Annotated in this window: 56 protein-coding genes and 4 tRNA genes (1 of these 60 running past the window's edge); 33 read left to right on the plus strand and 27 right to left on the minus strand. The window is 52.8% G+C overall.

Going from position 1 to position 51,210, the window contains the following annotated elements; all coding sequences use genetic code 11:
* Both ACKC9G_RS14545 and ACKC9G_RS14550 read right to left on the minus strand, forming a co-directional pair.
* Positions 1-1,327 carry the start of an efflux RND transporter permease subunit gene (locus ACKC9G_RS14545; RefSeq protein WP_411406640.1) on the minus strand. Its footprint begins 1,892 nt before the window's first position, so only the first 1,327 of its 3,219 coding nucleotides appear in the window; its start codon is at positions 1,325-1,327; its stop codon lies off the left edge, out of view.
* Between the two features lie 3 nt (positions 1,328-1,330).
* On the minus strand, positions 1,331-2,569 hold the full coding sequence (locus tag ACKC9G_RS14550) for an efflux RND transporter periplasmic adaptor subunit (RefSeq protein ID WP_411406642.1): 1,239 nt from the start codon (positions 2,567-2,569) through the stop codon (positions 1,331-1,333).
* A 108-nt stretch (positions 2,570-2,677) separates the two neighbouring features.
* Here ACKC9G_RS14550 and ACKC9G_RS14555 point away from each other — a divergent pair, with 108 nt between their 5' ends.
* Positions 2,678-3,304 carry a TetR/AcrR family transcriptional regulator gene (locus tag ACKC9G_RS14555; RefSeq protein ID WP_411406644.1) on the plus strand — a complete coding sequence of 209 codons (627 nt, stop codon included), beginning with the start codon at positions 2,678-2,680 and terminating at the stop codon, positions 3,302-3,304.
* Here the strand turns inward: ACKC9G_RS14555 and ACKC9G_RS14560 are convergent, their stop codons facing one another.
* The 3 genes from ACKC9G_RS14560 to ACKC9G_RS14570 form a co-directional block, all read right to left on the minus strand.
* The gene (locus ACKC9G_RS14560; RefSeq protein WP_411406646.1) at positions 3,305-4,567 is read right to left on the minus strand and encodes an ABC transporter substrate-binding protein; all 1,263 of its coding nucleotides are present in this window, start codon (positions 4,565-4,567) and stop codon (positions 3,305-3,307) included.
* On the minus strand, positions 4,564-5,997 hold the full coding sequence (locus tag ACKC9G_RS14565; protein WP_411406648.1) for a sensor histidine kinase: 1,434 nt from the start codon (positions 5,995-5,997) through the stop codon (positions 4,564-4,566). Before ACKC9G_RS14565 ends, ACKC9G_RS14560 begins: the two co-directional genes overlap by 4 nt.
* 99 nt (positions 5,998-6,096) lie before the next feature.
* A complete protein-coding gene (locus ACKC9G_RS14570; protein ID WP_411406650.1) occupies positions 6,097-6,765 on the minus strand; it encodes a response regulator transcription factor in 669 nt (222 codons plus the stop codon).
* 373 nt (positions 6,766-7,138) lie between these two features.
* On the opposite strand from ACKC9G_RS14570, the gene ACKC9G_RS14575 reads away from it, so the two are divergent.
* The 3 genes from ACKC9G_RS14575 (at position 7,139) to ACKC9G_RS14585 (ending at position 10,252) form a co-directional block, all read left to right on the plus strand.
* Complete coding sequence (locus ACKC9G_RS14575) at positions 7,139-8,122, plus strand: Bug family tripartite tricarboxylate transporter substrate binding protein (RefSeq protein WP_411406652.1); 984 nt, start codon at positions 7,139-7,141, stop codon at positions 8,120-8,122.
* Between the two features lie 164 nt (positions 8,123-8,286).
* A complete protein-coding gene (locus ACKC9G_RS14580; protein ID WP_411406654.1) occupies positions 8,287-8,727 on the plus strand; it encodes a tripartite tricarboxylate transporter TctB family protein in 441 nt (146 codons plus the stop codon).
* A gap of 4 nt (positions 8,728-8,731) precedes the next feature.
* Entirely contained in the window at positions 8,732-10,252 is a 1,521-nt protein-coding gene (locus ACKC9G_RS14585) for a tripartite tricarboxylate transporter permease (protein ID WP_411406656.1), read from the plus strand.
* 306 nt (positions 10,253-10,558) lie between these two features.
* On the opposite strand, the gene tpx is transcribed toward ACKC9G_RS14585, so the two are convergent.
* The 4 genes from tpx to fldB form a co-directional block, all read right to left on the minus strand.
* Positions 10,559-11,053 carry a thiol peroxidase gene (gene tpx / locus ACKC9G_RS14590; protein ID WP_411406658.1) on the minus strand — a complete coding sequence of 165 codons (495 nt, stop codon included), beginning with the start codon at positions 11,051-11,053 and terminating at the stop codon, positions 10,559-10,561.
* Between the two features lie 219 nt (positions 11,054-11,272).
* Positions 11,273-12,706 (minus strand): sulfate adenylyltransferase subunit CysN, encoded by a 1,434-nt coding sequence (gene cysN, locus ACKC9G_RS14595; protein ID WP_411406660.1) that lies wholly within the window; start codon positions 12,704-12,706, stop codon positions 11,273-11,275.
* 115 nt (positions 12,707-12,821) lie between these two features.
* Positions 12,822-13,754: a sulfate adenylyltransferase subunit CysD gene (gene cysD / locus ACKC9G_RS14600; RefSeq protein ID WP_411406662.1), complete on the minus strand. Its 933-nt coding sequence runs from the start codon at positions 13,752-13,754 to the stop codon at positions 12,822-12,824.
* A 27-nt stretch (positions 13,755-13,781) separates the two neighbouring features.
* The gene (gene fldB / locus ACKC9G_RS14605; RefSeq protein WP_411406664.1) at positions 13,782-14,297 is read right to left on the minus strand and encodes a flavodoxin FldB; all 516 of its coding nucleotides are present in this window, start codon (positions 14,295-14,297) and stop codon (positions 13,782-13,784) included.
* Between the two features lie 925 nt (positions 14,298-15,222).
* Between fldB and ACKC9G_RS14610 the strand changes: the two genes are divergently transcribed.
* The 8 genes from ACKC9G_RS14610 to ACKC9G_RS14645 all read left to right on the plus strand — a co-directional run bounded on the left by ACKC9G_RS14610 (position 15,223) and on the right by ACKC9G_RS14645 (position 21,366).
* Entirely contained in the window at positions 15,223-16,884 is a 1,662-nt protein-coding gene (locus ACKC9G_RS14610; protein WP_411406666.1) for a nitrite/sulfite reductase, read from the plus strand.
* Complete coding sequence (locus ACKC9G_RS14615; RefSeq protein WP_411406668.1) at positions 16,868-17,350, plus strand: DUF934 domain-containing protein; 483 nt, start codon at positions 16,868-16,870, stop codon at positions 17,348-17,350. Before ACKC9G_RS14610 ends, ACKC9G_RS14615 begins: the two co-directional genes overlap by 17 nt.
* Before the next feature lie 116 nt (positions 17,351-17,466).
* The gene (locus ACKC9G_RS14620) at positions 17,467-18,207 is read left to right on the plus strand and encodes a phosphoadenylyl-sulfate reductase (protein ID WP_411406670.1); all 741 of its coding nucleotides are present in this window, start codon (positions 17,467-17,469) and stop codon (positions 18,205-18,207) included.
* Positions 18,208-18,321: 114 nt separating this feature from the next.
* Positions 18,322-18,948 carry a nuclease-related domain-containing protein gene (locus ACKC9G_RS14625; RefSeq protein ID WP_411406672.1) on the plus strand — a complete coding sequence of 209 codons (627 nt, stop codon included), beginning with the start codon at positions 18,322-18,324 and terminating at the stop codon, positions 18,946-18,948.
* Positions 18,949-18,982: 34 nt separating this feature from the next.
* Positions 18,983-19,573: a DUF1294 domain-containing protein gene (locus ACKC9G_RS14630; protein WP_411406674.1), complete on the plus strand. Its 591-nt coding sequence runs from the start codon at positions 18,983-18,985 to the stop codon at positions 19,571-19,573.
* 22 nt (positions 19,574-19,595) lie between these two features.
* A complete protein-coding gene (locus ACKC9G_RS14635; RefSeq protein WP_411406676.1) occupies positions 19,596-19,937 on the plus strand; it encodes a hypothetical protein in 342 nt (113 codons plus the stop codon).
* A gap of 13 nt (positions 19,938-19,950) precedes the next feature.
* Complete coding sequence (locus ACKC9G_RS14640) at positions 19,951-20,652, plus strand: DUF2726 domain-containing protein (RefSeq protein ID WP_411406678.1); 702 nt, start codon at positions 19,951-19,953, stop codon at positions 20,650-20,652.
* Positions 20,653-20,739: 87 nt separating this feature from the next.
* Positions 20,740-21,366 carry a LysE family translocator gene (locus ACKC9G_RS14645; protein ID WP_411406680.1) on the plus strand — a complete coding sequence of 209 codons (627 nt, stop codon included), beginning with the start codon at positions 20,740-20,742 and terminating at the stop codon, positions 21,364-21,366.
* A gap of 25 nt (positions 21,367-21,391) precedes the next feature.
* Here ACKC9G_RS14645 and ACKC9G_RS14650 read toward each other — a convergent pair whose 3' ends face one another.
* The gene (locus tag ACKC9G_RS14650) at positions 21,392-22,354 is read right to left on the minus strand and encodes a LysR family transcriptional regulator (protein WP_411406682.1); all 963 of its coding nucleotides are present in this window, start codon (positions 22,352-22,354) and stop codon (positions 21,392-21,394) included.
* Between the two features lie 94 nt (positions 22,355-22,448).
* Here ACKC9G_RS14650 and ACKC9G_RS14655 point away from each other — a divergent pair, with 94 nt between their 5' ends.
* Together ACKC9G_RS14655 and ACKC9G_RS14660 are read left to right on the plus strand one after the other, a co-directional pair.
* Positions 22,449-22,883: a DMT family transporter gene (locus ACKC9G_RS14655; protein ID WP_411406684.1), complete on the plus strand. Its 435-nt coding sequence runs from the start codon at positions 22,449-22,451 to the stop codon at positions 22,881-22,883.
* Positions 22,884-22,895: 12 nt separating this feature from the next.
* Positions 22,896-23,348 carry a DMT family transporter gene (locus ACKC9G_RS14660; protein ID WP_411406686.1) on the plus strand — a complete coding sequence of 151 codons (453 nt, stop codon included), beginning with the start codon at positions 22,896-22,898 and terminating at the stop codon, positions 23,346-23,348.
* Positions 23,349-23,419: 71 nt separating this feature from the next.
* On the opposite strand, the gene ACKC9G_RS14665 is transcribed toward ACKC9G_RS14660, so the two are convergent.
* The gene (locus tag ACKC9G_RS14665) at positions 23,420-24,520 is read right to left on the minus strand and encodes an aldo/keto reductase (protein WP_411406688.1); all 1,101 of its coding nucleotides are present in this window, start codon (positions 24,518-24,520) and stop codon (positions 23,420-23,422) included.
* 120 nt (positions 24,521-24,640) lie between these two features.
* Here ACKC9G_RS14665 and ACKC9G_RS14670 point away from each other — a divergent pair, with 120 nt between their 5' ends.
* Positions 24,641-25,534: a LysR family transcriptional regulator gene (locus ACKC9G_RS14670; RefSeq protein ID WP_411406690.1), complete on the plus strand. Its 894-nt coding sequence runs from the start codon at positions 24,641-24,643 to the stop codon at positions 25,532-25,534.
* 74 nt (positions 25,535-25,608) lie between these two features.
* On the opposite strand, the gene ACKC9G_RS14675 is transcribed toward ACKC9G_RS14670, so the two are convergent.
* On the minus strand, positions 25,609-27,693 hold the full coding sequence (locus tag ACKC9G_RS14675) for a carboxy terminal-processing peptidase (RefSeq protein ID WP_411406692.1): 2,085 nt from the start codon (positions 27,691-27,693) through the stop codon (positions 25,609-25,611).
* Between the two features lie 213 nt (positions 27,694-27,906).
* Here ACKC9G_RS14675 and ACKC9G_RS14680 point away from each other — a divergent pair, with 213 nt between their 5' ends.
* Positions 27,907-29,214 carry a M18 family aminopeptidase gene (locus tag ACKC9G_RS14680; RefSeq protein WP_411406694.1) on the plus strand — a complete coding sequence of 436 codons (1,308 nt, stop codon included), beginning with the start codon at positions 27,907-27,909 and terminating at the stop codon, positions 29,212-29,214.
* 107 nt (positions 29,215-29,321) lie between these two features.
* Here the strand turns inward: ACKC9G_RS14680 and ACKC9G_RS14685 are convergent, their stop codons facing one another.
* The 7 genes from ACKC9G_RS14685 to ACKC9G_RS14715 all read right to left on the minus strand — a co-directional run bounded on the left by ACKC9G_RS14685 (position 29,322) and on the right by ACKC9G_RS14715 (position 33,857).
* A complete protein-coding gene (locus tag ACKC9G_RS14685; RefSeq protein WP_411406750.1) occupies positions 29,322-29,795 on the minus strand; it encodes a Dps family protein in 474 nt (157 codons plus the stop codon).
* A gap of 304 nt (positions 29,796-30,099) precedes the next feature.
* Complete coding sequence (locus ACKC9G_RS14690) at positions 30,100-31,536, minus strand: MFS transporter (protein WP_411406696.1); 1,437 nt, start codon at positions 31,534-31,536, stop codon at positions 30,100-30,102.
* 194 nt (positions 31,537-31,730) lie between these two features.
* On the minus strand, positions 31,731-32,048 hold the full coding sequence (locus ACKC9G_RS14695; RefSeq protein WP_411406698.1) for a TusE/DsrC/DsvC family sulfur relay protein: 318 nt from the start codon (positions 32,046-32,048) through the stop codon (positions 31,731-31,733).
* A 48-nt stretch (positions 32,049-32,096) separates the two neighbouring features.
* The gene (gene tusB / locus ACKC9G_RS14700; protein WP_411406700.1) at positions 32,097-32,363 is read right to left on the minus strand and encodes a sulfurtransferase complex subunit TusB; all 267 of its coding nucleotides are present in this window, start codon (positions 32,361-32,363) and stop codon (positions 32,097-32,099) included.
* 8 nt (positions 32,364-32,371) lie between these two features.
* The gene (gene tusC, locus ACKC9G_RS14705) at positions 32,372-32,779 is read right to left on the minus strand and encodes a sulfurtransferase complex subunit TusC (protein WP_411406702.1); all 408 of its coding nucleotides are present in this window, start codon (positions 32,777-32,779) and stop codon (positions 32,372-32,374) included.
* Positions 32,772-33,164 carry a sulfurtransferase complex subunit TusD gene (gene tusD / locus ACKC9G_RS14710; RefSeq protein ID WP_411406704.1) on the minus strand — a complete coding sequence of 131 codons (393 nt, stop codon included), beginning with the start codon at positions 33,162-33,164 and terminating at the stop codon, positions 32,772-32,774. Before tusD ends, tusC begins: the two co-directional genes overlap by 8 nt.
* 24 nt (positions 33,165-33,188) lie before the next feature.
* On the minus strand, positions 33,189-33,857 hold the full coding sequence (locus tag ACKC9G_RS14715; RefSeq protein ID WP_411406706.1) for a Bax inhibitor-1/YccA family protein: 669 nt from the start codon (positions 33,855-33,857) through the stop codon (positions 33,189-33,191).
* Positions 33,858-34,143: 286 nt separating this feature from the next.
* Between ACKC9G_RS14715 and truC the strand changes: the two genes are divergently transcribed.
* A complete protein-coding gene (truC, locus tag ACKC9G_RS14720; RefSeq protein ID WP_411406708.1) occupies positions 34,144-34,914 on the plus strand; it encodes a tRNA pseudouridine(65) synthase TruC in 771 nt (256 codons plus the stop codon).
* Positions 34,915-35,117: 203 nt separating this feature from the next.
* Complete coding sequence (hspQ, locus tag ACKC9G_RS14725) at positions 35,118-35,453, plus strand: heat shock protein HspQ (RefSeq protein WP_411406710.1); 336 nt, start codon at positions 35,118-35,120, stop codon at positions 35,451-35,453.
* Between the two features lie 160 nt (positions 35,454-35,613).
* Here the strand turns inward: hspQ and luxS are convergent, their stop codons facing one another.
* Entirely contained in the window at positions 35,614-36,126 is a 513-nt protein-coding gene (gene luxS / locus ACKC9G_RS14730; protein WP_411406712.1) for an S-ribosylhomocysteine lyase, read from the minus strand.
* Between the two features lie 220 nt (positions 36,127-36,346).
* On the opposite strand from luxS, the gene mtnN reads away from it, so the two are divergent.
* On the plus strand, positions 36,347-37,099 hold the full coding sequence (mtnN, locus tag ACKC9G_RS14735; protein ID WP_411406714.1) for a 5'-methylthioadenosine/S-adenosylhomocysteine nucleosidase: 753 nt from the start codon (positions 36,347-36,349) through the stop codon (positions 37,097-37,099).
* Positions 37,100-37,174: 75 nt separating this feature from the next.
* On the opposite strand, the gene ACKC9G_RS14740 is transcribed toward mtnN, so the two are convergent.
* Positions 37,175-37,681, minus strand: coding sequence for a TlpA family protein disulfide reductase (locus tag ACKC9G_RS14740; RefSeq protein WP_411406716.1), 507 nt, complete (start codon positions 37,679-37,681; stop codon positions 37,175-37,177).
* 147 nt (positions 37,682-37,828) lie between these two features.
* Here ACKC9G_RS14740 and ACKC9G_RS14745 point away from each other — a divergent pair, with 147 nt between their 5' ends.
* Entirely contained in the window at positions 37,829-38,704 is an 876-nt protein-coding gene (locus ACKC9G_RS14745; protein ID WP_411406718.1) for an NAD(P)-dependent oxidoreductase, read from the plus strand.
* A gap of 77 nt (positions 38,705-38,781) precedes the next feature.
* Here ACKC9G_RS14745 and ACKC9G_RS14750 read toward each other — a convergent pair whose 3' ends face one another.
* Positions 38,782-39,645, minus strand: a complete 864-nt coding sequence (locus ACKC9G_RS14750; protein WP_411406720.1) for a DUF1853 family protein — start codon at positions 39,643-39,645, stop codon at positions 38,782-38,784.
* 18 nt (positions 39,646-39,663) lie between these two features.
* Positions 39,664-40,467: a response regulator gene (locus tag ACKC9G_RS14755; protein ID WP_411406722.1), complete on the minus strand. Its 804-nt coding sequence runs from the start codon at positions 40,465-40,467 to the stop codon at positions 39,664-39,666.
* Between the two features lie 105 nt (positions 40,468-40,572).
* Between ACKC9G_RS14755 and ACKC9G_RS14760 the strand changes: the two genes are divergently transcribed.
* The 12 genes from ACKC9G_RS14760 (at position 40,573) to ACKC9G_RS14815 (ending at position 47,605) form a co-directional block, all read left to right on the plus strand.
* On the plus strand, positions 40,573-40,836 hold the full coding sequence (locus tag ACKC9G_RS14760) for an excinuclease ABC subunit C (RefSeq protein ID WP_411406724.1): 264 nt from the start codon (positions 40,573-40,575) through the stop codon (positions 40,834-40,836).
* A 170-nt stretch (positions 40,837-41,006) separates the two neighbouring features.
* Positions 41,007-42,818: an excinuclease ABC subunit UvrC gene (gene uvrC, locus ACKC9G_RS14765; protein WP_411406752.1), complete on the plus strand. Its 1,812-nt coding sequence runs from the start codon at positions 41,007-41,009 to the stop codon at positions 42,816-42,818.
* On the plus strand, positions 42,808-43,371 hold the full coding sequence (gene pgsA / locus ACKC9G_RS14770; protein ID WP_411406726.1) for a CDP-diacylglycerol--glycerol-3-phosphate 3-phosphatidyltransferase: 564 nt from the start codon (positions 42,808-42,810) through the stop codon (positions 43,369-43,371). The genes uvrC and pgsA overlap by 11 nt, the downstream gene beginning before the upstream one ends.
* Before the next feature lie 121 nt (positions 43,372-43,492).
* A tRNA-Gly gene (locus ACKC9G_RS14775) sits at positions 43,493-43,568 on the plus strand.
* Positions 43,569-43,607: 39 nt separating this feature from the next.
* Positions 43,608-43,681: transfer RNA gene (locus ACKC9G_RS14780), tRNA-Cys, on the plus strand.
* Positions 43,682-43,687: 6 nt separating this feature from the next.
* Positions 43,688-43,774 (plus strand) — tRNA-Leu (locus tag ACKC9G_RS14785).
* Positions 43,775-44,575: 801 nt separating this feature from the next.
* Entirely contained in the window at positions 44,576-45,019 is a 444-nt protein-coding gene (locus tag ACKC9G_RS14790; protein WP_411406728.1) for a hypothetical protein, read from the plus strand.
* A gap of 218 nt (positions 45,020-45,237) precedes the next feature.
* Complete coding sequence (locus tag ACKC9G_RS14795; RefSeq protein WP_411406730.1) at positions 45,238-45,594, plus strand: hypothetical protein; 357 nt, start codon at positions 45,238-45,240, stop codon at positions 45,592-45,594.
* 132 nt (positions 45,595-45,726) lie between these two features.
* The gene (locus tag ACKC9G_RS14800; protein WP_411406732.1) at positions 45,727-46,104 is read left to right on the plus strand and encodes a hypothetical protein; all 378 of its coding nucleotides are present in this window, start codon (positions 45,727-45,729) and stop codon (positions 46,102-46,104) included.
* Between the two features lie 115 nt (positions 46,105-46,219).
* A complete protein-coding gene (locus ACKC9G_RS14805; RefSeq protein ID WP_411406734.1) occupies positions 46,220-46,579 on the plus strand; it encodes a hypothetical protein in 360 nt (119 codons plus the stop codon).
* A 140-nt stretch (positions 46,580-46,719) separates the two neighbouring features.
* Positions 46,720-47,088, plus strand: coding sequence for a hypothetical protein (locus ACKC9G_RS14810; RefSeq protein WP_411406736.1), 369 nt, complete (start codon positions 46,720-46,722; stop codon positions 47,086-47,088).
* Between the two features lie 127 nt (positions 47,089-47,215).
* The gene (locus ACKC9G_RS14815; protein ID WP_411406738.1) at positions 47,216-47,605 is read left to right on the plus strand and encodes a VOC family protein; all 390 of its coding nucleotides are present in this window, start codon (positions 47,216-47,218) and stop codon (positions 47,603-47,605) included.
* 112 nt (positions 47,606-47,717) lie between these two features.
* Here ACKC9G_RS14815 and ACKC9G_RS14820 read toward each other — a convergent pair whose 3' ends face one another.
* The 4 genes from ACKC9G_RS14820 to ACKC9G_RS14835 form a co-directional block, all read right to left on the minus strand.
* The gene (locus tag ACKC9G_RS14820) at positions 47,718-48,140 is read right to left on the minus strand and encodes a hypothetical protein (RefSeq protein ID WP_411406740.1); all 423 of its coding nucleotides are present in this window, start codon (positions 48,138-48,140) and stop codon (positions 47,718-47,720) included.
* Between the two features lie 153 nt (positions 48,141-48,293).
* Positions 48,294-49,574 carry a Y-family DNA polymerase gene (locus tag ACKC9G_RS14825; protein WP_411406742.1) on the minus strand — a complete coding sequence of 427 codons (1,281 nt, stop codon included), beginning with the start codon at positions 49,572-49,574 and terminating at the stop codon, positions 48,294-48,296.
* Positions 49,571-50,089 (minus strand): LexA family protein, encoded by a 519-nt coding sequence (locus tag ACKC9G_RS14830; protein ID WP_411406744.1) that lies wholly within the window; start codon positions 50,087-50,089, stop codon positions 49,571-49,573. The genes ACKC9G_RS14825 and ACKC9G_RS14830 overlap by 4 nt, the downstream gene beginning before the upstream one ends.
* Positions 50,090-50,293: 204 nt before the next feature.
* Complete coding sequence (locus ACKC9G_RS14835) at positions 50,294-50,884, minus strand: YajG family lipoprotein (protein ID WP_411406746.1); 591 nt, start codon at positions 50,882-50,884, stop codon at positions 50,294-50,296.
* Between the two features lie 249 nt (positions 50,885-51,133).
* Here ACKC9G_RS14835 and ACKC9G_RS14840 point away from each other — a divergent pair.
* Positions 51,134-51,210, plus strand: a tRNA-Asp gene (locus ACKC9G_RS14840).

The following is a 51,210-nucleotide window of genomic DNA, read 5'->3' on the forward strand; positions in this document are numbered from 1 at the left end:
GCGCGCTACTGATCTCCTTCATGGACTTGATGGTGGCATCGCGAGGGGACAGGTTTTCCTCATGCATCACGCGCTCGACGTTTTCCACTACCACGATGGCATCGTCCACCAGCAGGCCGATGGACAACACCATGCCAAACATGGTCAGGGTGTTGATGGAGTAGCCAAAGGCATCCAGCACACCAAAAGTCCCGAGCAGCACCACCGGCACGGCAATCGCCGGAATCAGCGTGGCGCGCCAGCTCTGCAGGAATACAAACATCACCACGACCACCAGCAGGATGGCTTCAAACAGGGTTTTCACGACCTCTTCAATGGAGATGCGGATGAACTCGGTGCTGTCCTTGGGGTAGGCGACTTCATAGCCCTGCGGCATGCTTTTCGAAAGAGCGCTGATCGTATCTTTAACGCGAGTCGCCGTGGAGAGCGCATTGGCGCCGGGCGCCAGCTGCACGGCGATACCGGAGGCCGGATGGCCATTCAGGCGCGGGACGTAGTTATAGCTTTCAGAACCGAGCTCAATGGTGGAAACATCGCCCAGTTTGACATCCGCCCCTGAGCTGTCGTGTTTGATAATGATATTGCGGAAGTCATCCGGCGTTTGCAGCATCGACTGGGCGGTAACAGTGGCATTCAGCTCCTGGGTGTCCGTGGTCGGCATACCGCCGATAGTACCGGCTGCCACCTGGGTATTCTGCGATTCCAGAGCGCTGGTGATGTCCGAGGGCATCAGGTCATAGGCGGCCAGTTTGGTTGGATCAAGCCAGATACGCATGGCATATTGCGAGCCAAACACCTGCACGCTGCCGACACCTTCCAGACGGGCAATGGTGTCTGACACATTACTGGAGAGATAGTCTGAAATGTCGTAGTGCGAGGCCTTATCGGTGGAATCGTAGACGGCGGCGATCAGCAGGAAGTCCGAGTTCGCCTTGGTGACAGTCACGCCCTGTGACTGCACCGATTCCGGCAGGCGCGAGGTGATCTGCGAGACTTTGTTCTGTACCTGAACCTGCGCGGTGTCCGGGTCTGTGCCCTGCTCAAAGGTCGCTTTGATAGAGGCTTTACCGGAGGAGGAGCTGGATGAGGAGAAGTACAGCAGGCCATCGAGCCCGGTGAGTTCCTGCTCAATGACCTGAATAACGCTGTTCTCAACGGTTTCTGCTGAGGCGCCGGTATAGGTGGCGGAAATATTGACGGTCGGTGGTGCCACGTCGGGATACTGGGCAATCGGCAAACTATAAACCGCTGCTGCGCCGCTCAGCATAATGATGATGGCAATGACCCAGGCGAAGACGGGCCGGTCAATAAAGAAACGCGCTAGCATGGCTTACATCGCTCCCTTGGACTCGGCGGTAGTCGCTGTGTTTTCAGAAACGTCGGATGAGCCAGAAGAGTTGGCTAATCTGGAAGCGTTTTCAGCGATGCTCTGGTTTTGCTGGATATCACTGACGGAGCCATCGTCGGCCACAGTAACGGCAACCCCTTTAGCGGAGTCGCCCGCCGCGACTTTCCCTGAGCCTTCCACAATCAGCCGGTCGCCGGCCTTAAGCCCCGAACTGATCAGCCATTGATTACCCACGGCGCGTTCAGTTTCAACATCACGGCTTTCCACTTTGTTATCGGCATCCAGCACCAGTGCGGTGGCATTGCCACGAGCATCGCGGGCGATACCGCGCTGAGGGGCCAATAACGCTTGAGAGTCGACGGCCTCATCAAGCACGGCTCGCACAAACATGCCGGGCATCAGCAGATCATCAGGATTGGGGAATGAGGCACGTAACGTCACCGAACCGGTGGACTCATCAACGGCGACTTCACGCACGGTGAGGGTACCTTCGTGCCCATAAGTGCTGTCATCCTCAAGCTTCAGGCTGACTTTGGTATTGCCTGAGCTGACTCCCTGACGCTTCAGGGTCTTGCGCAACTGCAGCACTTCCTTGCTCGATTGGGTCAGATCGACATTCATCGGATCGAGACTGCGGATCGTCGCCAGTGCAGTGTCCTGATCGGCGGTCACAAGGGCACCTTCCGTGACGCTGGAAATGCCGATGCGGCCGGAAATGGGCGCGGAAATCCTGGTGTGATCAAGGTCAATGTTGGCGGTTTCGAGAGCGGCTTTGTACTTGGCGACGCTGGCAACCGCTTCGAGATAACTGGCGTGGGCATCATCGGCATCCTGTTTGGCGACACCTTCGGATTTTGCCAGTGCGGCATAACGCTGGTCCTTGAGCCTGGCTGAGCGCACGGTGGCTTCGGCGTTCATCAGATCGGCCTTGGCTTCATTGACGGCAGCCTGATATGTGGACTCATCAATCTGGTAAAGCACCTGGCCTTTCCTGACCATTGAGCCTTCTTCAAACAGACGTTTTTGCAAAATACCGCCGACCTGAGGCCGGACCTCTGCGGTTGTTGAGGCAACGGTTCTGCCTTGCAGTTCGGTCTTGAGCGGGAGGGTAGAGGTTTTCAGGGTAATGAAGCCGACTTCCTGTGCAGATTTTGGCTGCTGCTCACCGTCGCCTTCCTGCTGACAACCCGCCAGCGCGAGGGAAATCAGCAGAACTGCCATCGAAGGTACCAGAATTTTCATGAATGCCGTTGCCATTTAATATTTGAGAATGATCATTCTCAAACTATACAATCCCCCCTCAGGAGTACCAGAACGAAGGTTTGAGCAATGGTTTCAGCATCTGACAAAAGCCTTACAAATGACAAAAGTCCTACGAAAGAAGAAAAGACGGAGCAGCGACGGTTACAAATCCTGGATGCCGCGCGTCTTCATGTCATCGAGCAAGGCTTTCACGCCACCAGTATGGCGATGGTGGCAAAAAGCTCCGGGCTGAGTGTTGGGCAGATCTATCGTTATTTTGAAAACAAGGAAGCCATCATGGGCGCGCTGGTGGAGCGCATCACTACCCGGCGTCTGGAGTGGATGGATCTTTCAAAGAGCTGGCTAAACCCGGAATGCGCGGATGAAAGCAGCCTGGCACCGGCACGTATCAGCGACGATGATCGAGCCATCATGCTGGAGATTCAGGCAGAAGCCGCCCGTAATCCGCTGATTGCCGAGGTGAGTTATCAGGCTCATTTGCGCCTGGAAGCGAGGGCCATGAGCCTGTTGAAGACCGCTTATCCTGAGGCGGATGAAGACTATTTACGCTTGATTTCTGAGCTTCGCGCGACGCTGATTCAGGGCATGATGCTGCGTCGTTACGATGCGCGGGATATCGACCAGAATGCCATGACCCGGTTCTGTATGAAGCTGCTCAAACGGCTACTGGATGAAGGCAATTCCGCCAAATAGCTACTGGCTTGAATCGTTATAGAAGCCTCTGACCGGAAGTGTCGGCGGAACACTGATGCCGGGTTTGAGTGCACTTTCCCATTCACGGATAAAGCGGTTGCGCTTCATCTGGTCCAGAAACACCAGCAGCCCCAGTCCGAGATTGATGGGGTGATAGCTGGAGTCCCAGCGCTGTCGCAGCCAGTCAGCGGACTTGGGCTTGCTGCCCAGAATACTGATCAGGCCGCTTTGGCTGGCGATAACATCCTGGCCTTCTTCTGAGAGAAGAAAATCCAGAAAGCGCCGGGCCAGGGCGGGGGATCGCGCTTTTTTGGAAATCAGTGCAATACGGCTCATCACCAGGGTGTAGTCCGACGGAATAATGATGCCCAGTCGCGGGTCTTTCGCGGCATAACTCAGGGCATAGGAGCCCAGCACGTTGTAGCCAAGCGCCAATCTGCCTTCTGCGACTTCATGTAAAATCTGGCTGGTGCAGCAGTAGGTTCGCGCCTTGGCGCGCCCGAGGGATTCCAGCAGACGGCCATTGATGCTGGAGTGCACGGAGTCCTGAGTGGCCAGCAAATAGCCGACGCCGGAGTGGCGGGTATCGTAGGTACCAACCTTGTTCAGGTAAAAGGCAGGAACTTCGCGCATCTGGTTGGCGAGTTTTTCATGGGTATCGGGCAGCGGCCGGTCATTAAACATGGCCTTGTTATACACGATCACCAGTGGCTCATAACTGATGCCAAAACCTTCGTGACGCCAGGTGGCCCATTCCGGCAACTGGCTGAAATTGGCGGGAGTAAAGGGCTGGGCATAGCCGTCATTGATCAGCTTGGCCTGAAGATCCATCGCCGAGCTAATAATGATGTCGGTGGTGGTGTCGTTGTACTGATATTCAGAGCGAAAATCGCTGTAGAGCTCAGGTGAGAGCACTTCTTCATAGTGGACCTGAATATCCGGGTTCTTTTCCTGAAAATAGCGAAGGATCGGAAAAAAAGCCGCCTCATCCGTCGCGCCTTTAATAAACAGCCAGCGGCCTTCCTCTCCCTGTGGTGGCGCCTCACGAGGCTCATCCTCACCCGCGCGGGCGGTAAAGGGCTGACTGGTGGCATCGGTCGGGGCCGGTGCATCCGTGGTGCGGATGGGTTCAGCATTCGGTGACATCGCCGCCACCATAGCCGCTTTTACAAGGCTGGCGCCCCCGGCAGCGCCCAATAGCACGACGATGACTAACAGCAGGCGACGGCTGAGGTCGCGCGCACTTCGGCGTTTGAGTTTCATGGCGCTCCCTCCTCAGCAGGGTGGGTTGTCACCGCCATGGCGGGAAAATCGAGGCTGATCAGTAAACCGCCTTCACGGCTTTCTGCAAGGGTCAGTTCGGCATGATGGGCTTCGGCAGCCGCCTGAACGATGGCTAATCCAAGGCCCGAACCGGACTGATCCCTGGAGAGGCGAACGAAACGCTCCATCACTTGTGAGCGCTGGCTGGCCGGAATACCGGGGCCACTGTCTTCAACCTGAACACGATAGCCTGACTGTCCTTCAGTCAGGCGATGGCTGAGCACTGACAGGGTGATGTGATTATCTTCCGGGCCATACTTGATGGCGTTATCCAGCAGATTACGCAGGGCTTCCGTCAGGCTGATCACATCGCCTTCAATCAGGGCTTCCTCCAGCGTGCTTTCAAAGCCAAAGTCGAGATCGCGATGGGCATGATCACGTACGGTTTCGGTCAGAAGCTGGCGGGACAGACGCACCAGATCGACCTTGTCCGGCAGTTGTGTATCGCTGCGGTGAATGACCAGCGCATGGGCCAGCAGCTGGTTGGTCAGGCGAATAATGCGCTTACTCAATGCCGTGGCTTTTTGCAGACGGTTACGCTGTTCGGCATCTTCGCTTTCCAGCTCCGCTAGATCCAGCTGAACCTGCAGGGTGCTCATGGGAGTGCGGATCTGGTGGGCGGCATCGGCAATAAAGCTTTGCAGTAAATTCAGATTGCCCTGCAGCCGGGTCATGAAGGTATTGAGGGAGCCGACCAGCGGTGAAATTTCCTTCGGTGCTGGCAGCTCAAGGGGAGTGAGCTGAGTGGGTGAGCGGTTGCCCAAATCGCGGCTGATGAGTCGCAGCGGGTTTAACGCGCGGGTAATACCAAACCAGACAAAAAGCAGGCCGATGCCCATTACCAGCAGGAGTAATCCCAGCGCGTTGAACACCAATTCACGGGCGAGGGCAGAGCGGGCTAAACGCGTTTGACCAATCTGCACCGTGACCCAGCCTTCGGTGCCTTGCTCCGTCAATAAGCGGCTGAGTAAGGCAAAACGCACGGTTTCACCACTGTATTCGGCATTGAAGAAATAAGGTGTGGGCCCCGGCTGCCAGTCCTTGGGGAGGGGCAGGTCCGGATAGCCTGTCAGCGGGTAACCATCCGGGCCGATGACCTGATAAAACACCCGATCATCGGGGGCGAGAGACAGCATGGTCATGGCCGAGTGGGGGATATCAACCTCAACCCCACGCGTCGTCACGAAAATACGCTCAAGAATCGACAGGCTGGCGCCGTTGAGCAGGCGGTCAAAAGAGTAGTCTGCAGCGCGTTCGGCGTAACGCCAGATGCCCACGCCCAATAGCAGCAGGGCGACCACAAAGATCACCGCCATGCGCGTCAGCAGCCGGCGCTTGAGGGAATAACTGGGCTTGATTCCTGACTTCATCCCGCGTCCTGTCAGCCAAGGATTGCCAGCACGTTACCCCGAACCGGCGCAAAGCTCCACACGCCATAGGGTGTAGACACCGGGGAGTTCGCAGAGCGGTTAGTCATCGACGTGGGCCAGATAGCCCATACCGCGGATGGTTTTGATTACCAGCGATGAGTCACTCAGCTTCTTGCGAAGGCGCGTTAAGGTCTGCTCGATGGCATTGGGGGTGTGGGCTTCATTAAAGGTGTAGAGCTTGTCTGCCAGATCTTCCTTGGTCATGACGTGATCAAGATTCAGCAGGAACACTTCGAGGAGCTGAACTTCTCTGGCTCGCAGGTCGACAGGTTCATCGTTGACGGCAACCTGACGAGACGCAGGGTCAAACACCAGATTGCCGCAGCGAACTTCATTGCTGGCACTGCCGCGCTCGCGCCGGATCAGCGCCCGTGAGCGTGCGGCAAGTTCGCGAAAATCGAAGGGTTTGACGAGGTAGTCATCGGCCCCAAGGTCGAGTGCGCTGACCCGGTCATCAATCTCAGCGCGGGCTGTCAGTACCAGTACAGGAACGCTTTTGCCCTGACGGCGCAGGCTTTTCAGAAACTGATAGCCGTCCTTGCCGGGGAGGTTAATGTCGAGAATCAGCAACTCGAAGGCCTGATAGGCCAGAATGCGCTCGGCTTCCTCGGCTGAACCAACCCAGTCCAGTGGATGACCCAGATGTTTGAAATAATCGGCGACGGCCTCAGCCAGCTCTTCGTTGTCTTCGATTAAAAGGATTCGCATAGAGGCTCACTACTACTTTCAGGCCCGACAGTTTTACCACAGCGACTGCTGGTGCGGCAGTTTACGAATGTTCACGCAGGCTGAGAATATGGCGATTTATAGGAATGACTGGCGCATTTTGTAGCCTTTGCCTATAACGGATAGGGAGTATGCGCCAAGGCGCCTGTATCCGGTATGGAGCGCTTAGACTTTAGCCTAATGTCACAGGTGTTACCAGCTTGTGTCAGGTTGGTGTCAGCAAGCAAGAGTAAGGTCACACTGACTCGTGATCTACATGCCGGATCAACGACAAAGCATACCAGCTACACCGGGCATGCTTTCCGAAAACCATATTGATTAAAACAATGAACCGATATTGGTGGAGAAAACAACAATGAAACGCCTCTTCGCATTGCCTGTATTGGCCCTGGCATCCGCTCTGATGACAGCTCCTGCTTTCGCTGCTGATGCCCGTAAAGCGCCAGAATGTATCGCGCCTGCCAACCCCGGTGGTGGCTGGGACTTCACTTGCCGTAGCGTCGGCAAACTGCTCTCCAACCTGAGCTATGTTGATGGCAACGTTCAGACCGTGAACATGCCTGGTGCCGGTGGTGGTGTTGCTTATGCTCACATCATCTCCAAGCGCAAAGACGACAACAACGTTGTTGTTGCCGCCAGTACTGCGACTACCACTCGTCTGGCACAGGGCCAGTTCCCTGGCATGAATGCTGACCAGGTGCAGTGGGTAGGTACGTTGGGTGCTGACTACGGTGTTATCGCCGTTTCCAAGAATTCTCCATACCACAGCCTGAAAGAGCTGCTGGATGCCCTGAAAGAAGACCCCAGTGCAGTCAAGTTTGCTGGCGGTAGCGCCAACGGCGGCTGGGACCATCTGAAGGTGCTGATCGCGGCGAAAGCTGACGGTGTCAAAGAACTGACCAAGGTGAAATATCTGGCGTTCGCCGGTGGTGGTGAAGCCATTACTCAGGTGATCGGTGGCCACGTTGGCGCCTTTACCGGTGACGTATCTGAGGTGCTGGGCTTTATCCAGTCCGGTGACCTGCGTGTTCTGGGTGTGCTGTCTGATGACCGCCTGCCTGCACCTTATGATCAGATTCCTACCGCGAAAGAGCAGGGTATCGATGCTGTAGCGCCTAACTGGCGTGGTTTCTACATCCCCGGTGGTGCTTCCAAAGAGACGTACACCTGGTGGACCAACTCCATCGACAAGCTGTATGACTCCGCTGAATGGCAGGATGTCATGAAAGAAAACGGCCTGCTGCCTTTCCACAAGTCTGGTGCTGACTTCGATGCCTTCGTTAAGAAGCAGATCGCTGACATCCAGAGCATTTCCAAAGAAGTTGGCCTGATCAAGTAAGCCGACTAAAGCCAGAGAAAGAGGGCGTTCGCTCTCTTTCTTTGCATCTGGCCAGTTTATCTCCCTGCACAGGATTGACTCCGGCATTACCGATGACTGGCCAACCCCCTGCATCCTGTTGATGCATCGATAAGCAAAACCCTGAGTGTTGTTGGAGGTAGCGCATGCTACTTAATGATCGGATCTTTGGACTGGTAATGCTGGTCCTGGCGATTGCCTACGGCTATGGCGCCACGCTACTGCCTGAGCCATTTGGTGGCAACGAAGTGGTAGGTCCCAAAGACTTTCCTCTGCTGCTGGCATGGCTGACAGGTATCTGTTCCCTGTACCTGATGTTCAAACCTTCTGAAACCCAACCCTGGCCCAGCGCTCGGGTCTTTGCTGAATTGATTATTGTGCTGATGGTGCTGTTTGCATTCGCCTGGGCACTGGAAACACTGGGCTTCATTATTGCCAGTCTGGTTTGTGTGGGCTTGCTGTGCTGGCGCATGGGGGCAACGCCTCTGTCTGCTGCATTGACCGGCCTTGGCAGTGGCGTGGGGATTTTCGTGATCTTCAACTATCTGCTGGAACTTCCACTTCCACTGGGCATTCTGGGAGGCTGAAGCGATGGAAACGATTAACCTGTTATTACAGGGTTTCGGTGTTGCTTTAACGCCTGAAAACCTGATGTTTGCTGTCGTAGGTTCTATCCTCGGCACTCTGATCGGCGCACTGCCGGGCCTTGGTCCCGCCAATGGTGTGGCGATCCTGATTCCTCTGGCGTTCAGCCTGGGTCTTTCTCCTGAGTCATCACTGATTCTGCTGACCTCGGTGTATGCCGGTGCCATGTACGGTGGCCGTATTTCCAGCATCATGCTGAATATTCCGGGTGATGAGCCGGCACTGATGACAACGCTGGATGGTTATCCGATGGCGCGTCAGGGTAAGGCCGCAGAAGCGTTGGCTATTTCCGCTATTGCTTCCTTTATCGGTAGCCTGATCGCCACTATCGGCCTGATGATGCTGGCACCAGTGCTGGCGCGCTTTGCGCTGCACTTTGGCCCTGCGGAATACTTCGCGCTGTTCTGTCTGGCATTCGCCACTCTGGGTGGTGTTACCGGCAAGAATCCGATGAAAACTCTGATGGCGGCCTGCATCGGCCTGATGATTTCCACCATCGGTATTGATGGCAACACCGGTACTCCACGTTACACCTTCAATATGCTGGAGCTGTATGAAGGTATCGACTTCATCATTGTGCTGGTAGGTATGTTTGCTATCAGTGAGCTGCTGTTCTTTATCGAGCTGCATGCTGGCGAAGGCCACAAAATGGTGCTGCTGAACAAGCTGAAACTGACCTTCAAAGACTTCCTGCACGTGCTGCCCACTGCGCTTCGCGGCTCGGTTGTTGGCTTCGTTGCCGGTGTTCTGCCAGGTGCAGGTGCATCTCTGGGTAGCTTTATCTGCTACACCCTGGAAAAACGCATTCTTGGTAACAAGGCTCGCTTTGGCGAGGGCGATCCACGCGGTGTGGCGGCTCCCGAAGCAGGTAACAACGCTGCCGCTAACGGTGCGCTGGTGCCGATGCTGACGCTGGGTGTGCCAGGAAGTGGTACCACGGCGGTACTGCTGGCGATGCTGATTTCCCTGAATATCACTCCCGGACCCATGCTGTTCCAGCAGCACGCGGATCTGGTGTGGGGTGTTATTGCTGCTCTGTTCGTGGGTAACGTGATTCTGCTGCTGCTGAACATCCCGCTGGTGGGTGTGTTCGTTAAGCTGCTGAGCATTCGCCCCATGTACCTGATGCCAGTGGTAACGCTGGTGGCTTCTGTCGGTATTTACAGTCTGAGCCACAACGCGATGGACCTCTATATGATGGTCGGTTTCGGTATTCTGGGTTATATCCTGCGCAAGATCGAAATCCCGCTGGTGCCTGTGATTCTGGGTCTGCTGTTAGGGCCGGAAATGGAGTCCAGCATGCGTCATGCGCTAACGCTGTCCGATGGCGACTGGGGCATTTTCCTGGGTAGCGGCCTGAGCATCGGCCTCTGGACGATCTCAATCCTGGGTCTGGTGCTGCCCACCATCATTGGCCCGCTGCTGCGCGGCAAAATGAACAAGGCACGTGAAACCACTGCCGAGTAACACTAGAATAGTTGGGGTGGCTCACCATCAGACGGGCCACTCCAATAACAGCGCTGGCTAGGCCGCGCAAAAAACGCACAAGGCATTCGCCCTGGACGGATAACAGTCAGACTTGAACAAGGAGTCTCAGAACTCCACATGCCGCAGCGAGTCTGCGGTTTTTTTTGCCCATCAAAAAGCCTGATCCCCAGGCTATCCCACGTTTTCAAGCGTTCAGGTAATAAAAAAGCAGGCCGAAGCCTGCTTTAGTCGTTACAGCTCTCACGATGTGAATGTTATCGGTGAGGGCTGAGATCGTCAGATTGATTACAGTGCTTTTAGCGCCGCGTCGTAATCTGGCTCATCAGCAATTTCGCTGACCAGCTGGGTGTAGCTGACTTTGCCTTCAGTATCGATAACCACCACGCTGCGCGCACACAGGGCAGCGATGGGGCCGGAAGTCATTTCAATACCGTAGTCTTTAGCAAAGGCGCTGCGGAATGCAGAGGCAGGGATAACGTTTTCCAGGCCTTCAGCACCACAAAAACGGGCCAGAGCAAAAGGCAGATCCTTGGAAATGCAGATCACCACGGTGTTATCCAGGCTACTGGCTTTCTGGTTGAACATGCGTACGGACTGAGCACAGGTGCCAGTGTCCACGCTTGGGAAAATGTTCAGTACAACGCGCTTGCCTTTCAGGCTTTCCAGCGTCAGCTCGGAGAGGTCTGTTTTGACCGCAGTAAACGCGGGCGCCTGGCTGCCAACGGCAGGCAGTTCACCGATGGTCTGAACGGGATTACCTTGTAGCGTGACGGTTGCCATAGTGAGACTCCATGTAGTGTGTACGTTGTATTCCTGAAAACGGCGTCCGGTCACTTGCCGGTCTTGCCGTGCCCGTTTGATCTTGCGGCCTGTCCGCGTAAATCACAAGCGCCGTCATGCCTTGAGGAAAGAAAATGAATGGAATTTCAACGACTTGGATAAAATATCAAAGATAAAAAAGGCAGCCGAAGCTGCCTTTTCTGATACGCAAACTGAAGCTTAGCGCAGCTTGCTGATATCGCGGGCATCCCAGTGCGGGAAGTATTTGCGAACCAGAGCGTTCATTTCCAGTTCAAAGGCTTGCAGGCGTTCAAGCTCGGAAAGACCGGCCAGTTCGTTGCCTGAGTCGTCATCCAGCGCGCTGATCATGCCTGCGCCCAAAGTGGCGTTAGAAATACGGTCGATCAGTACGAATGCGCCAGCATTACCTTTATTACCGTAGACATCCAGTGCCAGTGGCTCATCGGTGATAAGGCGCACGCGACCGATTTCATTGAGTGCCAGGTTATTGGTTGCCGACACTTCCAGCGTATTAACGTCGGTTTTATCCAGCAGCGCATCCACCTTGGCGGCGACCAGTTTCGGACCCACCTTGATCCAGTAGCGCTTGCCTGCTTCCAGATCGTTCTCGTTCATCCACACAACGTTGGCTTCAAAGCTGTCAGTCACCTTGGGCAGGTTGTCGGATTTGACGAGGGTATCGCCACGGGAAATATCGATCTCGTCTTCCAGTACCAGAGTAATGGCCTGAGGTGGATAGGCTTCATCCAGCTCGCCGTCGGCTGTCACAATGGCTTTGACCTTGCTGCTTTTGCCGGAAGGCAGGGCAGTGATGCTATCGCCTTTACGAATCACACCGGAGGCAACAGTACCGCAGAAGCCACGGAAGTCGAGGTTCGGGCGGTTAACGTACTGAACCGGGAAGCGGAAATCCTCGTAGTTGATGTCTTTGGCAACTTCAACGCTTTCAAGCAAAGGCATCAGTGGCTCGCCCTGATACCAGGGCATGTGCGCGGAAGGGTTAACCACGTTGTCGCCGTTCAGGGCTGACATGGGCACAAAGCGGATGTCCGGAATATCCAGCGCTTTGGCAAACTCCAGATATTCATCACGAATACGGTTGAACACTGCTTCGTCGTAATTCGCCAAATCCATCTTGTTGATGGCCACCACCACGTGCTTGATACCAAGCAGGTTGACGATAAAACTGTGGCGGCGAGTCTGGGTCAGCACGCCACGACGCGCATCAATCAGGATAATGGCCAGATTCGCGGTAGAGGCACCGGTCGCCATGTTACGGGTGTACTGCTCGTGTCCCGGAGTATCGGCAATGATGAACTTGCGCTTGTCCGTGGAGAAATAGCGGTAGGCCACATCAATGGTGATGCCTTGCTCGCGTTCAGACTGCAGGCCATCAACCAGTAGCGCCAGATCCAGCGCTTCACCGGCATTACCGACACGCTCGTTGTCCTTGTGCAGGGCGGCGAGGTGGTCTTCAAAAATCAGTTTGGTGTCATAAAGCAGGCGGCCAATCAGGGTGGATTTGCCATCATCAACGCTGCCGCAGGTGATAAAGCGCAGCAGGTCTTTGTTTTCGTGCTGTTTCAGGTAACCGAGAATATCCGACTCGATCAGTTCAGAGGCGTGAGACATGGTTCTCTCCGGGCCGTGACCGGGAAGGCTTACCTCCCCGGGAATCATTCATTGGGCAATCAACAGGTGACGGGCGTGGCGCCTTGGCGTCGCTGACGTATCCAGGATTAATAATCTAGAAGTAGCCTTCGCGCTTTTTCTGCTCCATGGAGCCCGCCTGATCGTGGTCAATCACACGACCCTGGCGCTCTGAGGTTTTGGTCAGCAGCATTTCCTGAATGATTTCAGGCAGAGTTGCCGCTTCAGATTCCACGGCACCCGTCAGCGGATAACAACCCAGAGTACGGAAGCGTACCGATTTCATTTCCGGCACTTCACCGGGCTCAAGGGGCATACGCTCATCATCCACCATGATCAGCGTGCCATTGCGCTCAACGACCGGGCGTTTTGCAGAGTAGTAAAGCGGTACGATCGGGATATTTTCCAGGAAGATGTACTGCCAGATATCCAGTTCAGTCCAGTTCGACAGAGGAAACACGCGGATAGACTCGCCACGATCCACCTTGCCGTTATAGATATTCCATAACTCAGGACGCTGGTTTTTAGGATCCCAGCGGTGCTTCTTGTCGCGGAAGGAATAGACACGCTCTTTAGCGCGGGACTTTTCCTCATCACGACGAGCGCCACCGAAGGCTGCATCAAAGCCGTACTTGTCCAGCGCCTGCTTCAATGATTCGGTTTTCATCACATCGGTATGGACTTTGGAGCCGTGAGTGAAAGGGCCAATACCCTGTTTCACGCCTTCCTCATTGATATGAACAATGAGATCCATACCGAGTTTCTCTGCCATCTGATCACGGAAGGTGATCATCTCGCGAAACTTCCAGGTGGTGTCCACGTGCATCAGCGGGAACGGTGGTTTGCCAGGGTAAAAGGCCTTGCAGGCCAGATGCAGCATGACCGCTGAATCCTTACCGATGGAATACAGCATTACCGGGTTTTCAAACTCAGCCGCAACTTCACGGATGATATGAATGGACTCGGCTTCCAGCTGCTTAAGATGCGTCAGCTGACGTGCAGACAGTGTTGGTTTGGTCGCTTCGGACATGTCACCCTCGTTAGGCCTGTAACCGGCTCAGGCCAGATTGGCTTCTTCTTTAATCTGTTTAACCCAGCGCTCGACCCGATCATCGGTCTGGTCGCGCTGCCAGTCTTCATCAATTGCCAGACCCACAAACTGCTTGCCATCGGCAGTGGCAGCCTTGGAGGCCTCATATTCGTACCCTTCGGTGGACCAGTAGCCGACAGCCTTGGCACCCTTGGCCACGACTTTGTCATGCAGCATGCCCATGGCGTCCAGGAACCACTCGGGATAACCGAACTGATCACCCAGTCCGAAGAAAGCCACTTGTTTGCCGCTGAAGTCGACATCATCCACGTCGTCCCAGACTTCCAGCCAGGCTTCCTGAATCTCGCCGTAATCCCAGGTGGGAATGCCGAAAATCACGAAATCATAGGCTTCAGCCACCGCGACAGGGGTTTCATCGACGCTGTAGACATCAACATCGGCACCTGCGAGCAGGCTGACGATCTTTTTGCCGACCTCTTCGGTGTTGCCTGTGGTTGAGCCGTAAAACAGGGCGATAGACATAACTCGTTTTCCTTTATGCAGTAGAAACGGCGGGGCGAACGCATCGCGATCTGCCGTTGGTAAACTCTGGTTTCCTGATCACGGTGAAGGCAGCGGTTATGCCGACAGGCAATACACGAGCCTTGATCCTGAGTAACGATTTCTGTGAACCGCTTTGATGAGGATGATTCTCATTACTCGCCAGAGACAGTAGGGTTTCCTACGACGCTCTTCAAGGCTTTTTACGTTTACTGACAAGCCATCCTGATCAATCACTCGCTGTCGCCTTCAATGCGTTAAGACAGTGGGGCGCAGAGTTTATTTTTTGGATGGTAGCGAGGAGAAATTAAAACTAAAAAGAATAAATTGTTATTCTTTAAGAGCTATAAGTAATAAAAATGCGGTTTATCAGTCGACCTGATACAACAACCGCCGCAGAACGAAGAGACTGATCAAAATAATCTAAAGCGCTATGGAAATGAAAAATTATTCTTTTGAGTTATATGACCGGTCTTTTACACTGCGAAGCTGCTAAACCCATGCGTTACGCAGGGTGAAGTGTTCCGAAGGATGGCTTCGGGAGGCGGTTGGAACGCTCTTTTAATGCGGCTTTCGCTTCCTGATGAATAGACGGGAACACAGCAGAATTACTACACTGGGGAGCAGATCACCCGGTGATAAATAAGGATGAGCCCGAGGCGCGTTTTGCTACGGGACTCAACTCCAGAACTGTGAAGATGATCAGAAAACAGGTGAAAGCGAAGCTGTTTGCTTGTTTTCGGGCCTGACTCGGGCCATCAGTGATATAGAGTCAGAGGTAATGCTTTGGCCTTGTTCGAGAGTAAAAATCGTTAACGCCAAGATCGTTAAAGAATGAGTGGAAGCGCCTTCCCGCGGGGTGGGTGGACTTCTCAACAAACCGTGAATCCGAGTGTGAACCAGTCCCATGTACGTTTATAACGACTATGACCAGCGCCTGGTCGATGAGCGTGTCGCGCAGTTTCGTGACCAGACACGCCGCTTTCTGGCAGGCGAGATTCCCGACGAAGAGTTCCGCGCACTGCGTTTGATGAATGGCCTGTACATTCAGCGTTACGCTCCCATGCTGCGAGTTGCCATTCCTTACGGCTTGCTGTCGTCAAACCAGCTTCGCAAGCTGGCGCACATCTCCCGTGCCTACGACCGCAACTACGGCCACTTTACTACCCGTCAGAATATCCAGTTCAACTGGCCGACGCTGGAGTCGGTGCCTGACATTCTGGCTGAACTGGCAGAAGTGCAGATGCACGCCATTCAGACCAGTGGTAACTGCATTCGTAACACCACCACGGACCAGTACGCCGGCGTTATTGCCGGTGAAGTGGAAGACCCACGCCCCTGGTGTGAGTTGATCCGCCAGTGGTCCACACTGCACCCCGAGTTTGCTTATCTGCCACGTAAGTTCAAGATTGCTGTGACTGCTTCCGAGCGCGATCGTGCCGCCACGCAAGTGCATGACATCGGTCTGCATATGCTGAAGAACGAGCAGGGCGAAGTTGGCTTCCAGGTGATGGTGGGCGGCGGTCTTGGTCGTACTCCCTTTATCGGTCAGGTCATTTGCCCCTGGCTTGAGAAAAAGCATCTGCTGTCTTATCTCGAATCCATTCTGCGTGTCTACAACCTGCACGGTCGCCGTGACAACAAGTACAAGGCACGTATCAAGATTCTGGTCAATGCTGTCGGTATTGATGCTTTCCGCGAGATGGTGGATGCCGAGTGGGTTCATACTAAAGATGGCCCGCTGACACTGGATGAGAACGAAGTCGTTCGTTTGCAAAGCCACTTTACCGCACCGGATTATCAGTCTGTATCAGCGAAATCAGACGAACTGGCGCAGCAACTGGCCGGTAATGATGATTTCCGCGTTTGGTACGAGCGTAATACCCGTGAGCATAAAGTTGACGGCTATCGCATTGTTGTCCTGTCTCTGAAGCCTTTGCTGCGCGCGCCTGGCGATGTCACTGATGCGCAAATGGATGCTATTGCTGATATGGCCGACAGCTTCAGTTTTGGTGAGCTGCGCGTCACCCACGACCAGAATCTGGTATTGGCTGATGTCACCGAGAAAGATCTGTTTGCGGTCTGGCAGAAAGCGGTTGAGCTGGATGTTGCCCGTCCTAACGTAGGCACCGTCACCGACATGATCTGCTGCCCCGGTTTTGATTTCTGCTCTCTGGCCAATGCTCAGACCATCCCAGTGGCGGAAGCGATTAACCAGCGCCTGGAGCAACTGGACTACGTGCATGATCTCGGTGACATCAGCCTCAATATGTCGGGCTGTATGAATGCTTGTGGTCATCACCACGTTGGCAACATCGGTATCCTTGGCGTCGATAAGAAAGGTGAGCAGTGGTATCAGATCACCATCGGTGGTAGTGGCTATGAAGATGCCAGCCTCGGTAAGGTGATCGGTAAAGCCGTTCATCAGGACGACGTTCCTGAGACGATGGTCAAGCTGCTGGAGACTTACGTTGCTGAGCGTGAGTCCGATGAAGAATCCTTCCTCGACACCGTACGTCGTGTCGGTGTGCAACCCTTTAAGGAGCGCGTATATGCCACTCATTCGTAATACTGCTGAAGGCGCTGTCGTCGTCAGTGACGAGTGGACGCTGCTGCTGGAACAGGATGCCGAGCTGCCATCATCAAAAGTACTGGTGCCGCTGGCGCGCTATCTGGATGCCACCGGCGGCGATGTTGCCCCTGTGATTGCACCGGACGATGATGTTCTGGCTCATGCGGATGCACTGAAAAACGCTCCTCTGGTGGCCATTAACTTCCCGGCATTTACTGACGGGCGTGGATTTACCCATGCTCGTATGCTGCGTGAACGCCTGGGTTACACCGGTGAAATCCGTGCGGTAGGTGATGTTTCCCGCGACCGTCTGGAATACATGGCACGGTGCGGTTTCGATACCTTCCTGATCCCGGAAGAACGCTTCAAGCCTGAAGTACTGGCTGCATTCGACGACATTTCTGTCGACTATCAAGGGGGCGCTTATGATCCCCGTCCGCTGTTTCGCCGTCAGAGCGCCTGATTCACCGGTGCTTTAAGCCCATCGCTAATATTGGTGTTGGGCGTCTTCGGCAAGCAGTTATCGGCGCGGCCCTTCCGGTCGCGTCGTTTCTAACCGATTAGCGTGAGGCTTTGATCATGAGCGACATCAGTCCTGAGCTCCAGGCCAAGATCGACCACAGCATTGCTCTGCTGCAAGAAGCAGCAGGTAAATACGAGCGCGTCACCTTTGCCAATTCTCTGGGCGCAGAAGATGTGGTGCTGACCCATCTGATCGCCACAAAGGCACCTGCCATCAGCATGTTCTGTCTGGATACTGGCCGCTTGCCGGAAGAGACGCTGACGCTACTGGCGGATATCCAGCAGAAACTGAGCTGCAGCATTCAGGTGTACTACCCTGAAGCGGCCGATGTAGAGGCTTATGTCAGTGAGAACGGCATTAATGCCTTTTACGAGAGCGTTGAGCTGCGCAAGGGCTGCTGCTTCGTGCGTAAGGTGAAACCTCTCAAGCGTGCCTTGTCGGGACACGATGCCTGGATCACGGGTATTCGTCGGGAGCAGTCGGTGACCCGTGATAACGTTGCCTTCACCGAGCGTGACCTGGGCAACGATATGGACAAGCTGAACCCGCTGGCGGACTGGACGGAAAAAGAAGTCTGGGCCTATATTCGTGCCTTTGATGTGCCTTATAACCAGCTGCATGATCGTCATTACCCCAGTATCGGCTGTGCACCCTGCACACGCTCCGTGACCATGGGGGAGGATGTTCGCTCCGGTCGCTGGTGGTGGGAAAATGAAGAGCTGCGTGAGTGTGGATTGCACCCCGGCAGTTCCTCACCTCTCAAGCCCCGCCCTGAAGTCTCAATGCTTAAGCCCTGAGGCTGATGAGGGAAAAGAAAAACCGCGCTTGTCGCGGTTTTTTTATGGTTATATACAGGCAGACTTTATACGGCCGTGGGATGGATACTGCGATAGCGAGGGAGCGCGACGTTAATGACGTGGTTGGGCTGGTTACTGGTTTTTATTCTGGGGTTTTACTTAGGTAGCCTGCGCAGGAAATACCGTATTCGCGCGGAAGAGCAGCTCGTCGCTAATCAGGTCGAATCCTGGATTGACCGCTCCAGAGAGGTGCTGGTCAACAACATCACCCTTGAGCTTGCGAACGGTAAAACCACGCAGATTGATCATGTGCTTATTTCTCCTTACGGCATCTTTGTCATCGAGTCCAAGCACTACAGCGGCTGGATTTTTGCTCAGGAGCACGATGCCCGCTGGACACAGGTGCTCAACAAGAAGCGCACGCCCTTTCAGAATCCGATTCGGCAGAATTACCGGCATGTAAAAGCCATTCAGCAGCTTTTTGACTTTCTTCCTCCAGAGCAGATTGTTTCACTGGTCGTCTTTTCCGGAAGTGCCAAATTTCGCGGTGGCAAACCACTTAATGTGTTTTATACCCATGAATTGAAAAACTATTTACGCTCGCGTGAAAAGGAAGTAATGAGCATTAATCGGGTGCAATTCTGTCTTGGCAGGCTGCAATTCAGCCGCCTTAAAGAAAGCTATGAGACCGATGAGCTGCATATCAGCAATCTTCAGGCTGAGCGGCGAGTACTCCAATAGCTGTCGTTTTTTATCTGTCAGGCAAGGAGGTTGAATGGAAGGTCAGATTGTCGAATGGAATGATGCCAAGGGCTATGGCTTTATCGACGCGACGACCGGTGAACGTCGCATTTTTCTGCATATCTCCGCGATTAAAGAACGAAGCCGGCGCCCGAAAGTGAATGACAAGGTCAGCTTCTTTATTCGTGATGATGAGAAAGGGCGAGCCAATGCGGTGAATGTGACCCTCGAATCCGCTGCTGGCCTGCCCTGGCAAATGGGCTTTGCCGTGCTATTTATGCTGGCGGTGATTGTGCTGGTTGTACTGGGGAAACAATCCTGGCTCTGGATTCCCGCGTATCTTTTGATGAGTATCGTCACCTTTGCCTTTTTCGCTCAGGATAAGCACGCAGCGAAGAGAGGAGCATGGCGGACACCGGAAAGTACCCTTCAGCTGTTCTCATTATTCTGCGGCTGGCCAGGTGCGCTCTTCGCCCAGCAGATGCTGCGTCACAAATCGAAAAAGGGCAGTTTCAAGGCGACGCTGTGGGGCTGCATCGTCATTAACCTCGGAGCCTTTGGTTGGACCTTTACTTCTAAGGGCTATTATTGGCTGGAGTCGCTGATGCAGAGTTTGCTGGCGTAGAGAGTGTTCAAGGGGGCTCATAATGATGCCATTTATTGCCGTTCTCTTGGGCGGGTTAGCGGTTTTTACACTGGCTCGTTTTTCACGGCAGCGTCACGAGAAGAGTTACGGCAAAGCTTCAGCTTCGCGCAAAAGTGCTTTCGGTTTACTCGTTGTTGGCATGACGGCATTGATGATGGGGTTGTTTGTGCTCTACCCGGGGATTCCTCTCGTTCTGGGAGTCTGCGTTTATCTATTGTTCTATTGTGGATTTACCCCAGAGCGTCCGGGTATTTATAAAGACCTGTCTTTTTCGCTGATTCTCGCGTTGGCAATCAGCTTTCCTCTCTGGCTGCTGTTTAAACAAAGCGTATTGATTAATTAAAGAGAACTTTACGATGCAATTGCTGATTCTTGCTGTGGTGATAGTGGGGTTATTGTTCTGGTGGCGTGGCCAGGGTAAAGGTAAGCGTCTGGTGGAGCCGCTGCCCGATGAGTCGACAGAGAATACGAGTGAAGAGAGTTTTCTTGGCTACCAGAAAATTGAGCGCATTGTCACACCTGCAGAGCGCTCCTTTCTCGGCGTGCTTCATGCTGTTGTGGGTGAGGAAGTCTTGGTGTTGTCTAAGGTGCGGGTGGCGGATGTCATTCTGCCGCAGAAGACGCCTGACCGCCGCCGCTGGAAGATCGCTTTCAACAGCATTGCTGCCAAGCACTTCGATTTTGTGCTCTGTCGTGCCGATGACTTAAGTGTGCTCTGTGCCATCGAGCTCAATGATAAGTCCCATGAGAACACACAGCGACAAGAGCGTGATGCCTTTCTGCGTGCTGCCTGTGCCAGCGCCGATCTGGACTTGATCGAAGTTCCTGCCAGGCAGGGTTATCAGCTTCAGGAGGTGAAGGATTTGCTGGGTGCTTACCTCAATCCTGAGCCGTTAGATGATCATCATGATGTGCTTTGTGAGGCCTGTGGCTCCCTCATGGTGTTGAGGACTGCGCGCAAAGGTAAGAATGCGGGTAATCAGTTTTTGGGCTGCAGCAATTATCCTGAATGTAAGCACATGCAGCCTTTGGATAGCGCTACGACTGAGGATGTTTAACATTCCATCAAGGAGTGGATTGACTCGGGCGTGGCGTAATGGATTCATCGGTATCCTTGATGATCCCTACATGCAGGAGAGAGAAGCATGTCACTTGAGCACTGGCTGGCCTTTGTTGCTGCCGCTTCGGTACTACTGATGATTCCGGGGCCCACCATTCTGGCGGTCATTAGTTATTCAATGACCCACGGGCGTCGTGCCAATCTTCCGCTGATTGCGGCGGTGATGCTGGGAGACGCAACGGCACTGGCGGTCTCATTGCTGGGTTTGGGTGCATTGCTTAAGGTGTCCGCTTTCTGGTTTACCGTGGTAAAGATCATCGGCGGGATGTATCTGCTGTTTTTGGGCATTAAAATGCTGCGTGCAGGGGTGTCGCCCACTCAGGTCTTTGCGCCGAAAGCCCCTGCCTCCTGGTGGCGGCTATTTGCTAACACTTACATGGTGACGGCGCTGAATCCTAAAGGCATCGTATTCTTTGTAGCGTTTTTGCCCCAGTTTGTGAGCAGTGACCATCCAGCGACGCCTCAACTTTTCCTGCTGGCGGCGACCTTTGTCACCCTGGCGATGCTCAATACCAGTCTTTATGCGATCTTCGCCGGTTCCGCCCGGAAGCTACTTTCCTCGCCTCGGGCTCAGCGTGGCTTTCACCTGACAGGCGGCAGCCTGCTTTCCTGTGCTGGTGTGTGGGCGATGCTGGCCAAACGGCCTGTATGATCGCAGGTTGAATGAAGAAACGCCCTCAGGGGCGTTTTTTTATGGGCTGATCACTTTCATAGCTCCAGTAAGGGGGCGTGCCAAATACCTCAACAAAGAAGTCGATCACTGTTCGAACATTCAGTGAAGGAAGATGCGTATTCGGATAGATCAGGCTCAGGCTTTGTGGGGTCTTGCCAATGGCGACATCATATTCAGGCAGTAGGGCGGTCAGCTTGCCTTCCTTGAGATATTCGCCAATCAGCCAATCCGGGAAAAGCACTACACCTGCATGGTTCAAGGCGGCGACCAGCAGGCTTTGTGCATCGTTGGAAAGCATGGCAGGAGTGACTTGTTGTTGATGCCAGCCTCCCTGGCCATGACGGTAGAGCCAGCGATTTCGACCTGATGAGCCTCCATAGACAAGGCAGTGATGCTGCTGCAACTCCTGTGGGTGGACTGGTATTCCTGCCCGCGCGAGATAATCCGCTGTGGCGGCCAGAAAGTAACGCTGTGGACTGATCACTCGTCCCTGCAAGCTGGAGTCTTCTGGTGTTGCGATGCGAAAAATCAGATCGGCGGCCTGGCTGTGAGGGTCAATAAAGTCATCCGTCAGGCTCAGCTCTATCTGTAGCTTGGGATAGCGCTCCAGTAGCGTGGGTAACCACGGCGCTATGTGGCGCTGGCCAAAATACACAGGCGCGTTGAGCCGGATGATGCCTGAAGGGGATTGTGAGCGTTGCGCCAGATGTTGTTGGGCATGATCAAAACGGGCAAGCATGTCACGGGCAGGATCAATCAATAAGCGCGCTGCTTCGGTCGGCATCAGCGCTCGGGTATTACGGTAGAACAGTTGCTGGCCGAGGCTGTCTTCCAGCTGACGAATCACCCGGGAAATCATCGACGGCGACACATTTTCTCGTCGGGCCACTTCGGAATAGCTCAGGCAGTCACATACCGCGATAAAGAAGCGCAGCGAGCGCAGGTTGACGTTATCCAGTGTGCTCATTTGTGCAGATTCCGCATAGGTGTTTGCAGGATTGTCCCATTTATTGGAAATCGCCTCCAGCGTAGTCTTGTGCGCTTCAAAAAAGGAGGCGGTGATGCAGTGGCTACTAATCGGACTCGTGGTGATGGGAGGGGCTGGCCTTTCTGTGGAAGCGGGGCTACTTGGCCCCTTGGGTGAGGAAGTGGGTGGTTTATGGGCTACCTTGAGTATTTTTGGGGTAGGCGCTGCGCTGACGTTTTTACTGATGCTGTTTTTTAGCCCCCGGCAAAGTCCCTCTTTTTTCAGTCAGCCAGGCTGGACTTTAACGGGAGGAATTCTTGGCCCGGTTTACGTGGTCATCCTTACGCTTACGACGCCCACCATCGGTATTGCCATGACCATGATTGGTATTCTGGCGGGGCAGGTGAGCAAGAGCCTGATGATTGATCATTTCGGCTGGTTGGGTACGCAAAAGCGTCCGATTTCTTCTCAACGGGTCATTGCGCTGCTCTTCATTATCGCGGCGCTTGTATTAATGGCGCAGGGCTAAGGGGAATACACGATGACGATACTGATGATTCTTCTTGCTGTTATTGGCGGTGCGACCCTGAGTGTTCAGGCGGCAGTCAATGGCACGCTTGGTAGCCAGCTAGGCGTATTTCGAAGTGCCTTTCTGACCTTCTCGGTCGGTGCGCTGGTCACCGCATTGCTGATCTTTTTCTTCGAGCCGGCACAGCGCCTGACCCTGATGGATGTTCCCAAGTGGCAGTTGCTGGGGGCTCTTTGTGGCGTGCCCTATATTGTCATCATGGTGCTGGCGGTGCAGCGTATTGGTAATGCTGTTGCGACGGTTGCCGTTATCTTCGGGCAGCTACTCATGAGCTTGCTGATCGATAACTTTGGTTGGTTGGGTAACAGCGCAATCGAGTTTTCTCCCACACGCATTGGCGCGGTGATCTGTCTTGGCGCCGCACTGTATTTCATTCATGCGAGTAATCGAAAGGCAGCGAGCTAAGACCAGACCTCAGGTTTTAAGAAAACGCCCGTGAGGGCGTTTTTTATTGGTCGCAGGCTAGTGGTCATCGCTTATTCATAACCTGGTTTAATCAGGTGGCCACCGAAGGCTAACTTTCCGACAAAGTCACTAAAAAGATTGGCTGGATACGGAGGCATGGGAGCACTGATCGCATCCAGCGCCTGTAAGTGTTGGGGATGGAGTTTGACTGCCAGGGCTTTTAGGTTGTCTTGCAGTTGGCCGAGTTTACTGACGCCAATCAGTGTGCCTGCTACCGTTGGGCGTTGTACCAGCCAACTCAGTGCAACCTGAGAGCAGGGCACCTCAAGCTCGGTGGCAACCTTTTTAATTTCCTTCAGTATGGCCCAGTTGCGTTCGGTGAACTTGCTGTCGCCAAAGGGATTGCTGCCGGAGAGCCTGTTCTTACTGGTGCCGCTATCCTGACCGCCATCCGGAAGACTGTGGCCGCGCTGACCAGCGACATTGGCCGGATCTTTACGATCATATTTCCCGGTAAGAAAGCCCCCTGCGAGTGGGCTCCATGGTTGCATCGCCAGTCGCTGTGTATAGGCCAATGGCAAGTGTTCTGCTTCAATGCCGCGCTCGGCAAGAGAGTATTCGAACTGCAGAGCGATGGGCGCGATCAACCCCTGAGTTCTGGCCAACGTCACTATCGTGGCGATATACCAGGCGGGGGCATTGGATATCCCCCAATAGCGAATCTTGCCGGCACGTACCAGCTGAGACATGGTCTGTAAAACTTCTTCGGGCGGAGTAATGCGATCCCAAACGTGTAGCCAGTAAAGATCAATGTAATCCGTCTGCAATCTCTGCAGGGACTGCTCGACAGCTGTGTGAATGGCCTTGGCGCCATTTCCGCCAGCGTGAGGATGGTCCGACCAGGCGAAGGCTGACTTGGTGGCGATCACCAGCTGATTCCGGAGATTACGAGTTCTTGTGAACTCTCCCACCAGAGTTTCACTCTGGCCTCCCGAATAAATGTTGGCGGTATCAATAAAGTTGCCGCCTTGTTCTACATAGCTGTCAAAAATAGCTCGGGAGGCTTCGGTATCAGCACCCCAACGCTGCGTGCCGAATGTCATGGTGCCAAGGGCCAGCGGGCTGACAATAAGACCTGAATGGCCAAACGGGCGGTAATGATCAAGCTGCATGGAAATCTCCTGCCTGCGCGTCTGCGGCGTTAGTTCAGTTGGGCAGAAGTCATCATAGGCGCTAGGATTGTTAATGATTATCCAATAAATATTCGAAAGACTAGTGAGCGTAATTCACAAATGCTGCGTGAGAACTGGAATGACCTGATTGTTTTTGCCCATGTCTGTGAGCAGGGCAGCTTTACGGCGGCATCGCGCTTACTGGGGCTGAGTCCGTCAGCCATCAGCCATCTGATCAAAAAGCTTGAAGCCAGGTTGAATACGCGGCTTTTACACCGCTCAACACGAAGCATTGCTCCGACTGAGGTCGGGCAGGCGCTACTGACGGCTTTAACTCCTGCGGTTCAAAGCCTGAATCAGGCACTGGAGGATATTGACACCCGGCAAACCCAAACGTCAGGCCGAGTGCGTATTACCAGCCATCGGGTGGCGGTACTCTATACCCTAATGCCGAGGCTTAAGGCGTTTCAGGCGGCTTACCCCAACATCACGCTGGAAATTCAGATTGAGGATGGCCTGGTCGACTTTGTAAAAACCGGCTTCGATGCCGGTATTCGGCGCAGTGAGTCACTGGCACCAGACATGATCGCGGTGCCTATTGATAAGCCGGTATCCTTAGCCATTGTTGCTTCTCCGACTTATCTGGAGCTGGCGGGGTGGCCTAAGACGCCACATGAGTTAACGCGCCATCGTTGTATGAATTACCGCTTTGGTACTTCGGGGGCCTTATTTAACTGGCCATTCAAAGAGGGTGAGCGGACGTTTCAGGTCGAGGTGCCTTCGCAGCTCGTATTTAATGACAGTGATATGCTGCTGCAGGCGGTGATCTCCGGATGCGGTATTGCCTGTCTTACGGAGAATCAGGCGAAGGATGCACTGGCGCAGCAACAGCTGGTCCGGCTTTTTGAAGAGCAGTCGATCGAGTTACCAGCCAACTTTATCTATTACCTTGGCCACCGGCATGTGCCACCCGCCTTGAGGGTGTTTATCGATTTCTTCCGACTGCCTGGATAGCGTCACTTGGTCTCTTGATAGCGCACATAAAAAAACGCCCCGAAGGGCGTTTTTTATTCATCAGCACAGAGCGATTATTCTTTCTCTTTTTCCTTGGCGGAAAGCTGAACCATGTCACTCATGACTTTACCGGTTTCGGTCAGGATAGGATCATCCATGCCGTCTTCCTTATTGAGCTGTTCGATCTGCTCAAAGTTGGTCAGAGGCTCTTCGCCTTTGGCCTTACGACGGATGTTTTCCTGCTGAAGATCCCAGGCTTCATTCTTCTCACGCTCAGATTTCAGTGCATCCAGCCACAAAGGTGTGGTGGTTTCCTTGCGAAGTGCGGTCTGGCGCTTCATGAGGTTAACCATGTAGTCAAAATCAGGATCGTTACCGGTACGCTCCAGATGACGCTGGCGCAGCTCATCCAGGATAAAGCCGTAGTCACCGTACAGCGGATAGCGCAGCGGACGTACTTTATCCCAGGGTAGTGCGTGATCCAGCGCACTTTCGCCAATCTGATCGTTATCAATCAGGGTGGGGAAGCTGATATCAGGTACAACGCCTTTATGCTGCGTGCTCTGACCAGAGATACGATAGAACTTGGCCTGAGTCAGCTTCAGCTGGCCTGAAGGCAGAGGCAGCACGGTTTGAACGGTTCCTTTGCCGAAGGTCTGTGAACCAACGATCAATGCGCGACCATAATCCTGCATGGCACCGGCGAAAATCTCTGAAGCCGAAGCACTCAAGCGGTTTACCAGCACAATCAGCGGACCATCATAGGCAACGCTGGGATCGGAATCACCGAGGATATTCACACGACCCTTGGCATCGCGAACCTGAACAGTCGGTCCCTGACGAATAAACAGACCGATCAGTTTGTTGGCTTCCTGTAATGAGCCGCCGCCATCGTTACGCAGGTCCAGAATCAGACCTTTGATGTCGTCTTTTTTCAGCTCTTCAATCAGCTTGGCAACGTCACGGCTGGTGCTCTTGTAGTTCGGATCACCATTCTGCGCGGCCTGGAAGTCCATGTAGAAGGTAGGCAGGGTGATAACGCCCACGTGCATTGGCGCTTTGCCATCTGCCTGAGGAATATCGATGACCTTCTTCTTGGCAGCCTGATCTTCCAGTTTGACCTTGTTACGAACTAAACGAACGATTTTGGTTTTCTTGTCAGCAGACCCGGCGGGGATGATCTGCAGGCGGACAACGCTGTCTTTGGGACCACGAATCTTGTCGACCACTTCATCCAGACGCCAGCCCACGACATCGACCATCTCACCGTCATCACCCTGAGCTACACCGACGATAATGTCAGCAGGATTCAGCTGTTTGGATTTTTCTGCGGGGCCTCCGGCAACCAGGCGCACCACTTTGGTCTGTTCGTCTTCAGACTGCAGTACTGCACCGATCCCTTCGAGGGACAGACTCATGTTGATGTTGAAGTTTTCAGAGGTCTGCGGCGAGAAGTACTGGGTGTGAGGATCGTGCAGCTCCGCAAACGCGTTCATGTAGATCTGGAACGCATCCTCATTGTTGGTCTGACGCAGGCGTTTGATCTGGTTGGTAAAGCGGCGCTCCAGAGTCTGAGTCGCTTCCTCTTCGGTTTTATCCGTCAGCATCAGGCTGAGCACGCTGCTCTTCATCTGTTTACGCCACAGATCATGAAGGGCTGCTTCATCGGCAGGCCAAGGTGCTTTCTTGCGGTCCGTCAGCATTTCTTCGTGCTTGTTAAGCTCGTAAGCTTCTGGTCCTTTAGCCAGCAGGTCCAGCTGATAATTCATGCGCTCAAAGCGGCGACGCTGAGCGGCATTAAAGATATCAAAAGCATCTTTAAGCTTGCCTGACTTCAGCTGATCATCCAGCTGATCCTTCAGGTTCTTGTGCAGAATTTCGATATCGGTGGTCAGGAACAGGGAATGGGTGGGATCAAGATCATCCAGATAGCGATCCAGCATTTCACCGGACAGTTTGTTGTCGACCGGTAATGTCTGGTAATGATTGTCCGTGAGCGCCGTTACAATGGTTTTGCTCAGGCTGGCATGGTCTGCATCAGGCTGCAGCACATCCTTGGCAGGATCATAATTCAGAGAGGGGTCAGCGATGCTGGCACTGACTCCTCCGCAGGAAAGAGCGAAGGCGAGGCCGACGGATATTGCGGTCAGGCGGAGCATGTAGCGGATTCCTTTGCCTTTGAAACGTAGAGTGTATGACCTTCGGTCAGCCAAAAAGTTTCCGTGAATACCGAATGAGGCGGGCAGGCCCGGATGCCTCGCACACGGCCTTAATAAGCCGGGGCTGGCAGTATTTCAGGATAGTACCATAGAATTATATGAAGACACGGCCTGTGTTAGGGTGTGCTTGTTACAACATATTCAAGGTAGTGTATGCAATCAGTAAGAGACTTCAATGCGGGGTTGCTGGATTTTCTCCAGGCTTCGCCGACGCCTTATCATGCCGTCGAAAGTATGCAGACTCGCCTTGCGAAGGCGGGTTATCTTCCACTTAACGAGAAAGATGCCTGGCAACTTGAACCGGGGAAATCTTATTACGTTACCCGTAGCGGTTCTTCCATTATTGCTTTCACTCAGCCAACCGAAGCGCAGGCGCTGGAAAAGGGCGTTCAGCTTGTTGGGGCGCATACGGACAGCCCTTGCCTTAAAGTAAAGCCGCAGCCTGAACTGCACCGGCACAGTTATGCTCAGGTGGGGGTGGAGGTTTACGGTGGCGTTCTGCAAAACCCCTGGTTTGACCGTGACTTGTCGCTGGCAGGTCGTGTTACCTATCGCACCGACAAAGGTGAGCTTGCCTCTTGCCTGATCGATATGAAAAAGGCGGTCGCTATTATCCCGAGCCTGGCGATTCATCTGGATCGTGAGGTAAATAAGCAGCGCAGCATTAATGCTCAGCTGCATCTGCCGCCCATCCTTTGGCAGGAAGCGGAAGGCGAAAAGTTTGACTTTCGTGTCTGGCTAAAGTCATGGATGCTGGAGCAGCAGCTCGTTGGTGACATGGAAAAAATCCATGACTTCGAATTGTGTTTCTATGATGTCCAGGCTCCTGCGCTTATTGGTGTTAGAGACGACTTCATCGCCAGTGCCCGCTTGGACAATCTGCTCAGTTGCTGGATTGGTCTGCAAGCCTTGCTTGAGGATCAGGCGCCCGGCAGTTTGCTGATCTGTACTGATCATGAGGAAGTGGGTAGTGCCTCGGCCTGTGGTGCTGAAGGCCCGTTCCTGATGGATGTGCTCAGCCGCATGTTCCCTGATAGCGAGACGCGGACACGTGTGATTAATCGCTCATTGCTGGTGTCTGCTGATAATGCTCATGGGATTCATCCTAATTATGCGGATCGTCATGATGCCAACCACGGCCCGTTGCTGAACCGCGGCCCTGTTATCAAAATTAACAATAATCAGCGCTATGCCACTACCAGCGAAAGCAGTGCGGTGCTGCGTGAGCTGGCTCTGCTGGAGGATGTTCCCGTGCAGGCGTTTGTGGTTCGAAGTGATATGGCCTGTGGCTCGACTATCGGCCCTATTACGGCGACCAATACGGGATTACATACGGTTGATGTCGGCGTACCGACCTTTGCGATGCACTCTATCCGAGAGCTGGCGGGAAGTCAGGATGCCTGGTACCTGTATCGCATGATGACGCGTTTCTACCGAGACTGTCCCCGCCTGAACGGCTGAGCTTTCTGTAGACCCTGTTCATCAGAATAAAAAAGCCAGTCATTTGACCGGCTTTTTGTTGATGTATGCGAATACGCGCTTGGCTTTCAGAGCATGCTGAACAGGGCTTAGTCTTCCAGCAGCGCGCGTAGCATCCATGCGGTTTTTTCATGCAGAGCCATACGGCCAATCAGAACATCGGCAGAGGCTTCATCAGCAGCTTCCTGCGCTATCGGCAGTACAGCGCGGCAAGTGCGGACCACTGTTTCGTGGCCTTTGACCAGCAGCTGAACCATCTCGCGGGAATCGGTAACATCGTCACGTTCTTCTACGCTGGTCAGCTGGCTGAATTCTTTGTAAGTCCCCGGTGCACGCATGCCAAGAGAGCGAATACGTTCAGCAATATCATCAACGGCGGTCGCCAGTTCGGTGTACTGCTCTTCAAACATCAGGTGCAGGGTACGAAATTGCGGCCCTGTGACGTTCCAGTGGAAGTTATGGGTCTGCAAATACAGGGTGTAGCTGTCAGCCAGTAAGCGGGCCAAGCCCTGAGCAATGGCTTCACGATCTTTGTCACTGATACCGATATTGATTTGTTCCATCTTATCCATGTCTATCTCCTCAAATCCCGGAAGCAATCTTGACCTGCTAAAAAGTCATTTGAGATATCGCCGGGTGACTATTCACGGTGTTGAATCCAGACGTCATCAGCGCGTCTTTCGATAGATTCAGTGTCGCAACAGGCCACCTTATTGAACAGTGATATCTCTCTACGATGTTGATAGCCAGACTCTATGAAGCTCCTGCTATCAATAATTTATTACTTCTAATGACATGGATGTAATGACAAAGCTGGGCAGTCTCAAGCTCAGCCTATTGACCTGAGACAAGTGATTAGAGCATCGGCTAGCGATGCTCTCGGAAACTTTCGAATTGCTCCGTGCTTGCGGTTGTTTGCTCCGCTTTTTCCGTTTCAGCTTCCTGCAGTTGCTGAGCTTCTGCCAGCTGTTCCTCCATAGCCTGAACTTCGTCCGGCATAGCGTCAGTGACTTGCTCCATGGGAACAGGGTCATGCACAAAGTCATCGGCATTTTCCGGCTCATCGAACTGATTCACATCCGCACGAGGGTCCAGCTCGGCTGTGACGGTCGTGTTCGGCGGTACAGGGGTGTAGTTCTGATGTTCTTCCAGTGGAACCGGCGCTCGTACACGCTTGCGATAGCTCAGATACACCGCCAGCAGCGCGCTGGTTACGCCGAAATAGACAAACAGCCCCTGAGAGCCAAGAAGCTTCATTACCAGAGGGGCAATGAGTGGGCCTATGACGGCCCCCAAACTGTAAGCCAGCATCAGTCCCTGGTTAGCACTGATTACCTGATCAGGATTGAGTTCGTCGCAGGCATGGCTGAGGGCGATAGGGTAGAGCGCGAAACTCAGGCCTCCAAACAGGAAAATCAGAATCGTCTGCAGATTAAAGGCCGTGTTGCCATTGGAAATGATAACTGTCGCGCTGGTCAGGGTGATCGCAACGCACAGCAGGAGCAGGACAATACGACGATCAAGCTTGTCGGAGAGTTTGCCTACCGGATACTGAAGCGTCATCCCGCCGAAAATTACCACTGCCATCAGATTTGCAACCGTCGAAATATCAGCTCCTGACTCGGTAAAGAAAAGCGGCAACAGACCATAAACCGTGCCAATGATCATCCCAGAGGTGAAGCTGCCAAAGGTACCGGAAGGGGTAAGTTTAACCAGTTGAAAGATATTCAGACCCTGTGTTGTTTCCAGTTGTGGGCTGGAAACGCGGGTTAGCGATAGTGGGACCACGGAGAGAGACGCTGCAATGGCGGTCATGGCGAAGGGCGCCAATACCATGGGATCAATCAGCTTCAGGAGTAGCTGGGCAATAGCCAGGGCGCCGTACAGCAGAATCATGTAGACCGCGAGCACTTGTCCGCGGGTTTTGGCAGTGCTGGAGACCAGCAGCCAGGATTCAATCACCACAAAGAGGCCGCTGGTCGCCAAGCCTCCCAGAAAGCGCAAACCGATCCATACATGGGCATCCACAATTAGGCCATGCAGAACTGCCAGGCTTGCAAGAATGGAGGCATACGCTGAGTAGGCACGGATATGACCAACCCGCAGAATAATGCGGGCATTGATGAAGGAGCCAAAGAATAGCCCGGCAAAGTAAGCCGCAGAAACCAGACCGATCTGCGTCGGAGAGGCATGCTCCGCAGACAAACGCAGAGTAAGAAGGGTGGTTAGCAGGCCGTGGCCAAGGGTAAAAATGACCAGACTGAAAAGCGGCGTGATGACGCCAGAGAGGGATGCCAAAGCCATTGCGGGGTTACCAGGATGGATAAAAAGTGAGCGGTTCTCAAGGCGGCACTATAAGGGTTATACACCGCAATTCAATGCAAAGAGTCGAGTTTTTTGATGAGTTTTCGTGATCTTGCTGATGAGCGGGAGTATCGAGTCGCTTAGCAAAAATCATAACGGGTTTGTGGAGCTGCTCGGCTCCAGAGACAAGGGGCTTAGAGGCAGTTTGTCGGCTTGGGCAGCCCCGCGAGTTTAGCCGCAAGTTTGGCGGGGCTCTCAGGGAAAAGTTTCATGACATAGAGACTGTTGCCTTTGTCTTTTCCCAGCCGCTGGCCGATGGTTTTGATCAGTGGACGCGTCGCAGGAGACAGGCCAAATTCACGATAAAAGTCGCGAAGCAGGTGCAGGATTTCCCAATGTGCTGGCGTCAGGCTGATATTTTCCTGTGCGGCCAGCCATTCTGCCGTGTTCTCATTCCAGTCCGCTAAATCCACTAGGTAGCCTTCAGGGTCCAGGGCAGGGTGTTGGCTCATAAGAAATCCTGTTCAAAATCGACAGTGCCAGGCAGGTAAAAACAGATCCTACCAGCTCAGACTGCTGCTGTGTTTTTCTGTCAAAGCGACAAAACCTGCATCATCAATCACCATAACAGCGGCATTGGCTGTCACTCCACGGGCTTTGAGGTCTCTTTCCAGAGCATACAGACTGATGCCTTCTGGCATGTTTAGCGTGAGTACAGCGTAGACCGCATCGGCAATCAGCAGAATGTCATCGGTAGCGGGATCAATACGCCCGAGGCAGGCCTTAAAGTCACCGCTTTGCGGCGATCGATGGAGAATATGCAGCATAGTCTGTTCTACACGCTAATCAGGTGGCGAGCTTGTTTAAGCAACGCCGCTAAATGGCAGCGACTAACTCGGGTCACTTCGATGGCGAGTGAGTGACTCTCAAGACCTCGTTCGGCGAGGCTTTCTGTTTCCACAAATACATGCTCGATATCGTAGAGCTCCAGTGCATTCAGCATGGACGAAATCTGTTTGCCTGCGATTGCACCGGCATTCTGATCTGGCAGTAGCTGAAATACGCCATCGTCCAGAAATATCAGAATGACATCCTGTCCAAAGGCGGCCAGCGCTAATGCCGCTTCGATACTTTCCCGTGCGTGTTGTGATGCCAGAGGCCCATGGCGTAAGACCAGTGCGAAGGCGTTCCCGGGGAGCGTGGGCGCTGCTGTCCCGGGATGGGTCATGATTGCTTCAGCCATTAAATGTCACCACGCGATCGGCGAGGATGGATGCCTCGGCCAGTAAGCCCAGCCCGCCCAGCACGAAGCCCTCCGCCATGGAGTCGCCTTCAAGGCCGTGGCGGGCGGCTTCGCTGTCTGAGATCACTCCGCGGCGCTGTGCAGCGGCAATGCAGAGTACCAGTTCGGTATGGGTGTCTTTGGCAAATTGCTGCCAGTCATGGGTCAGATTGCTTTCATCCTGAGCTGAGACGCGAAAGCGATTGCCTGTGTGAATTGCTGGCCCGTAAAAGAACACACGAGAAAGCTCATGGCCCTGAGCCAAAAGTGACTGGCAGAAATAGAAAGCAGAGCGCGCCGCCTGGGAGTCCAGGGGCGCGCCATTGATCAGTACTGCGTACTTCAAAGGTTTATCCTGTCGGGCTAGCCGTCAGTCGTCGTTGCTGAAAGCGCCAACCAGCTGCAGAAGTGCAGTGAAGAGGTTGAGGATGTTCAGGTACAGGCTAACGGTCATCAGCACATAGTTGGTTTCGCCACCGTGAACCATGTTGCTGGTGTCATAAAGAATGAATCCGGAGAACAGGATAACGGCTGCAGCGGCCATCGCCAACTGAATACCGGACAGATCCACAAACAGGCCGATCAGGCTTACGCCTACCAATGCCAGAATACCGACAAACAGGAAGCCGCGCAGGAAGCTGAAGTCCTTGCGGGTGGTGATGGCATAGAAAGACAGTCCCGCGAAAATGATACCGGTCAGGCCTAATGCGGTCATGATGATCTCGCCGCCATTAGCCATCGCCAGATACATGTTCAGAATCGGGCCGAGGGTAAAGCCTGCGAAGCCGGTGAAGGCGAAGGTCAATGGTAGCGCCATGACGGAGTTACGCTGCCACTGGATCGCAAACAGCAGGCCAATCATCACTACCAGATTGAGCAGTGGGTGCAGGCCGAAATTCAGGGTGGTAGAAACTGCCGCACAGATGGCACTGAACACCAGTGTCATGGACAGCAGGCTGTACGTATTCCGGATCACCTTATTAGCGACGCTTGTCGATAACTCGTGTGAGCCTGTATTGGATACAGAGCGAATAGGCATACACTTTCCTCGTGGTCAGTATCTGGTAAGTCGTTTATTAGAAAAAGCTTTTACAGTTCTTCCTGAAATTATGCAAGAAATAAGGCGAAAAGTCCGTAACGTTTCTTTGCAAAAAACATCTGGCTTCCTACGGGCGGTTATCCCTGATACGTCTAACAATCAGACAGTCTTCAAAGGCTGATGTTCCCCTGTTGGTCATTTCACTTACTCTGCCATGCTAAATTGTGGCGTTGACTGCTAATTTCAATTCCCTAGACTGCCAGCGTTTTCCAGCATGAGTGTTGCCATGTCCACGCCATTACCCATTCTCTACCAGGATAACGATCTCGTTGTTATCTATAAGCCTGCAAACATGCTGGTACACCGCTCGTTTCGTTCTCCCGGGGAGACGGTCTTTGTGCTGCAGAAGCTGCGTGATCAGCTGGGGCAGCATGTCTTTCCTGTGCATCGCTTGGATCGGCCCACGGCGGGGGTGATGGTGTTTGCGCTTTCTTCCGAGATTGCACGTGCGCTGGGCGAGCAGTTTACTACCCATAGAGTGCAGAAAACCTATCTGGCGATCGTTCGTGGGCATGTGCATGAGGCCGGTGTGATTGATCATCCACTGGATGTTCAGGTGGATGACTATGACGATCCTCGCGCGGCGCAAGACAAAGAAGCTCAGGAGGCGGTTTCTCATTACTGGCCTGTTGCCCAGGTCACTTTGCCTATTGCTATAGGTCGCTATCCTGAGGCGCGCTATACCTTGGTTGAGCTTGAACCTAAGACAGGCCGTACCCATCAGTTACGCAGGCATATGAAGCATTTCTTCCATCCGATGGCGGGTGACACCAGTTATGGTGAAGGTCGGCATAACCGTTTATTCAGGGAGCATTTTAACTGGCATCGTCTGGCGCTCTTTGCCGTGGGGCTTGAGTTGATTCACCCTCGAACCGGCGAAAAGCTAAGTATAAAAACTCCGCCAGATCAGGAAGCTATGACGCTTTTTGAACAACTGGGGTGGAAATTTGCTGATGAAATGCCAATTAATAGAAGTGTGAAGGTGATAACGGCCTAACCGCAGTCGGGTCAGGTGTTATTGAAGTGAGTTCACTCTTAAGTCGTAGTTCGCGTTGTGAAAGCGGACGGTAAGAATGCTTCTCATAGAGGAGCTGCATCCTGAAGGATCAAGGAGACAATAAAACCAAGACATTCAGGTCTGTCACTCTGCATTCCCATCGGGGGAAGATGTTGCACCAGACCTCCACAGGAGGAATTGATATGCAATACCGTGAAGCCAAGTATGCAATCGGACAGATAGTAGAACACCGGTACCTGGGATATCGTGGGGTCATCGTGGATGTAGACTACGCCTACGCTATGGACAGTTCGGTACTTGAGCAGGTGAACTCTGCTCTCAACAATGAAGGACGCCCGGCGCTGGACTCGGATCAGCCTTTTTACCTGATCCTTTCAGACGACACCTCAGACCATCTGTATATCTCTGAAGTGAATCTGAAAGATCATGATGACTTTATCGATGTCGATCATGACGAGATTCCACACTATCTGGATAAAACCAAAGGGTTGTATAAACCGCGTTTCTTCCTGCATTGATGTTGGCCGTACGATGAAGCGCAGTTTCTGAAGAATCATTACCAATCAATGTATTAGTCAACCATCGTAAAATGACAAAGGCCCGATTAGTTTCGGGCCTTTGTGTATCTGCAGCATTTAACGCGTTAACTCTGCATCAAACCGGGAAGATTCTTGCTGATTAACTGTGCAGCTTGAGGAAATCTTCGCTCAGGTACAGTTCATCATTCGAGTTCACCAGAATGCCGCGCTCGATAACGTTGCGGGCAATTTCCTGCGCTTCGATCAGAGAATGCATTTCGTAAGTGCCGCACTGGTATTCATTCAGTTCAGGAATGTCGTTCATTGCCTGTACTTCGGTGACATCTTTCATCGCCGCTTTCCAGGCATCCGCGACGCGCTGTTCTGCAGGAGTACCGATCAGGCTCATATAAAAGCCGGTGCGGCAGCCCATCGGAGAGATGTCGATGATTTCAACGCCATTGCCGTTGAGGTGGTCGCGCATAAAGCCCGCGAACAGATGTTCCAGCGTATGGATGCCTTTTTCGGAAAGAATTTCCTTGTTGGGCAGGCAGAAGCGCAGGTCAAATACCGTGATGGTGTCGCCTTTTGGGGTCGCCATGGATTTCGCAACGCGAACTGCAGGGGCGTGCATACGGGTATGGTCGACTCGGAAACTGTCTAGCAGAGGCATATCTCTTCCTTCCTGACAAGCATTCAAACGGTTCAGGCGCCAGTATAACAGGTCGCCACGGCACTGCATTGGGGAATGCTGCAGCCTTTTGATACCATGCTGCAATCCACAGGGTATGTCGCTGCGTCTTCAGTTGGAATAGATACCTGCAACTGACTGCTGCGCCCAACCAGCGATATTTAATTAATGTCATTACTCAAAGTAACTTCAGGACAATCATATGACAGCCAGCCTGCGTGAATTCAAGCGAGGAACTCCTCTGAAAGTCGCCATTATCGGCGCCATGGAAGAAGAGGTTGAACTGCTGCGAAGTCAGCTCGAAGATCGCCAGACCGAGACCCACGTGGGTTATGAGTTCTCAAGCGGCAAGCTGAACGGTGTGGAAGTGGTCTTGCTCAAATCTGGGATTGGAAAGGTAAATGCGGCGCTTTCAACCACTTTGCTGCTGGAGCGTTACCAGCCGGATTGTGTGATTAATACTGGCTCTGCCGGTGGTTTTGATGCGGCGCTGAATGTAGGTGACGTGGTGATTTCTACTGCGGTTTATCACCACGATGTGGACGTGACCGTCTTTGGTTACGCTCCCGGTCAGGTGCCAGGCCTGCCTGCGCAGTTCCTGCCTGATGAGCTGCTGAGCGAAGTGGCTCAGTCCGCGATCCCGCATGTGAGCGCACAAGAGCAACAGATTGTTCAGGGCGAAATCGCCACCGGAGATGCCTTTATGAATGACCCGGTGCGCGTTGAAGCAGTGCGCAGTATTTTCCCAACGATGAAAGCGGTAGAAATGGAAGCTGCGGCGATTGCACAGGTGTGCCATCAGTTTGCCAAGCCATTTTTGATCATACGTTCGCTGTCGGATATTGCCGGTAAAGAATCGAATGTCAGCTTTGATCAGTACCTGCCAAAAGCTGCCAAGCACTCCGCAGCGATGGTGACAGCAGTCACCGCGGCTTTGGGTAAAACACTGGGTTGATCTGAGACGCTCAAGCAGAACCATTGAAAAAGGCGCCTTGTAGCGCCTTTTTTATTTTCGCACAGCAGGAAAGCCTTAGTGTTGGTCCATTCTTGCTTTTAATGAGTCCATCGTTTCCTGACTGTCCCATTCCTTCATGCCGGAAATCGTCTCAACCACCTGGCCATCAGGGCTGATCAGCCATGAGCTGGGTAAGCCTTTAAGGCGGAGCGAAGTCAGTAGCTGGTTTTCCTCATCACTGATAATGGGCATGCTGGGCGTCCATTTCATTTTTTCCCAGAAAGCATCAAGTTGCTGACGGGAGTCACCCAGATTAATGGCCAGTACACGGAAAGGGCGCTCCTTACCCAATGACTGATCCAGCTTATCCAGCGCTGGCAGCTCATGGACGCAAGGCGGACACCAGGTGGCCCAAAAATTCACTAGCAGCCATTTACCCTGATACTCCGTCCAGTCGACAGGCTGCGACTGTTCATCCAGCAGTAGCTGCTGTTTTATTTCGTCCAGATCCTGTGCCCATACCACCAGAGGCGAGAGCAGTGACAGGAGCAGCAGGGGAAGGGCGATCAAGAGTTTTTTCATTCTGGCGTACCTTCTGTCCGGGTCGCGCTTTGGAAGGAGTTTGTTTAGTATCCGCAGAGGTTTGTCCTCAGGCTTCCCTGAATATGTTCAGTAACGCGATGGCGGCAAATTCTACCGTCGCTGGCCGCGTTACTCCAAGGAGGAAAGATGAAAGTCGCATTTGTTGGGTTAGGTGTCATGGGCTATCCCATGGCGGGTCATCTGCTGAAAGCAGGTCACGATGTCACCGTTTACAACCGCACTACCAGCAAGGCGGAAGCCTGGGTCGCTGAGTATGGTGGCCAGCATGCCCTGACCCCGATGGAAGCAGCTCAGGGCGCTGAGATGGTATTTTGCTGCGTTGGCAATGATAACGACCTGCGCGAAGTGACTCTGGGTGAGCAAGGTATTTATAAAGGGTTAGGCGAGGGTTGCTATCTGGTTGATCACACTACTGCTTCTGCCGAAGTGGCGCGCGAGCTCGATGCACAAGCTAAAGCTCAGGGAGCCTACTTCCTCGATGCGCCTGTCTCTGGTGGTCAGGCTGGCGCGGAGAATGGTGTGCTAACCGTAATGATGGGTGGTGATCAGGCTGACTTTGACACAGTGCTGCCTGTGATTCAGTGCTATTCACGTCAGGCGCGTTTACTTGGGCCTGCAGGCTCCGGTCAGTTGGCGAAGATGGTCAATCAGATCTGTATCGCCGGTATTGTTCAGGGGCTGTCAGAAGGCCTTCATTTTGCTGAAGCGGTTGGTCTGGATGGCAAGGCGGTCGTGGATGTCATCAGCAAGGGTGCTGCTCAGTCCTGGCAGATGGAAAACCGTTCAGCGACCATGCTGGATGGCAAGTTTGATTACGGCTTTGCGGTAGACTGGATGCGCAAGGACCTCTTTATTGCTCTGACGGAAGCCCGTAACCACGATATTCACCTGCCGCTAACCGCGCTGGTTGACCAGTTCTACTCAGATGTACAAAGCATGGGCGGTGGCCGCTGGGATACCTCAAGCCTGATTACGCGTCTTAATCGCAATAAAGCCAAGTAAGACCCGCTAAGACGTGGTGTCTGAAAATGAATAAAGGCGGGATATCCCGCCTTTATTGTTTTATACCTTGCTGCTTTTTAAGCGGGTAAATGAATCTCCAGAGCGCGCTGGTGCCACGTATCAGGTACTACCATCAAATGGTGTTCCTGATCCGTCTTCAGCATCAGGCGGACTGGTCGTTGCCACGTCTGTGACTGCTTGAGCAGCTCTTCACTGTGATCACTTAACCTGCCGATAAGGCCTGTCTCATCGGGACCGCCCAACCAATGCCGGTAGACAAGTTGATAGAGTTCGGCCTCTGGATAGTGAGTGTGCAGTAGTGGCAGTTGCGATTGCTTTAGCCAGCGGCCTTGGTGATGCTCCGGGTTGAGCTCGGGCAATGTGGGCAAAGACGAACCCAGCGGGTAGAAAAGTCGTCCTGGCATATGAATCAGCTGGCGCATGGTTTGCGTTGCCTCCGGCCACTCATGTTCGTGAAGCCAGCGAGTGATCTCAGGATGCTTGCTGATTGGCAACTGGTGCTCGATGAGCCGCTGATATTTCACGGCCAGCGTATCTTTGATATCCGGTCCGACAAAGGCGTTAAGCCCCTGCGCCGCCAGCTCCGGCACAAAGAGATACCACTTCACCGCCAGTTCAAGGTGCCAGAGTTCGCTGTTTTTCCAGCGCAGCAAGAAATCAAGCTCGCCCAATGTGCGCTGGTTTTCCTGAATCTGCAGATGATCGGCAATCGCTTCCAGCTCAGGATGCTGCTGTAACAACCATAGCATCAGCACCTCAGCATAAATGCCTAAGCGGCCGGGTACGCAAGCTGCCGGTAAGATGTCAGGTAGCGCATAAGAGAAAAATCCTGCGCTATCCAGGCAATGGTGATCATGGAGCAGTGCCGGCGCCGAGCAAAGCCAGTCAATATCCTTGCGGCGCCATGAGAAGTCAGTCATTGCGGAGGAAAAATGATGTTACTGGTCAAGCATGAGATGCATCATTCGGCGCAGCTCATTCAGATCAAAAGGCTTGTCACAAATGGCATCGACTCCCGCCTGACGAACCGCACTCAGGCGTGACTCATCCTGCTCGGAGGTGATCATCATAATGGGGATGTGGCTGAGTTCAGCATTGTCACGAATACCGCTGACGAGGGCCGCGCCATCCATCTCCGGCATGTTGTAGTCGGTGACGACAAGGTTGAAGGTATCTTCCTGCAGAAGGTTAAGTGCCTCCATGCCATTCTCGGCCATGGTGATCTCATGGATTCCCATGTTGGTCAGTACCCGAGCGATATGCTTTCTCGACATCGAGCTATCGTCAACCACCAGCACTTTTAGCTCGGCGATGTCGTAATTCTCAAGATGCACTTCTTCTTCGGTGAAGTAGTCCAGAGTGGCTTCCAGTGCCCGGTTCAGTGCTTTCACTGAGAAGGGCTTGGGCAGAATAGCGATGGCTCCTGCCTGACGGATAGGTTCAAGATGCTCCAGTTTGCTCTCACTGGATATCAGAATAAAGGCAACATCATCTGTGCCGGAACGGCGGCGCAGGTCGGTAATCAGGTCCGTACCGGTGCCGCTGGGTAAATACAGGGCGCTGATAACGACATCGGGTGGGTAGCGCTCGATAATTTCGATCGCCTGAGGAAGGTCTTCAACCGCCTCTACCTGAGTACATCCGGCATCTTGCAGCGCTTCCTTGATCAGCTTTCGCTGGAGTGAGGAAGGCTCAATCAGAAGAATGGCCAGCTGGGTCAAATCAAGTCGCGCTTGCGCCATAACTGCGTGGAATCCTTCTAGGTTAGGTGAGTGTCGGACCTCGAAATCTGTTAAAGTCCCACCTCATGACATCTTAGACTCAGGCAAACGGGTTTTTCCAGCATCATGTCCGAAACCGATATCAACAAGATTCTTGTCAATGGCGCGACTATTTCGCTCGAAAAACTTCGCCGCGCCAGTAATTTCGAAAGCCTGCTTTTCCACTATGCCGAAATCAGCGTCTACCTTGAAGTGTCTTTATCAGAAGGTGCAGGTATTTCTGACTGGTCGCGTCAGGCGCTGGCGAAACTCTTTGCCGATGCCGCCTCCGTATTTATGGACCGAAAACGTCACTGGCATCGTGATGAGCCTGATGGAACTGACATCTAGCGCTTTTTTCTTTTCCGAAACGCTTGAAACCCGACACTTCACGACACTATGTAAGGCTTATGTCCAGTAGTAAGGCTAGTCCATCCGACGTGACTGAAAATGTCGCTGCATATGTGAATGTTGGCGGGGAAAAGGCAGTTTCTCTCGACGTGTCCTCGTTGCTGGCGAATATGCCGCGGCGTCCGGGTGTTTATCAGATGCTGGGGCCGGGTGATGAGATCCTGTACGTCGGTAAGGCATCCGACCTCAAGTCGCGAGTAAGTAGCTATTTCCGCTCCACTGGGCTGACTCCCAAAACCCAGTCATTGGTCAAGCGCATCGCACGAGTGCAGTTCACTATCACCAATAGTGAAACGGAAGCGCTACTGCTCGAGCAGAACCTCATCAAGAAGTTTCGTCCGCCCTATAACATTCTTCTGCGTGACGACAAATCCTATCCGTACATCTTTATTTCCACGCGAGATGAGTACCCGGCAATTCGCTTCCACCGGGGCTCTCAGCGCAAGCTTGGCCGTTATTTTGGCCCCTTCCCCGGTAGTAGTGCTGTTCGTGACAGCCTGCAATTGATGCAGAAGGTCTTCAAGCTACGCACCTGTGAGGATTCTGTTTTTAATAACCGCTCTCGGCCTTGCCTGCAGTATCAGATCAAGCGTTGTACTGCGCCTTGTGTGGATCTGATTGAAGCAGAGGATTACCAGCGTGATCTTGAGCATGCCATCATGTTTCTGGAAGGGCGAAGCCGAACGTTGATGGAAGATCTGCAACAGCAGATGGAAACAGCCTCAGAAGAGCTGGCCTTTGAGCGTGCGGCTGTGTTGCGGGATCAGCTTATTAGCTTGCAGCGTGTGCAGGAGCAGCAGTTTGTTGATGGCACAGGTGGCGATGCGGATGTGCTGGCGGCAGAGATCCGTCCTGGTGGCGGCTGTGTCCACGTCCTTTTCGTAAGGGGAGGGCGTATTCTTGGCTCGCGGACTTACTATCCGCAGTTAAGCGTTGAACATACCCAAGCCGAGCTGCTGTCAGCATTTATTCCCCAGTTTTATCTCGGGAATTCCGGACGTGAGATTCCCAGGGAACTGCTCCTTAGCCATCTTCCCGAAGACGGGGATGTGATCGAGTCGGCGCTATCGGAGAGTTTAGGGCGACGTTTGCCCTTGAATTCTCCTCAACGTGGCGACAAGGTGCAATGGCTGAAACTGGCTATTACCAATGCTCAGGAAAACCTCGCGGCGTATCTGGCTGGAAAAGATAATATGCTGCAGCGCTTTGTCATGCTTCAGGAAGCCATGGGGCTGGATGAGCTGCCCAAACGCGTTGAGTGTTTTGATATCAGTCATAGTCATGGTGAGGCGACAGTGGCCTCCTGTGTCGTATTTAACCAGCAAGGGGCCAACAAGAGCGCTTATCGGCGCTTCAATATTGAAGATGTGAATGCCGGTGACGATTATGCCGCCATGCATCAGGCACTACAGAGACGTTATGGTCGGCTGACTCGCGAGGGTGAATCGCTGCCTGATATCCTGCTGGTGGATGGCGGTAAAGGTCAGATGACCCAGGCCCGCGAGGTGCTGGCGGAGCTGGGGATTGAGTCCATGCAGCTATTAGGGGTGGCCAAAGGGCCAACGCGTAAACCCGGTATGGAAACGCTCTGGCTCGAAGGTGATGACCAGCCGCTGATTCTGGATCGCGCTTCTCCGGCACTGCATCTGATTCAGCAGATTCGTGATGAGGCGCACCGTTTCGCTATTACCGGGCATCGTCAACGTCGGGATAAAGCACGCAGAACATCCACTCTGGAAGGGATTGCCGGAGTAGGGCCAAAGCGCCGGCAGGCGCTTTATCGCCATTTTGGTGGTATACAGGGAGTGAAACGCGCCAGTCTGGCTGAGTTGAGAAAAGTCGCGGGAATCAACCAGCAGCTGGCCCAGGATATTTATGATCATCTTCACCCTGGAGGGGTAGAAACCCAGCATGAATCTTAACTTCCCAAACCTGCTTACCGGCTTTCGGGTTTTGCTGATCCCGGTGATCGTTGTGGTTTACTTTATGCCGTTCAGCTGGGCGGCCATGGCAAGCGCGTTGATTTTTATGCTGGCCTCGTTTACGGATTGGCTGGATGGCTATCTGGCGCGCAAGTTAGATCAGAGCACGCCTTTTGGGGCCTTTCTGGATCCTGTTGCTGACAAGTTAATGGTTGCAGTGATCTTGGTCATGCTGGTCGACACCTATTCCAATCTTTGGATTACCTTGCCCGCTTGCGTCATCATCGGCCGCGAGATTCTTATCTCTGCGTTACGTGAATGGATGGCTGAAATTGGTCAGCGTGCGAGTGTTGCCGTGTCTTACATTGGTAAGGTTAAAACGACTGCGCAGATGGGGTCTTTGGTGATTCTGCTGGCTTTTCCGGGGGGCTCCTGGCAAAGCTACGTTGGTTTGGCTGGGTTAATGATCGCAACGCTTTTAACGCTGTGGTCGATGATTATCTATATGAAGGCTGCCTGGCCGATTCTGATGGGCAAGCGAGAATCTCACTGAGCGCCTGTATAGGCGCTAAGTTCTTCACCTGTAAGAATTTTTTATCTCCAGGTCTGTTGACAGGAAAAGGTTAGTCTCTATAATGCGTCCCCGTAGTCGCCGCAACGGTGCTACAAACAATGCGGGAATAGCTCAGTTGGTAGAGCACGACCTTGCCAAGGTCGGGGTCGCGAGTTCGAGTCTCGTTTCCCGCTCCAATCTAAAGATTGGAAAACTGACAGGTAATAGTCATCCGGGGCTGGATGGCAGAGTGGTCATGCAGCGGACTGCAACTCCGTGTACGCCGGTTCGATTCCGACTCCAGCCTCCATTCCTTGCCTGGATGGTGAAATAGGTAGACACAAGAGACTTAAAATCTCTCGACCTTTTGGTCGTGCCGGTTCGATTCCGGCTCCAGGCACCATTCAAAATCTCCTCTTAAAATCCCTCCAAGTAGTTGTTTTTAAAAGAATTTTTTCTTTAAATTTTCTTCTCGTTTTTTTGAATTTTCTCTCTTCTCACCTCCTTTTCCTCGTTGGCGAGTGAACGTGTTCCGCAATCGTCTGTCATCAAAAGCTGAGAAAATCGACACCGTTTTTCTCTGGAGCTCTGTGCGAATCATTGGGCTTTAGCTGATCTCGTGCTTGTCCATGTGGGCTGTAACAGTTTTCTAAGGAACTACCCCGGAATCTTCCCCACCTAGAGTGTGAAGTACGTCATAAAACTGACGTGGTTGTGAGGCAAAATGTCGCCACTTCACAAAGGATAAGCAAGACAGCGGGAGGCTGCTTGCACATTCGGGGGCTTATTCAGATGCGGCTATTTCCGTCTAATAACATGCAGATTGGCAGTGGTCGTTACCACGGTAGAGCCTATTGGATCATGGCACCTCGAACGCTAACTGAGTTCACAATTTCAGTAGAGGGGCTGCCTGCGATGACATCACAGTCACTGGTATTTGATTCCCGTGAGCAGGCGCTAGAGCTGGCAAGAAGTATTGTTGAAGAATTAATTGACGCTGAGCAATCAAGTTTCGTCGCCTGACTCCATTCGCTGATTGCTTGCGACTTTGGGCGGTGCGGGAAGCCTTCCCATTAACTGGGCTTTTCTTTGTTTACGTCTTCTTGCCTTTCACCCTGTACGCCCTCTTTTTGTGCGAAAAATATCTTAAGTGACCTCTATTCGGTTTTTTTTGCTGGCGCGTGCACCTACGCAGCATTATTTCATGGCATATGTATTGCTATTTGCTAAAAGTATCGATGTCAGAGGTATCGGTATACTAGCGAGAAGAAAGTCATGGATGGTTTTTTCTCACTCCAGCATTTCCGGGGAGAGTTTATCAATGTCATTAATCCGTGTTAGTGGAGGCGATTGCCACCGCGGTTTTTATCATGGCAGAGAGTTTTTTATTTTCGTGGCGTCTCAGTGCAGCACCTCAAATCATGCTTATCGACGCGTCAGCGTTCGTATCGACTGGAGTGCCGAGGTTTGTCTTGGCTCTTTTGCTTTTGATTCATTAAGCCAGGCATATCTTTTTGGCCGTGTTCTGGCTCAGGAGTTGATTGACGAAAAGGGCATACCGGACTATAGCCGCAGCCACTTTTCCGGACCAATGGCGCCATATTCTCGACAGTTGTCGATGCTGCCAGGTATGGAGCTTGCGGCCTGACTATCCAGTCAGTGCACTAGTAATTTTCTTCGCCTATGCTTTTAGAGGCCTGCATTCAGTGGCCTCTAACCTATTGCCGGTTTTGGCTTTTCTGTTTTGCCTGCTTCAATATTGCCGACATCGGTAAGACCTATAGTGCTGCGTTACGACTAATGTCGACGGATTTAGTGCGTTATATGGTCTTTAATGATGTGAGTGCTATTTCCGGGGAGTGATGGATGCGAAAGCAGGGCATCGGTTTTTTAGCCATTCTGGTTACCTATCTTACTGGTTGTGAATCGCCCCAGGATGATTTTGCCCGTTTGGGCACTGAGAACTTTAATCAGGATGTCTGGTCGATAAGTGTCTCAAGTCGGCCCTATATGCTTCACGATCTTATCGATAGTTATGCGTTGGTTGGCATGAAAGCAACGAATGTCAAAGCGCTATTAGGTCAATCCGATAGTTTTTATGAGCGTGATGATGTCCCTGCTTATTTCATCAAAGCGGATTATTCCTGTTTGGTGGCTATGCCAGTGGATGCCCAGTCTCTTCAGGTACAGCAAGTGATTATTCTTCCTAAGGGCTGTCTCTGACATCCTGCGACGCTCCCTGCCATCCTCCTTTTCTATCGATGTGATTTATCACGCCATTCTTCGGGACTCCTTTAAATACTCAGCGACAGCCTAGTAATTAACGTGGTAATTTTACCAAATATTGTGTCATTAATGACATTTGGTGATTTTATGCGGGTGTTAATGCTATTACTGATGGGAGTACTCGGCTTTATGTTGGGCGGCTCTGATGGTCCCGATGCTGAGTATGTGCGTCTCGATCATGAGCGCTTTAATCAAGGGGTGTGGAGGATCAGCGTTTCCAGTCGTCCTTATATGCTGGTTGATCTGGTCAAGGAATACCGGCTGGTAGGAATGGACCGTAGCGCTCTGATTAGCTTGCTGGGGGAGCCGGATAGCTATCATCAAAGTAGTAATATTTCGCCAGCTTATCATCTGAATACTGAGCGTGTATGCGATGTGGTACTTCCGTTAGATCATCTCACCGGGAAAGTAGACAAAGTGCAGATTTCACCTCAGGGCTGTATTTAATCCGTCAAAAAAAACACCAGTAACGTCCTGGCATGATTTAGTAACCCCGTGGCGCCAAAGCAGCAGGGTTTCTCCGTATGCTTTGATCAGTAATTGATCATATCGGGGTGTCATCATGCGTGGCTATACTTTGGCGCTGACCATTGCGCTTGCTTTAGGTCTTAGTGGCTGCATGTCGAAGCAGGAAAATTACCAGCATCTGGGAGCGCGTCAGTTTGATCCTGAGATGTGGCGCTCTCATGTAGAAGATCGTCCTGCCATGTTGGAAAATCTGATTAGTGAACATCATCTTATCGGTATGAAGCGTCAGGATGTTGCCCAACTTCTTGGCAAGTTCGATATCTATTATAGCGGTAGCACTTCTCGTGCTTACCGGCTAAGTCAGTCCGAGCTCTGTGTCCTTGGGCTTTGGATGGACAATAGCTCTCTGACGGTTACCCAGGCTGAAGTCTGGCCCAGAGGGTGCGCGGGTTAAGTCGCCACTGCTCCTGCTGAGTTTCTCTCTATCGAGGTTGCCGACATTCCGGTGACCCGTATCCCCTTTCTTGCGCTAGACGCCTGCTGTACTACTATTGTTAATCCTCTTCCATCAATTAAACGGTGAGGAGTGCAGCAGTGCGGTTGCGTAATGCTTTATTTGGCGCGTGTGCGCTGGGTGCTATCGGCCTTGCTGTGCTTTCGGGTTGTAGCCAGAAAGGCGAGCTTAGCCATCTTGAAGGTGAGAATTTTAACTCTCAGGTGTGGCGTGTCAGTGTGCATAGCCGATCTGTGATGCTGGCTGATCTCATGAAAAAGCATCGACTTTTAGGAATGACGGCTGAGGAAGTGACAAGTTTACTGGGTCGTTCTGATGCCTATTTCGAAAATGATAAATTTCCTGCCTATCATCTGAACTCCAGTGACAGCTGTATTTTGGCGATGCCTATCGACAAAAAATCGGATCGGGTACTACAGATTGTCGTCTCTCCGGCAGGTTGTCTTTAACTGATACTTTAGGTCTACTCTTTATGAGTGCCCACTTGCTTTTCATTTTCAGACATCATCTAGTGAAGCGTTGCTTCGCTTCTCCTGCTTAGCCTCTATCTTCCAGCCTATTTTTCTCGGAGTCTGTATGTTTAGTCACGTCATGATCGGCTCAAATAACATCGAACGTTCCAAAGCTTTCTATGATGCAGTGATTGCTGTTCTCGGAGGTGGGGAAGGCATGTTAAATACAGCATCGACAGGCCATCGGCGTCTTTTCTATCGCCATCAGGGCAGCAGTTTTGGCATCACTCAGCCTATCAATGGCGAGCCGGCAACTGTGGCCAATGGCTCAACACTTGGCTTTAAATGCGACTCTGAAGCACAGCTACTGAAGTTTCATGAGGTGGCTGTTGCACATGGTGGCACTGCTATTGAGGATGCGCCAGGTCTTCGTTCCAGCCCTATGGGGGATATGTATCTGGCGTATGTGCGTGACCCGGATGGTCACAAGTTATGCGCTATCTATCGACCATGAGCAGTAGGTCCGCTCAGCAAAAAGCCCGGGTAAATCCGGGCTTTTTCATATCGTGAACATGTCATCAGGCTTTTGAGCGGAGAGGAATCTTCCGCTTGCTGGGACTTCAGTCTTACATGGCCTTAATAACGTGCATTACCAGTTTGCCGTCGGGTTTTACCGGGCCATCTTCTTTCGCGCCCAGAGTATATTCAAAAACGCCTGTCTTCATGCCGCCGGCTTCACCATGCACCATGAGCATCAGCATATCGCCGGGTTTTACTGGCTCAGTCAGGATAGCAGTGACGTCTTGATTATCACCTTTCTTAATAGGGGCATAACCTACCACCGGGCCAGGCTTCATCGACGCATCGGTGCGGTGTACCACCATCCAGCCATTGCTTTCTGCACTGATCATGTCGGCGCTTACTGTACCTCCGGAGACGCTCTGATCGCTGGCTTTAACACCCATATCGGCATAGGACACAGAGGTAGCGCCCATCAGGGCAGCGGTCAGACCAAGGGCTTTTAAGGAGGTTTTGATTGTCGCTTTCATAATGCCTTCCTGTGTTTCATTGTGAACGTGGGAACTGCAGTTAGCGTTTTCTCTCTGGCTAACACGTTCTTTTACGAAGGCGTTGTTTAAATTGGTTCACATTTTTTGTGAATTTCTTTAAAAATTCTTATGGTTTTGTATAAGCTCCTGTTTCTAAAAGCTTTCTTTATTTGTGATCAGATGAACTTTTAGCAGATTCTGCCAATCGGTCGTGTACGCTGGTGTCTTTCTGCGTTGGGCCATATTCCATGTGCTGCTCTGCCAGCCTTCACGAGCGGTTCTAAGCGCTCCTTTTCCGTGTCTGGCGTTAATTTGCTCAATCAGTGCGGCCTGTGCGGATGAGCTTTTTGCTGAAAATAGATCCTGCTGGAAGTGCTTGGCCGGTTCCAGTCCATACAGCATGATGCCGGCTTTGGTGTAGCGAAAGTCCCGGCGGAATAGGGTATCCAGTAAATGATTGGCACTGCGAGTTAGCAGACAGAGATCCTGTGTGGGCTCTGTAAAGCTCAGATAATTCTGGTTGGAATAATAAGAATGCTGACTGTGAGGGTTGGTGCGAATAAATACGCCGAGAGTGGCGGTAGCCATCTTCTGAGCCAGTAGCTTTTCGTGGCCTCGACGTACGTGGTGTGCAATTGCCTGGCGAATAGGCTCGATGGTGCTGAGTGAGTGACCAAAAGAGCGTGAGGCAAAAATCTGCTGACGCTCAGGGGCAACTTCCTCCAGTTCAATGCAGCTAATGCCGTTCAGCTCATGAATGAGTCGCTCCACCAGCACGCTGTATTCACGCCTCATGGTGCTGGGGTGTGCCTGAGCCAGATCATCCACTGTCGAGATGCCTTGTGCTCGTAGTCGGGTGATCAGGCGTCGGCCAATTCCCCAGACTTCACTGACATCAATTTGTTGATACCACTGGCGGCGCTCTGAGGCTGACAGGATGGCCAAGTCAAAAACGCCCTCATTTTCAGGCCACTTCTTGGCGATATGATTCGCCAGTTTTGCCATCGCCTTACTGCTGCCAATGCCAATGCCTACAGTGATGCCCGTCCACTGCTCAATTTGAGCGCGTAATTGGCAGGCAAGCGTCTGGCGCTCGGGGACGCCACTTAGATCAGCGAATGCCTCATCGACCGAGTAGACCTCCATGCGAGGGAGCGTATCGCGAATAATCGACATAACGCGACGACTCATATCACCGTAAAGCGCATAGTTACTTGAACGTACGATTGCCTTGTGCCGCCGCAGGCTGTCGCGGATCAGGTGTAAGGGGGCTCCCATCGGAATGCCCAGAGCCTTGGCTTCTGCGCTTCGGGCAATGATGCAGCCGTCATTGTTGGAAAGAACAACAAGAGGCCGGTCACGTAAACGAGGATCAAAGACTCGCTCGCAACTGGCATAGAAGTTATTGCAGTCAATTAACGCGAAAACGGTCATCCCAGGCGCCTCGCCACGCCTGTTACCACGCCCCAGATTCGTAGCTCATCAGCTTCGTTCAAAGTGATAGGTGGATAAGCCGGATTGGCAGGCAGTAAGCGAGGCCGAGGGGTGGAGGCTTCCAGGATTTTGACGGTGAACTCGCTATTGATATCTGCCACAACGATATTGCCGGCCACTGCTTTGCGCGAACGGTCAACGACCAGAATGTCGCCATCCATAATGCCCTGATCCTGCATGGAGTCGCCGATAGCCCGAACCAGAAACGTTGCTGCCGGTTGACTCACCAGATAATCGTGCAGGTTGAGCGGGTCGGTCAGGTAATCATCACAGGGACTTGGAAAGCCTGCGGCAATACGCTCCAGATAAAAAGGCGTCGACGTGCTGACTGAGGAGCTGGCGCCGTGTGGCTGGGATTGAGGCTCGTGCTGGTCGATGGTGGCTAAACACGCTGAAGAGCCGTTGGGTTCGATGACTTCAGCAAAGTCATGAATAAAAGTGCAGGACATTGCCATAGGAAATACTCGCAATACTGTGTTTATATACAGTATCTGGGAGGTTAGTGATACTGGCAAGTCTCATGTAGTCAGTATGAGCAAAACTCATTCTTCAGACTTGCAAGCGCATCGGGAGCTGTATGGAAACAAAAACGGCTAACCTGTTGGGTTAGCCGTTATCGTCGTTAGCCTGTATGTAGAGTCAGGCGAGGGGAGAGCGCTTTAATAGCGAGACATGGCGCTGATCAGCTTGGGGTCTTGCAGAGCGTGGCTCAGCGTTTCTGCCAGCAATTCATTGATAATCTTGCTGTTGGTTTCTTCGCTGGGGACGTGGGAGAACTCATGATGTTTCTCTGTCTTGAAGGAGCCGGTATAGCTTGAGCCATTCGGACTACTGACAACGATGCGAATGGCATCGGATAAGTCGACTACCTGAATCAGGCTGCGTACCGAGGGCTGATAGGTCAGCTTATCCAGGATGACATTCATCTGAACGTCGGCATTCTCAGACGTTGTGATCTGAAAACCCATCTGTGTAAGTGCACCAGCCATACTGCCTTTCAGGCGCTGTGGCGCTTGGGATGACAGGGTGACATTGCTGGTTTGAGCATAAATACCGCCGCGAGTACCCAGAACCTTTGACGCGCGCTGATCTGAGACGGTGACGCTAATGCGTTTCCCCGTGGCCGCGTAGCTGCCCGGAGTAATCTGCGGATTGACATTAACTGCCTGAGGGCTCAGGGCGCATCCGGCCAGCACCAGGCCCGCGATAAAAGCGGCCGCAGTGCGAAGAGAGGTTTTCAAATTCAACATGGTGGTTTCCCGATAAACAGTCGAGCACAGGTTAAAGTCATGCAGGCATTTAGCGGTGGTGCACCTTGAGCGTCAATAGTCTGGAACAAAGCGACACAAAGCAGGATGGAGGCGGGAGTCGCTACCTGTACACGGTGCGATAGGAGTAGTAAAACAGGGGAAATAAAAAGTGTTTTAAGTGTTTGACAAGTATCGGGAATTGCGTAAAATGCGCTCCCACACAACGACGCTGTCGGGGTGTTACATTGCGGAGCGGTAGTTCAGTCGGTTAGAATGCCGGCCTGTCACGCCGGAGGTCGCGGGTTCGAGCCCCGTCCGCTCCGCCA

The sequence above is a fragment of the Pokkaliibacter sp. CJK22405 genome, assembly GCF_046614695.1.
Classification (GTDB): domain Bacteria; phylum Pseudomonadota; class Gammaproteobacteria; order Pseudomonadales; family Balneatricaceae; genus Pokkaliibacter.

What these genes read in the sequence shown, in the direction of transcription:
- ACKC9G_RS14550 (WP_411406642.1), bottom strand. Translation starts at nt 2,569, where the DNA reads ATGGCAGTTCTGCTGATTTCCCTCGCGCTGGCGGGTTGTCAGCAGGAA.
- ACKC9G_RS14555 (WP_411406644.1), top strand. Translation starts at nt 2,678, where the DNA reads ATGGTTTCAGCATCTGACAAAAGCCTTACAAATGACAAAAGTCCTACG.
- ACKC9G_RS14560 (WP_411406646.1), bottom strand. Translation starts at nt 4,567, where the DNA reads ATGAAACTCAAACGCCGAAGTGCGCGCGACCTCAGCCGTCGCCTGCTG.
- ACKC9G_RS14565 (WP_411406648.1), bottom strand. Translation starts at nt 5,997, where the DNA reads ATGAAGTCAGGAATCAAGCCCAGTTATTCCCTCAAGCGCCGGCTGCTG.
- ACKC9G_RS14570 (WP_411406650.1), bottom strand. Translation starts at nt 6,765, where the DNA reads ATGCGAATCCTTTTAATCGAAGACAACGAAGAGCTGGCTGAGGCCGTC.
- ACKC9G_RS14575 (WP_411406652.1), top strand. Translation starts at nt 7,139, where the DNA reads ATGAAACGCCTCTTCGCATTGCCTGTATTGGCCCTGGCATCCGCTCTG.
- ACKC9G_RS14580 (WP_411406654.1), top strand. Translation starts at nt 8,287, where the DNA reads ATGCTACTTAATGATCGGATCTTTGGACTGGTAATGCTGGTCCTGGCG.
- ACKC9G_RS14585 (WP_411406656.1), top strand. Translation starts at nt 8,732, where the DNA reads ATGGAAACGATTAACCTGTTATTACAGGGTTTCGGTGTTGCTTTAACG.
- tpx (WP_411406658.1), bottom strand. Translation starts at nt 11,053, where the DNA reads ATGGCAACCGTCACGCTACAAGGTAATCCCGTTCAGACCATCGGTGAA.
- cysN (WP_411406660.1), bottom strand. Translation starts at nt 12,706, where the DNA reads ATGTCTCACGCCTCTGAACTGATCGAGTCGGATATTCTCGGTTACCTG.
- cysD (WP_411406662.1), bottom strand. Translation starts at nt 13,754, where the DNA reads ATGTCCGAAGCGACCAAACCAACACTGTCTGCACGTCAGCTGACGCAT.
- fldB (WP_411406664.1), bottom strand. Translation starts at nt 14,297, where the DNA reads ATGTCTATCGCCCTGTTTTACGGCTCAACCACAGGCAACACCGAAGAG.
- ACKC9G_RS14610 (WP_411406666.1), top strand. Translation starts at nt 15,223, where the DNA reads ATGTACGTTTATAACGACTATGACCAGCGCCTGGTCGATGAGCGTGTC.
- ACKC9G_RS14615 (WP_411406668.1), top strand. Translation starts at nt 16,868, where the DNA reads ATGCCACTCATTCGTAATACTGCTGAAGGCGCTGTCGTCGTCAGTGAC.
- ACKC9G_RS14620 (WP_411406670.1), top strand. Translation starts at nt 17,467, where the DNA reads ATGAGCGACATCAGTCCTGAGCTCCAGGCCAAGATCGACCACAGCATT.
- ACKC9G_RS14625 (WP_411406672.1), top strand. Translation starts at nt 18,322, where the DNA reads ATGACGTGGTTGGGCTGGTTACTGGTTTTTATTCTGGGGTTTTACTTA.
- ACKC9G_RS14630 (WP_411406674.1), top strand. Translation starts at nt 18,983, where the DNA reads ATGGAAGGTCAGATTGTCGAATGGAATGATGCCAAGGGCTATGGCTTT.
- ACKC9G_RS14635 (WP_411406676.1), top strand. Translation starts at nt 19,596, where the DNA reads ATGATGCCATTTATTGCCGTTCTCTTGGGCGGGTTAGCGGTTTTTACA.
- ACKC9G_RS14640 (WP_411406678.1), top strand. Translation starts at nt 19,951, where the DNA reads ATGCAATTGCTGATTCTTGCTGTGGTGATAGTGGGGTTATTGTTCTGG.
- ACKC9G_RS14645 (WP_411406680.1), top strand. Translation starts at nt 20,740, where the DNA reads ATGTCACTTGAGCACTGGCTGGCCTTTGTTGCTGCCGCTTCGGTACTA.
- ACKC9G_RS14650 (WP_411406682.1), bottom strand. Translation starts at nt 22,354, where the DNA reads ATGAGCACACTGGATAACGTCAACCTGCGCTCGCTGCGCTTCTTTATC.
- ACKC9G_RS14655 (WP_411406684.1), top strand. Translation starts at nt 22,449, where the DNA reads ATGCAGTGGCTACTAATCGGACTCGTGGTGATGGGAGGGGCTGGCCTT.
- ACKC9G_RS14660 (WP_411406686.1), top strand. Translation starts at nt 22,896, where the DNA reads ATGACGATACTGATGATTCTTCTTGCTGTTATTGGCGGTGCGACCCTG.
- ACKC9G_RS14665 (WP_411406688.1), bottom strand. Translation starts at nt 24,520, where the DNA reads ATGCAGCTTGATCATTACCGCCCGTTTGGCCATTCAGGTCTTATTGTC.
- ACKC9G_RS14670 (WP_411406690.1), top strand. Translation starts at nt 24,641, where the DNA reads ATGCTGCGTGAGAACTGGAATGACCTGATTGTTTTTGCCCATGTCTGT.
- ACKC9G_RS14675 (WP_411406692.1), bottom strand. Translation starts at nt 27,693, where the DNA reads ATGCTCCGCCTGACCGCAATATCCGTCGGCCTCGCCTTCGCTCTTTCC.
- ACKC9G_RS14680 (WP_411406694.1), top strand. Translation starts at nt 27,907, where the DNA reads ATGCAATCAGTAAGAGACTTCAATGCGGGGTTGCTGGATTTTCTCCAG.
- ACKC9G_RS14685 (WP_411406750.1), bottom strand. Translation starts at nt 29,795, where the DNA reads ATGGAACAAATCAATATCGGTATCAGTGACAAAGATCGTGAAGCCATT.
- ACKC9G_RS14690 (WP_411406696.1), bottom strand. Translation starts at nt 31,536, where the DNA reads ATGGCTTTGGCATCCCTCTCTGGCGTCATCACGCCGCTTTTCAGTCTG.
- ACKC9G_RS14695 (WP_411406698.1), bottom strand. Translation starts at nt 32,048, where the DNA reads ATGAGCCAACACCCTGCCCTGGACCCTGAAGGCTACCTAGTGGATTTA.
- tusB (WP_411406700.1), bottom strand. Translation starts at nt 32,363, where the DNA reads ATGCTGCATATTCTCCATCGATCGCCGCAAAGCGGTGACTTTAAGGCC.
- tusC (WP_411406702.1), bottom strand. Translation starts at nt 32,779, where the DNA reads ATGGCTGAAGCAATCATGACCCATCCCGGGACAGCAGCGCCCACGCTC.
- ACKC9G_RS14715 (WP_411406706.1), bottom strand. Translation starts at nt 33,857, where the DNA reads ATGCCTATTCGCTCTGTATCCAATACAGGCTCACACGAGTTATCGACA.
- truC (WP_411406708.1), top strand. Translation starts at nt 34,144, where the DNA reads ATGTCCACGCCATTACCCATTCTCTACCAGGATAACGATCTCGTTGTT.
- hspQ (WP_411406710.1), top strand. Translation starts at nt 35,118, where the DNA reads ATGCAATACCGTGAAGCCAAGTATGCAATCGGACAGATAGTAGAACAC.
- luxS (WP_411406712.1), bottom strand. Translation starts at nt 36,126, where the DNA reads ATGCCTCTGCTAGACAGTTTCCGAGTCGACCATACCCGTATGCACGCC.
- mtnN (WP_411406714.1), top strand. Translation starts at nt 36,347, where the DNA reads ATGACAGCCAGCCTGCGTGAATTCAAGCGAGGAACTCCTCTGAAAGTC.
- ACKC9G_RS14740 (WP_411406716.1), bottom strand. Translation starts at nt 37,681, where the DNA reads ATGAAAAAACTCTTGATCGCCCTTCCCCTGCTGCTCCTGTCACTGCTC.
- ACKC9G_RS14745 (WP_411406718.1), top strand. Translation starts at nt 37,829, where the DNA reads ATGAAAGTCGCATTTGTTGGGTTAGGTGTCATGGGCTATCCCATGGCG.
- ACKC9G_RS14750 (WP_411406720.1), bottom strand. Translation starts at nt 39,645, where the DNA reads ATGACTGACTTCTCATGGCGCCGCAAGGATATTGACTGGCTTTGCTCG.
- ACKC9G_RS14755 (WP_411406722.1), bottom strand. Translation starts at nt 40,467, where the DNA reads ATGGCGCAAGCGCGACTTGATTTGACCCAGCTGGCCATTCTTCTGATT.
- ACKC9G_RS14760 (WP_411406724.1), top strand. Translation starts at nt 40,573, where the DNA reads ATGTCCGAAACCGATATCAACAAGATTCTTGTCAATGGCGCGACTATT.
- uvrC (WP_411406752.1), top strand. Translation starts at nt 41,007, where the DNA reads ATGCCGCGGCGTCCGGGTGTTTATCAGATGCTGGGGCCGGGTGATGAG.
- pgsA (WP_411406726.1), top strand. Translation starts at nt 42,808, where the DNA reads ATGAATCTTAACTTCCCAAACCTGCTTACCGGCTTTCGGGTTTTGCTG.
- ACKC9G_RS14790 (WP_411406728.1), top strand. Translation starts at nt 44,576, where the DNA reads ATGGCATATGTATTGCTATTTGCTAAAAGTATCGATGTCAGAGGTATC.
- ACKC9G_RS14795 (WP_411406730.1), top strand. Translation starts at nt 45,238, where the DNA reads ATGCGAAAGCAGGGCATCGGTTTTTTAGCCATTCTGGTTACCTATCTT.
- ACKC9G_RS14800 (WP_411406732.1), top strand. Translation starts at nt 45,727, where the DNA reads ATGACATTTGGTGATTTTATGCGGGTGTTAATGCTATTACTGATGGGA.
- ACKC9G_RS14805 (WP_411406734.1), top strand. Translation starts at nt 46,220, where the DNA reads ATGCGTGGCTATACTTTGGCGCTGACCATTGCGCTTGCTTTAGGTCTT.
- ACKC9G_RS14815 (WP_411406738.1), top strand. Translation starts at nt 47,216, where the DNA reads ATGTTTAGTCACGTCATGATCGGCTCAAATAACATCGAACGTTCCAAA.
- ACKC9G_RS14820 (WP_411406740.1), bottom strand. Translation starts at nt 48,140, where the DNA reads ATGAAAGCGACAATCAAAACCTCCTTAAAAGCCCTTGGTCTGACCGCT.
- ACKC9G_RS14825 (WP_411406742.1), bottom strand. Translation starts at nt 49,574, where the DNA reads ATGACCGTTTTCGCGTTAATTGACTGCAATAACTTCTATGCCAGTTGC.
- ACKC9G_RS14830 (WP_411406744.1), bottom strand. Translation starts at nt 50,089, where the DNA reads ATGGCAATGTCCTGCACTTTTATTCATGACTTTGCTGAAGTCATCGAA.
- ACKC9G_RS14835 (WP_411406746.1), bottom strand. Translation starts at nt 50,884, where the DNA reads ATGTTGAATTTGAAAACCTCTCTTCGCACTGCGGCCGCTTTTATCGCG.